Origin of the sequence: Burkholderia cepacia (genome assembly GCF_001039005.1) — a bacterium.
GTDB classification, from domain to species: domain Bacteria; phylum Pseudomonadota; class Gammaproteobacteria; order Burkholderiales; family Burkholderiaceae; genus Burkholderia; species Burkholderia theae.
This window is the reverse complement of sequence record NZ_LDWR01000077.1, coordinates 1-56,329: the sequence shown is the minus strand read 5'-3', so window position 1 is coordinate 56,329 and position 56,329 is coordinate 1. Positions and strand designations below refer to the sequence as shown.

The following is a 56,329-nucleotide window of genomic DNA, read 5'->3' as shown; positions in this document are numbered from 1 at the left end:
GGCATCGCAAAGTTCGACGACCTGATCGGCCGCGCCGACCTGCTCGACACGCGCAAGGGCGTCGAGCACTGGAAGGCGAAGGGCCTCGACTTCTCGCGCGTGTTCTACCAGCCGGAAGAGTGCGAGGACGTCGCGCCGCGTCACGTCGACGTGCAGGATCACGGACTCGAGCGCGCGCTCGACCACGTGCTGATCGAGAAGGCGAAGGCCGCGATCGAGAACGGCGAGCATGTGTCGTTCATCCAGCCGGTGCGCAACGTGAACCGTACGGTCGGCGCGATGCTGTCGGGCGTGATCGCGAAGAAGCACGGCCACGACGGCCTGGCCGACGACGCGGTGCACATCCAGCTGAAGGGCACGGCCGGCCAGAGCTTCGGCGCGTTCCTCGCGAAGGGCGTGACGCTCGACCTCGTCGGCGACGGCAACGACTACGTCGGCAAGGGCCTGTCGGGCGGCCGGATCATCATCCGTCCGACCAACGACTTCCGCGGCAAGTCCGAGGAAAACATCATCTGCGGCAACACGGTGATGTACGGCGCGATCGAAGGCGAATCGTTCTTCCGCGGCGTCGCGGGCGAGCGCTTCTGCGTGCGCAACTCGGGCGCGACGGCGGTCGTCGAAGGGACGGGCGACCACGGCTGCGAATACATGACGGGCGGCACGGTCGTCGTGCTCGGCGAGACGGGGCGCAACTTCGCGGCCGGCATGTCGGGCGGCCTCGCGTACATCTACGATCCGGAAGGCACGTTCGCGGCGAAGTGCAACAAGTCGATGGTCGCGCTCGAGCCGGTGCTGCAGGCGGCCGAGCAGGAGCGCACGGTCGACCGAGCGCTCTGGCATGCGGACACGACGGACGAAGCGCTGCTCAAGGGGCTCGTCGAGCGTCATTTCCAGTTCACGGGTTCGCCGCGCGCGAAGTCGCTGCTGGAAAACTGGGACGCGGCGCGCCGCCAGTTCGTGAAGGTGTTCCCGCACGAATACAAGCGCGCGCTGGGCGAGATCGGTGCGAAGAAGGCGGCGAAGGAAGTGCTGGCCGCCTGAGCGACGAACGACATAGCGAATGCCGCGCACGCATGATTGCCGCGCGCGGCTCCCCCACCCGATACACCGAACAGAAGAGCACCTTATGGGCAAGGCAACCGGTTTTCTGGAGTTCGAACGCCGCCACGAGGCGTACGAAGCACCGCTCACGCGCGTGAAGCACTACAAGGAATTCGTCGCGGCACTGACCGACGCGGACGCGAAGGTCCAGGGCGCGCGCTGCATGGATTGCGGCATCCCGTTCTGCAACAACGGCTGCCCGGTCAACAACATCATCCCGGACTTCAACGATCTCGTTTACCGCCAGGACTGGCAGCAGGCGATCGAAGTCCTGCATTCGACCAACAACTTCCCGGAATTCACGGGCCGGATCTGCCCGGCGCCGTGCGAGTCCGCGTGCACGCTCGGGATCAACGACGACCCGGTCGGCATCAAGTCGATCGAGCACGCGATCATCGACAAGGCCTGGGCGGAAGGCTGGGTGAAGCCGCTGCCGGCCGAGCACAAGACGGGCAAGAAGGTCGCCGTCGTCGGTTCGGGCCCCGCGGGCCTCGCCGCCGCGCAGCAGCTCGCGCGCGCGGGCCACGACGTGACGGTGTTCGAGAAGAGCGACCGGGTCGGCGGCCTGCTGCGTTACGGGATTCCCGACTTCAAGCTCGAGAAGTGGCTGATCGACCGCCGCATGCGCCAGATGGAAGCGGAAGGCGTGACGTTCCGCACCAGCGTGTTCATCGGCAAGGATCCGCTGCCGGAGTCGATCGGCAGCCTCGCGAAGGAAACCATCTCGCCGGACACGCTGAAGGAAGAATTCGACGCGGTCGTGATCGCGGGCGGTTCGGAAACGCCGCGCGATCTGCCGGTGCCGGGCCGCGAGCTCGCCGGCGTCCATTTCGCGATGGACTTCCTGCCGCAGCAGAACCGCGTGAACGCGGGCGACAAGCTCGTCGACCAGCTGGTTGCGAAGGGCAAGCACGTGATCGTGATCGGCGGCGGCGATACGGGTTCGGACTGCGTCGGCACGTCGAACCGCCACGGCGCGAAGCAGGTCACGCAGTTCGAGCTGCTGCCGCAGCCGCCGGAAGAGGAAAACAAGCCGCTCGTGTGGCCGTACTGGCCGATCAAGCTGCGCACGTCGTCGTCGCACGAGGAAGGCTGCGAGCGCGACTGGGCGGTCGCGACGAAGCGCCTCGAAGGCAAGAACGGCAAGGTCGAGAAGCTGATCGCGGCGCGCGTCGAGTGGAAGGACGGCAAGATGCAGGAAGTGCCGGGTTCCGAGTTCGAGCTGAAGGCCGATCTCGTGCTGCTCGCGATGGGCTTCACGCAGCCGGCCGCGCCGGTGCTCGACGCGTTCGGCGTCGCGAAGGACGCGCGCGGCAACGCCCGTGCGGCGACCGAAGGCGATCGCTCGTACTACACGTCGGTCGACAAGGTGTTCGCGGCGGGCGACATGCGCCGCGGCCAGTCGCTCGTGGTGTGGGCGATCCGCGAAGGCCGCCAGTGCGCGCGCTCGGTCGATGCGTACCTGATGGGGCATACGGAACTGCCGCGCTGAGCGGAATACCGCGAGCGGGTTTCGATGAAAACCGGGCGTCCGACAGGACGCCCGGTTTTTTTACGTGCACGGCCGCCAGGTTGCCGCTTAACATGCACGGAACACAGTGCAGGGCACCGGCCCGATCGACGACCGATTCCTGCGTCAACCACGATCGCGTCCTGCACACCATGTTTCGAGACAACGCCCCCGAAATCACCCGCCCGTGCTTCACGGCCGACGGCAACCGCGTTCGTCTGGAGGACGTCGTTGCGCTGCTGCTTTCGCACGGCCGAGGCCTACACGTCGAAGACCACGCGTTCGTCGCGCAGCAGCGGCAGATCGACGTCGACATGCGTGTCGTCGACGCGATCGGGGCGCGGATGACGCTGGAAGGCTTCGCGCAGTACACACCGGCCGACGACGTGCGCAGCACCTTCCCGCTTGCCGCGATGCGCGACATGGTGACGAGCCTCGCGCAGACCGGCATTCCGCCGGTGTTCGCTTTCGTGTGCGACGAATTCTGGCTCACCTACTGGCGGCTGCAGAAGGTCGTCGCGGCGGCGCTGGGTACCACGGCCTTCATGCTGATGCCGGATTTCTGGGTATGGCACGTCAGCGCGAAGGCGGGGCAGGCCGGCTGGAGCATGCACCGCGATGCGGGGGCGAGATCGCTGCTGCCGGACGGGCGCGCCGGCGCGCTGTCGCTGTGGATGCCGTTGACGCCCGTCGATTCGTCCACGGGTTGCGTGATGCTGCTGCCGAAGCATCGCGATCCCGATCACGGAACGGATCGTGTGTCGCAAGCCGGATTCGACGTGCGGGATATCCGTGCGCTCCCCGGCGCCGCCGGCGATCTGATGATGTGGAGCCAGTCCCTGCTGCATTGGGGCAGCCGCGGCAGCACGCTCTCGGAGACATCGCGCATCAGCATGTCGATCGGCGCGCAGGTCGAGGCACTGGGCCCGTTGAATCCGCCGCTGCTGAAGCCCGACATGTTGCCCGCCGCCGGCCTTCGGCTCGAATTGATCGCCAAGCAGATCCTGCAATACGAGCAATTCGCGGCCATCGACCCGTCCTGGGCACATTTCGCGCGAGTCGTGCTCGCCAGCGGATTGTCCGGGCTGGTCTTCGACATCCCTGTCGAATGGCGGCTTCGCTGACTGGAGGGACGGTGGCGCACGCGGAGGTTGGCGAGGCGCTGTCGGACAGCCGGTGAATTGCTTCGACACCATGCCGTAACGTCGGCAGCGCCGCTGCGTGTCTCACCGTCCACCTTTGTTCGGCCACCCGCATTTTCGCGAAGCGTCGTCTAACCTGATGACATCCAGCTGCGATTTCTCTGCATTTCAATTTCTTTCGTTTTGTAATAATCCTTGAAAACTGTCATATCATGTCGTCCCTCGGGCCGCGTTCGCGGTGGCTGCATGTGACTGACCCTATTTACAAGGAAACCGGATGGAAGCATTCGTGCATGGGCTGATCGACGCCGTCAACGGCGTGTTGTGGAATTACGTGCTGATCGCGCTGCTGCTCGGCGCCGGTGCGTGGTTCACGTTGCGGTTCCGGATGATCCAGCTGAAGGCGTTGTTCCTCAGCATGAAGCTGGTCGGCAGCAAGGGCGAGCCGGGCAGCATTTCGTCGTTCCAGGCGTTCGCGACCGGGCTCGCGAGCCGCGTCGGCACCGGCAACATCGCGGGCGTCGCGGTCGCGCTGACGGTCGGCGGGCCGGGCGCGATCTTCTGGATGTGGATGACGGCGCTGGTCGGGATGTCGTCGGCGTTCGTCGAGGCAACGCTCGCGCAGATCTTCAAGGTCTCGCACCCGGACGGCAGCTATCGCGGCGGCCCCGCGTACTACATCCAGACGGGCCTGCGTTCGCGCGCCTTCGGCGTGCTGTTCTCGCTGTCGCTGATCCTCGCGTTCGGCTTCGTGTTCAACGCGGTGCAGGCCAACGCGATCGCCGACGCGTTCCATACGTCGTTCGGATTGAGCCGCGAGACGGTCGGCCTCAGCCTCGTGCTGCTGAGCGCACCGATCATCTTCGGCGGCATCCGCCGGATCGCGACGGTCGCGCAGGTGATCGTGCCGCTGATGGCGATCGGCTACCTCGCGCTGGCGGTGTACGCGGTCGCGACGCACATCACGCTGGTGCCGGGCGCGATCGCGCTGATCGTGAAAAGCGCGTTCGGCTTCGAGCAGGCGGCGGGCGGCCTGACGGGCTATGCGGTCAGCCAGGCGATCGCGATCGGCGTGAAGCGCGGGCTGTTCTCGAACGAGGCGGGGATGGGCAGCGCGCCGAACGCGGCCGCGACCGCGAGCACCCGGCACCCGGTCACGCAGGGGCTGATCCAGATGCTCGGCGTGTTCGTCGACACGATCGTGATCTGCAGCGCGACCGCGTTCGTGATCCTGCTGTCGGGCCAGTACGAACTCGGCACAGGCATGGAAGGCGCGGCGCTCACGCAGCGCGCGATCTCGAGCCACGTCGGCGACTGGGGGGGCATCTACATGGCCGTTGCGATCTTCTTCCTCGCGTTCTCGTCGGTGATCGGCAACTACGCGTATGCGGAAGGCAACGTCGAATTCATCACGAAGCGGCGCGGCGTGCTGCCGCTGTTCCGCGTCGCGGTGCTCGGGATGGTGATGTTCGGCAGCGTCGGGCAGTTGCCGCTCGTGTGGGCGATGGCCGATACGAGCATGGGGCTGATGGCGATCATCAACCTGATCGCGATCCTCGCGCTCGGCAAGTATGCACACGCCGCGTGGGCCGACTATCGCCGCCAGCGCGCGGCAGGCGTTGCCGATCCGGTGTTCACGCGCAACACGATCCCCGAACTTGCGCGCGTGTTGCCGGCCGACGTGTGGGGCGAGCACGGCCCGCTGCCGCAGCGTCCCGCTTCGGCCGGTCCGGCGCGCGCGCCGCGCGCCGCGGTGAGTGAGTCATGAACGGCGATCGGCTCCGTGCGTTCGTCGCGCTGATGCCCGATGCGGCGTCGCGCGACGCGCTGCACGCGTTGCCGGTCACCCGCGGTGCGCGGCGCACGCTGCCCGCGCAACTGCACATGACGCTCGCATTCATTGGCGCGATCGAACGGGAACGTTGCGACGCGCTGGCCGCGCATCTGCCCGCGCTCGCGGCCGCGCATGCGCTGCCGCTGCTGCCGGTCGAGCGGATCGCGTGGTGGCCGAGCCTGCCGCGCGCGCGACTGATCGTCGCGGAGCTCGAGGCCGAACCCGCGTGCGTCGCGCTGAGTGCGGGGCTGGCAACGCTGCTGCGCGGACTCGGCGTGCCGGCCGACCGGCGGCCGTTCCGGCCGCACGTGACGCTCGCGCGGCTGCCGCGCGACGCGGTCGGCCAGCCCGCGCACGGCGGCGCGCCGGGGCGGCCGGTCGTGCTGCGCATCGAAGCGCTGACGCTGTTCGAAAGCCGGTTGTCGCACGAGGGCGTATCGCATCGGCCGATCGTGTCGGCGCCGATCGCCTGGGCGGAAGGCCGGGCAGCGGGTTGAGCGGTTCTCGCGGCGCACCGCGATGGCCGCGCGCTGCGCGTATCGCGCTCGCGCATTGCGTCGACGGCGTTGCCCGGTGCCGAGCCTACCGGCCGTAACGCGCGAGCGTCAGGCCCGACAGATCGATCTCCGGCTCGCGTCCCGTGACGAGATCCGCCAGCACCTTTCCCGAACCCATCGACATCGCCCAGCCCGTCGAGCCGTGGCCGACGTTGAGCCAGAGTCCGTCGATCCCGCTCGTGCCGAGCAGCGGCGGCCCGTCGGGCGTCATCGGCCGGCGGCCGACCCAGAAGCGCGCCGACGTGCGATCGGCCGCGTGCGGAAACCAGTCGTCGAGCACCTTCATCAGCGTATCGAGTGCCTGCTGCCTAAGCGCCGCGTGCCGGTTGCCGAGTTCCGCGGTACCCGCGATGCGCAGTGTCGGGCCGAAGCGCGTGATCGCCGTCTTCAGCGATTCGTCCATCAGCGCGGCGCGCGGCGCCTTTTCGTCATCGACGACCGCGAGCGTCGCCGAGTAACCCTTCACCGGATACAGCGGCACGTCGATGCCGTGCGGGCGCAGCAGGCCGGCGCTGTCGACGCCGAGCGCGACGACGATCGCGTCGGCCGCGAGCGGGGCATCGCTTCGTGCGGCGGCTTCGTCGTCCGGTGAATCGACCCGCACGCCACGCACCTTGCCGCCCGCGACGTCGAGCGCGCGGATCTCGGTGCGAAAGCGGAACGTCACGCCGTTCGTCTCGCACAATGCACGCAGTTCGCGTGTGAAGCGTGCGCAGTCGCCGGCTTCGTCGTCGGGCAGGTAGATACCGCCGACGGGCGCCTGCCGAGCCCAGCGCAGGCCCGGCTCGATCGCCGTGCAGCCGGCCGCGTCGAGTTCGCGAAACGCGATGCCGGCGTCGCGCAGCACCTTCAGCGCGGGCTGCACCATCTCGACGTCGAACGCGCCGCGCAGCAACTGCAGGTAGCCGCGGCTCGCGCCATAGTCGAACGGATAACGCTCGTGAAACCCATGCAGGCACGCGCGGCTGTAATACGCGATGCGCTGCATCCGCTGCTTGTTCACGCGGAACCGCTCGAATTCGCATTCGCGCAGCCAGCGCGCGATCCAGCGCCACTGCGCCGCATCGAGCGTCGGCCGGAAGATCAGCGGCGACGCGGGCTTGAACAGGTACTTGAGGATCTTGCCGGGCATGCCGGGGGCGGCCCACGGCGTCACGTAGCCGGGCGCGATCACGCCCGCGTTGCCGAGGCTCGTCGCCTGCGCGACATCGGCTTCGCGTTCGATCACGGTGACGTCGCAGCCTGCTTCGCGCAGGTGCCAGGCGGTGGTGACGCCGATCACGCCGGCGCCGAGAACGATCACGTGCATGCGGTTTCCGGAACGAAGCGGGCGCTCACGATGCGACGGCCGGCTCGTCGACGAGCGACTTGCCGCGCGTTTCCGGCAGCACGAGCGCGGCGACGATCACGAGCAGGTAGCCGCCACCGGCGACGAGGCCGATCGCTTTCACGAGCGACATCGATTGCGACAGCGAGCCGACGAGGATCGGGAAGAACGAGCCGAGCCCGCGGCCGAGGTTGTAGCAGAAGCCCTGACCCGAGCCGCGGATCGCGCCCGGATACAGCTCCGACAGGTACGCGCCGACGCCCGCGAAAATGCCCTGCACGACGATGCCGAGCGGAAAGCCGAGCAGCAGCATCGCGGTGTCGGTGATCGGCAGCATCGTGTACGCCATGCCGAGCGAGAACGAGCCGATCGCGAACAGGATGAACGACGCGCGGCGGCCGAGCCGGTCGGACAGGATCGCGCCGACCACATAACCGACGAACGAGCCGACGATCAACACGACGAGATAGCCGCTCGTGTTGAACACCGACAGGTGGCGGACGGTTTTCAGGTAGGTGGGCAGCCAGGTCGTGATCGCGTAGTAGCCGCCGAGCATCCCGGTGCACAGTGCGCTGCCGAACAGCGTCGCGCGCAGGTGCGGCGGCGAGAAGATCTCGAGGAAGTGGCCCGATACGCGGCCTTCGTCGCGCGCGCGGCGCGTGGTCGTGTAGATGTCCGGATCGCTGACGTTGCGGCGGATATAGAGGATCCACAGCGCGGGCACGATGCCGATCCAGAAGCATGCGCGCCACGCGACCTGCTCGGGCAGCAACGCGAAGAACGCCCAGTAGAGGATCGCGGCCGCGGCCCAGCCGAACGACCAGCTGCTCTGCACGGTGCCGACGGCCTTCGCGCGATGCTCGGGCGAGCGGATCGTCTCGGCCATCATGATCGTCACGACCGACCATTCGCCGCCGAAGCCGAAGCCCTGCAGCGTGCGCGTCGCAAGGAGCTGCCAGAACGAGTGCGTGAAACCGGACAGGCACGTGAACAGCGCGAACGTCGCGATCGTCCACTGCAGCACGCGCACGCGGCCGTAGCGGTCGGCGAGGATGCCGGCGACCCAGCCGCCGATCGCCGACGAGATCAGCGAACTCGTCGCGATCATCCCGGCCTCGCTCTTCGACATCCCCCAGGTCGCGATCAGCGTCGGAATCAGGAACGAATAGATCATGAAATCGAACGCATCGACCGCGTAGCCGCCGAATCCGGCGTACAGCGTCTTGCGCTCGCGCGACGACAATTCGTTGAACCACTGGAATGCCTGCATGCTTGCCGTCCCCTCTTGTCTCGTCTCGCGCTGCCGCGTGGCGGTTATTTTACGGTCGCGATGGGGCCGGCCAAAAAAGGCCAACGCAGGTTCGTGCAGGAAATCGGAGAGGCGGGAAGGCGGGGGCGACGCCGCGTCAGAGCGTCAGGCCGCCGTCGATGTGGACGACCTGGCCGGTAATCTGCCGCGCCGCGTCCGACAGCAGGAACGCGATCAATGCGGCGACGTCGTCGGGTTCGGCGATCCTGCCGAGCGGGGTCGCCTGTTCGGCCTGCGCCCACGCGGCGGCGTTGCCGGCACTCGGCCCGTGATCCTTGCGCGTGAAGCCCGGCGCGACCGCGTTGACGGTGATGCCGTGCGAGGCGAATTCGGCCGCCGCGGTGCGCACGAGCGATTCGAGCGCGGCCTTTGCGGCGGCGGTCGCCGCGAACGGCGCATCGGCGCGGTAGCGGTGCGCGACGAACGAACTGACCGCGACGATTCGCGGCGCGGCCGACGCTTCGAGCAGCGGTCGTGCACGGCCCGCGAGCGCGGAAAATGCGCCGGGCATCGCCGCGAAGGCGGACGCGAGCGTGTCTGCGGAAAGATCGGAAAAGGCCTGCCGCGCGGCGAAACCGGCGTTCGCGACGAGCTGGTCGAGACCGCCGAAGTGCGTGGCGGTTGCATCGACGAGCGTGGCCGCGACGCCCGGTGCGGCGAGATCGCCGGTGAGGGTGATGCACTTCGCGCCGGCCGCCGTACAGGCTTGCGCGACTTCGGCGAGCCGGGCCCGCGCCGCGTCGTCGGCGCCGCGCGCGTGCAGCGCCAGCGCGATGCCGGGCGCCGCGAGCCACCGCGCAAGCGCCGCGCCGATCCCCGAGCCTGCGCCGGTGATCAGCGCGATGCGCGCGGCGCGTGCGCTCACGCCGCGACCTTGTCGCTGTTGTTCACGCGTTCGACGTGGATCGTGCCGCCATGGAACGCGGCCAGCGACTCGCGGTGCGCGATGCTGACGATCGCGGCCTTCGGCAGCCGTTCGGCGAACAGGTGGTAGAGGCGTGCCTCGTTGTCGGCGTCGAGCGCGCTGGTGGCTTCGTCGAGAAACAGGAAGTCGGGCTTGTGCAGCAGCACGCGTGCACCGGCCAGGCGCTGCTGTTCGCCCGGCGACAGCACGCGGGTCCAGTGCGCGGTCTCGTCGAGGCGCTCGACGTAATCCTCGAGGTGGCATGCGCGCAGCGCGTCGCGGCAGGCGTCGTCGCTGAACGTGTCGGGCGTCGCCGGATAGGTGAGCGCGGCCTTCAGCGTGCCGATCGGCAAATAGCTCGTCTGCGGCACGAACATCATCCGCGCGCCGACCGGCGCGTCGATCGCACCGTCGCCGAACGGCCACAGGCCGGCGAGCGCACGCATGAACGTGCTCTTGCCGGAACCCGACTTGCCGATCACGAGCCAGCGCGAGCCGGGCTCGATCGTGACGCTGCCGATGTTCGCGAGCGCGTTGCCGTTCGGCAGCGCGAGCTTGAGCGACGACGTCGACAGCTTCGCGCCGTTGATGTAATGCAGGTTGATGCCGCCGTGCTCGGTCGCGGGCGACAGGCTTTCCTTCAGGTGCGACGTGCCCATCACGCGCTTGAATTCGCGCAGACGGTTGACGGTGGCGCGCCATTCGACGAGTGTCGAGTAGCTGTTGATGAACCACGAGAACGAATCGCTGACGGTGCCGAACGCGGACGAGATCTGCATCAGCACGCCGAACGAGAATGCGCCCGCGAAATAGCGCGGCGCGGCGACGACGAGCGGGAAGATGATCGCGATCTGCCCGTAGAAGCTCAGCACGAACGTGAGCCGCTTCGTGTACTTCATCACGCGCCACCAGTTGTCGCGGATGCGCGAGAAGAGGCCTTGCGCGTTGCCGGTCTCGGTCTTCTCGCCGTCGTAGAACGCGATCTGCTCGGCGTTCTCGCGCACGCGGATCAGCCCGAAGCGGAAATCGGCCTCGACGCGCTGCTGCTGGTAGTTGATCGACACGAGCGGATGGCCGACCTTCTGGATGATCAGCGAGCCGACCACGGCGTACAGCGCGGCCGCCCACACCATGTAGCCGGGAATCGAGATCGGCGTGGCGCCAAGCGTGAGCGTCAGCGCGCCGGCGAGCGACCACAGGATCGTGATGAACGACACGAGCGTGACGACCGTCGACAGCAGGTCGAGCGACAGCGCGAGCGTCGTGGTCGAGAACGACTGGAGGTCGTCGGTGATCCGCTGGTCGGGGTTGTCGGCGAGGCGGTCACGCTCGATCCGGTAGAACGCGCGATCGCCGAGCCACTGGCCGAGGAAGCGGTCGGTGAGCCACTGGCGCCAGCGGAAGCCGAGCATCTGCCGCAGGTAGCGGCCATACACCGCGAGGATGATGAACGCGAACGCGAGCACGGAGAACTGCATCAGCAGGTTCGGGAAGTCGTGGACGTCCTTCGACTGCAGCGCGTTGTAGAACTCGGCGTTCCACTTGTTCAGGCGGACGTTGATCCACACCACGCAGAGGTTGATCGCGATGATCGTGACCAGCAGTCCCCACGCGATTTTCCATTCGGACGATACCCAGTAGGGCTTGATGAGGCTCCACGCGGATACCGGGCGCTCGTCCTGTGGCGCGTCGGAGGCGGAGCGGACGGGATCGATCGATTGGGTCATGTGCTTCCTGATGAGTAGCCGGCGCGCGGGCCGGGCGAAGCCGGGCGCGCACCGCGATACGGCATGCCGGGGCGCGGCGCCGACTGACGGCGGGCGCACGGATGGTCGCCCGCGCGTCTTAAACGGCACTTAAGGGCCGGCGGTGACGCGGCAACCGGCCGCTCGCGCGGCCGGCCTGCGGGCATTGTGCCAGAGCGGCGCGCCGCGCCGGCGAATTTGCCGCATGGGGGACAGTTTGCGGCGCTTTCCGCTTTTATGGTCTAATGGCCGTCGACGAAACAGGGGTGCTTCGTGCGCGGCCGGCGGATGTTCCAGGCGGTGCAGCGAGGCTGAGAAAGACCCTTCGCACCCGATCCGGGTAATACCGGCGAGGGAAGTTTCTGATCCCGCCGGGCCGCGCTGGCCGCCATCCCACATGGTCAGCGCCCGAGTCCCGCCCGGCCGGCCTTTGCTGCCGGTTTCGTCCTTTTGGGTACGCGCATTGCGCGTTACGGAAGGAATGATGACCGCACAATCTTCAGTCTTTTGCATGGCTCCCGGCCCGATGTCGCGTGCGTTCGCACGGGACGGCGCGTGCGCGTCGACGTTCGTCGTGCGCGCTCGCGCGGAGGGGGCGCGATGAACGTTCCCGATTCACGGCCGGATTTCGCGGTGCTCGGCGGCGGCCTCGTCGGCCGCCTGATCGCATGGCGGCTCGCGGGCGACGGGCATCGCGTCGCGCTCTACGAGCGTGGCGGCCCGGACGGCGAGCAGTCGGCCGCGTGGATCGCGGCCGCGATGCTCGCGCCGCTCGCGGAAGCGGCGAGCGCGGAGTTGCTGATCACCGAGCTCGGCGCCGCGTCGCTCGCGCGTTGGCCGCAGTGGCTTGCGGAACTGCCCGAACCCGTCTTCTTCCAGCATCACGGCACGCTCGTCGTCTGGCATCAGGCGGACCGCGCGGAGGCGCCGCTGTTCGAGCGGCGCGTGCGCGCGAACGCGCCGGCCGACCTGTTCGACGGCGGCTTCGTGACGCTCGCCGGTGCGCAGGTCGATGCGGCCGAGCCCGCACTCGCGGGCCGTTTCGCGCGCGGCCTGCTGCTGCCGCGCGAAGGCCAGCTCGACAATCGCCAGGCGCTGCGCGCGCTGGCCGCGGGTCTCGTCGAGCGCGGGGTCGACCTGCACTGGCACGTCACGATCGACGACGCGAACCTGCCCGATGCGCATTTCACGATCGATTGCCGCGGGCTCGGCGCGAAATCCGCGCTGCCCGCGCTGCGCGGCATCCGCGGCGAAGTCGCGCGCGTGCATGCGCCCGGTATCGGGCTCACGCGGCCCGTACGGCTGCTGCATCCGCGCTATCCGCTGTACATCGCGCCGAAACAGGACGATCTCTATGTGATCGGCGCGACCGAGGTGGAGGGCGAGGACATGTCGCCCGTGAGCGTACGCTCCGCGCTCGAACTGCTGAGCGCGGCATTCTCCGTGCATCCGGCGTTCGGCGAGGCGCGCATCCTCGAACTCAATTCGCACTGCCGGCCGACGCTGCCCGACCATCGCCCCGCGGTGATCTGGGACGGCGCGTCGACGCTGGCCGTCAATGGCCTGTACCGGCACGGCTTCATGATCGCGCCGGAAGTCGCGCACGCGGCGGTCGCGTGCGCCGAAGCCGCGCTCGGCGGCGCGTTCGGCGATGCCGACGCGTTCGCCGCCTGGCGCGACGCCGCACGCTGGCCGACGCTCCTTCATCACCGCAACGACGCGCGCCAGCCGGCCTGACGCGCGCTGCCGACCGAATCCGACGAAGCCTCATGGATATCCAGATCAACCAACAGACCCTGACGCTGCCCGACGGCGCGACGGTGGCCGACGCGCTCGCCGCGTACGGCGCGCGTCCGCCGTACGCGGTCGCGCTGAACGGCAACTTCGTCGCGCGCACGCAGCATGCGGCGCGCGCACTCGCGGCGGGCGACAAGCTCGACGTCGTGCACCCCGTCGCGGGCGGCTGAGCGCCGCCGGTTCGTCCCCGCTCTTCCAGGAAAACGACATGACGTCCCTCACATCCGCCGACGCGCTGACGCTGTACGGCGAAACCTTCGCAAGCCGCGTGCTGCTCGGCACGTCGCGCTATCCGTCGCTGCAGTCGCTGTCCGATTCGATCGCCGCGTCGCGGCCGGGGATGGTGACGGTCGCGCTGCGCCGCCAGATGACGGGCGGTACGGCCGAAGCCGGCTTCTTCGACCTGCTCAAGCGCCACGCGGTGCCGCTGCTGCCGAACACGGCCGGCTGCCAGACCGTCGCCGAAGCCGTGACGACCGCGCACATGGCGCGCGAGGTGTTCGGCACCGACTGGATCAAGCTCGAGCTGATCGGCGACGACTACACGCTGCAGCCCGACCCGGTCGGGCTGATCGAGGCCGCCGCGCAGCTGGTCAAGGACGGTTTCAAGGTGCTGCCGTACTGCACCGAGGATCTCGTGATCGGCCGGCGCCTGCTCGACGTCGGCTGCGAGGCGCTGATGCCGTGGGGCGCGCCGATCGGCACGGGCAAGGGCGTCGTGAACCCGTACGGCTTGCGCGTGCTGCGCGAGCGGCTGCCCGACGTGCCGCTGATCGTCGACGCGGGGCTCGGCGTGCCGTCGCACGCGTGCCAGGTGATGGAGTGGGGCTTCGACGGCGTGTTGTTGAACACCGCCGTGTCGCAGGCCACACACCCCGAGATCATGGCGCGCGCCTTCGCGCAGGGCGTCGAGGCCGGCCGTGCCGCGTATCTCGCCGGGCCGATGGACGCGCGCGAGACCGCGCATGCGAGCACGCCGGTCGTCGGGATGCCGTTCTGGCACCAGGACGGGGGCGGCGCATGAGCGCGCGGTTCGCCGATGCCTTCTGGCCGCCGGCCGACGAGCTGGCCGAAGCGGCCGAACGGATTCGCGCACGGCTCGGCGACTGGCCGCGCGACGCGGCACCGTGGCGGCTTTGCGTGGCGGTGCCCGATGCGCCGGCCGACGGCGATGTGCTGATCGTGTCGGCCGGCGACCGCATCGCGCAGATGCGTGCTTCGGCCGTCTCGCGGCCCGCGTCGTCGGACGCGGTCGCGATCGAATTCGACGAGCAGGGTGCGGTACTGCACGCGGCGGGCGCGCGCTACGCGCTCGAAGCCGCGCATCCGCTGGCGGACGACTGGATCGCGGCGCTCGCCGCATTCCTCGATTGCGGCTTTGCGCCGGTCGATGCGCTGGTGCTCGCGCTGGCGTGGCGCGACGGCGACGAGACGCGCGCCGTCGACGCCTGGCCGGTCGACGCTGCGCGGTTCCCGCGCGTCGCCGGGTTGCCGGCCGCGCCCGAGCCCGCGTTCGCGCCGTGCCCCGCGCAGCTCGGCCTCTATCCGGTCGTGCCGGATGCCGAATGGGTCGAACGCGTGCTCGATTGCGGCGTGCGGACCGTGCAACTGCGCGTGAAAGGCGCGACACCGGACGCATTGCGCCGGGAAATTACGCGTGCGGTCGTGGCCGGGCGTCGTTATCCCGATGCGCGCGTGTTCATCAACGATCACTGGCAGATCGCTGCAGATGAAGGTGCGTACGGCGTTCATCTGGGCCAGGAAGATCTCGAAACGGCCGATCTGGCCGCGATCGCCCGCGCGGGCCTGCGGCTCGGACTTTCGAGCCATGGTTATTACGAGATGTTGCGCGCGCTGCACGAGCGCCCGAGCTACCTTGCGCTCGGCCCCGTGTACGCGACCGCGACCAAGGCCGTCGCCGCGCCGCCGCAGGGCCTCGCGCGGATTGCCCGCTACGCGCGCTTCGCGGGGGGGCAGGCACCGCTCGTCGCGATCGGCGGGGTGGGGCTCGATGCGCTGCCGGCCGTGCTGGCGACGGGCGTCGGCAGCGTCGCGGTGGTCAGCGCGGTCACGGGCGCGGCCGACTATCGGGCCGCGCTTATTGCGCTGCAGCAATGTTTTGCCGGACAATTTGACAATCATTGACCGCAGGGCCTGGAACGGCGTCACGACATCATTCCAATGCAGGCCCTATAATTCGGCGTTCTGCGTAAAAGGACTGTCCGCTCCGTGAGCCCCACTCCTCCCGAGACATTGCTGGAACTTCGCGACGTCGACTTCGGCTACGGCGACCGCCTCGTCCTGTCCAACCTGAACCTGCGCTTCGGGCGCGGGCAGGTGGTCGCGGTCATGGGCGGGTCGGGTTGCGGCAAGACGACCGTGCTGCGCCTGATCGGCGGCCTCGTGCGGGCGCGCCGCGGCCAGGTGCTGTTCGACGGCGCCGATGTCGGCGCGCAAACGCGCGACGGCCTGTACGCGCTGCGCCGCAAGATGGGCATGCTGTTCCAGTTCGGCGCGTTGTTCACCGACATGTCGGTGTTCGAAAACGTCGCGTTCGCGCTGCGCGAGCATACCGATCTGCCCGAAGACCTGATCCGCGACCTTGTGCTGATGAAGCTCAACGCGGTCGGGCTGCGCGGCGCGCGCGACCTGATGCCGTCCGAGGTGTCGGGCGGGATGGCGCGCCGTATTGCGCTCGCGCGCGCGATCGCGCTCGATCCGCAGCTCATCATGTACGACGAACCGTTCGCCGGCCTCGATCCCATTTCGCTCGGCATCACCGCGAACCTGATCCGCACGCTGAACCAGGCGCTCGGCGCGACGTCGATCCTCGTTACGCACGACGTGCCGGAATCGTTCGCGATTGCCGACTACGTGTATTTTCTGGCCAACGGCGGCGTGCTCGCGCAGGGTACGCCCGACGAGCTGCGTGCGTCGACCGATCCGAGCGTGCGTCAGTTCATCGACGGCGCGCCGGACGGCCCCTTCAAATTTCATTACACGAGCCCGCCGCTCGCAGCGGATTTCGGGCTCGGCGGAGGGCGCGCATGATCAGCGCGATCGGACGTTACGTCATCGGCGGCCTCGGGCGCGCGGGCTACGGCACGCGCCTGTTCGTGCGCCTCGTGCTGGAATTCTTCCCGCTGCTGCGCCGGCCGCGGCTTGTCACGAAGCAGATCCACTTTCTCGGCAACTATTCGTTCGTGATCATTGCCGTGTCGGGGCTGTTCGTCGGCTTCGTGCTCGGCCTGCAGGGGTATTACACGCTGAACCGCTACGGCTCCGAGCAGGCGCTCGGCCTGCTGGTCGCGCTGTCGCTCGTGCGCGAACTCGGGCCGGTCGTCACCGCGCTGCTGTTCGCGGGCCGCGCGGGCACGTCGCTCACGGCCGAGATCGGCCTGATGAAGGCCGGCGAGCAGCTCACCGCGCTCGAGATGATGGCCGTGGACCCGATCAAGACGGTGATCGCGCCGCGCATGTGGGCGGGGATCATCACGATGCCGCTGCTCGCCGCGATCTTCAGCGCGGTCGGCGTGCTCGGCGGCTACATCGTCGGCGTCATACTGATCGGCGTCGATCCGGGCGCGTTCTGGTCGCAGATGCAGGGCGGGGTCCAGGTCTGGGCCGACGTCGGCAACGGCGTGCTGAAGAGCATCGTGTTCGGGTTCGCCGTGACCTTCATTGCGCTGTTTCAAGGGTATGAAGCGAAGCCCACGCCGGAAGGCGTATCGCGTGCGACCACCAAGACGGTCGTGTTCGCGTCGCTCGCCGTACTCGGCCTCGATTTCCTGCTGACTGCGCTGATGTTCAGCTAAGCCTCAGCCAAGCCATATTTTGGGATGACGATGAAAAAGACTGCTCTCGACTTCTGGGTCGGCCTGTTCGTGGTGGTGGGCTTCCTTGCGGTGCTGTTCCTGGCGCTGAAGGTCGGCAACATGAGCTCGCTGTCGTTTCAGCCGACCTACGCGGTGAAGATGAAATTCGACAATATCGGCGGGCTGAAGCCGCGCGCGGCCGTGAAGAGCGCGGGTGTCGTGGTCGGCCGCGTGAAGGCGATCGGCTTCGACACGAACACCTACCAGGCGCTGGTGACGATCGATATCGACGGCCAGTACCCGTTCCCGAAGGATTCGTCGGCGAAGATCCTGACGTCGGGCCTGCTCGGCGAACAATATATCGGCCTCGAGCCGGGCGGCGACACCGAAATGCTGAAGGCGGGCGATACGATCACGATGACGCAATCGGCGATCGTGCTCGAGAACCTGATCGGTCAGTTCCTGTACAGCAAGGCCGCCGATGCGGGCGGCGCGAAGCCGGCAGCCGGTGCGCCGGCCGCGCCGGCACCGGTGGCGGTACCTGCGTCGGCTGTGTCCGGTGCGGCGGCCCAATAACCACACGAGAGAATACAAGAGGGTAATGACCATGCAGACGATCCGCATCAGGCACGCCGCGCTCGCGGTGGCGGCAGTCGCCGCGTTGAGCGGCTGCGCGACCGTGCAGACGCCGACCAAGGGTGATCCGCTCGAAGGCTTCAACCGGACGATGTACAAGTTCAACGATACGGTCGACACGTACGCGCTGAAGCCGGTCGCGCAGGGCTACCAGTACGTGGTGCCGCAGCCGGTGCGCGACAGCGTGACGAACTTCTTCTCGAACATCGGCGACGTCTACATCGCGGCGAACAACATCGTGCAGTTGCGGATCGCGGACGGCGTCGGCGACCTGATGCGCGTCGTGATCAACACGGTGTTCGGCGTCGGTGGCCTGTTCGATGTGGCGACGATCGCGAAGCTGCCGAAGCACACGGCCGACTTCGGGATCACGATGGGCCGCTACGGCATGCCGTCGGGCCCGTATCTCGTGCTGCCGCTGCTCGGACCGAGCACGTTGCGCGACACGGCCGGCCTCGGCGTCGACTACGTTGGCAATCCGCTGACCTATGTGAAGCCGGACGGCGTGGGTTACGGCCTGTTCGGCGTGAACCTCGTCAACACGCGCGCGAACCTGCTCGGCGCGGGCGACGTGCTGAACGCCGCGGCGCTCGACAAGTATTCGTTCGTGCGTAACGCGTACCTGCAGCGCCGTCAGGCGCTGATCGACAACGCGCGCGGCGAAGCCGGCTCGACGGCGAGCAACGACGCGCTGCCGAAGTACGATCTGCCTGACGACGGCGCGGCACCGGCAGCAGCCGGCGCGGCCGGTACGGCGGGCGCAGCGGCCGTCGGCGGTGCGACGGCGCCGGCGGGTGCATCGGGCGCGGCGGTGGCCGCGCCGGCTTCGGGCACGACCGAATCGCCGAACCCGGCCAGCGAAACGAGCGTGCCGCCGATGCAGGTGGCGCCGCCGTCGCCGGGCGGGTTCCGCTTCCCGAGCATCCGGCTGCACTGACGGGCTTACATTCGTTACAGCCGGAAACGATTCAGTCGGTAGCGTGCGCGAACTTGCGCGTAAGCTACCTGCTCCAACCTTCGCATCGACTCATTCATGCAGGCCACTATGATGAAAAAACTGTTCCTGATCCCCGTATTCGCGGCACTGTTCTCGTTCGGCAGCGCAGCTCACGCGCAAGTCGACCAGTCGAACCCGCAGGTGCTGATCAAGACGGCGACGCAGCAGGTGCTCGACGAAGTCAAAGCGCAGACGATCAAGCAGGGCGACACCAATCGCATCATTACGATCGTCAACAAGGACATCCTGCCGTACACCGATTTCCGCCGCACCACGCAACTCGCGATGGGCCGCAACTGGCGCACCGCGACGGCCGAGCAGCAGCAGCAGGTTCAGGAGCAGTTCAAGCTGCTGCTGATCCGCACGTATTCGGGTGCGCTCGCGCAACTGAAGCCGGACCAGCAGATCCAGTACCCGCCGTTCCGCGCGGATCCGGCCGATACCGACGTCGTGGTCAAGACGGTCGCGTTGAACAACGGCCAGCCGGTCCAGATCGATTACCGCCTGTACAAGTCGGCGAACGGCTGGAAGGTGTATGACCTGAACGTGCTCGGCGCATGGCTGATCCAGACGTACCAGCAGCAGTTCAACGAGAAGATCCAGCAAAGCGGCGTGGACGGCCTGATCCAGTTCCTGACGCAGCGCAACCAGCAACTTGCCGCCGGCAAGCAGGCGTCGTGAGCGGCTTCGAAGCCGGCTCCTCGCTGACCGTCGCGAGCGCGAAGTCCGCGCTCGCGGACGGTCTTGCGCGCATCGGCGCGGGTGCGACCGCCGTCGATTGCGCGGCGCTGACGCAGTTCGACTCGTCCGCGCTCGCCGTGCTGCTCGCATGGCAACGTGCCGCCAAAGCGCGCGGCGCGACCCTTGACATCCTCAATCTCCCCCCGAAGCTCGCCAGCCTCGCGCGCGCCTACGGCGTCGACGCGCTCATCGAAGGCACCGGGCGACATTGACCCTGTCCGACCGGAGCCTGCCGCGCCAGCCGGCGCGCGCATGCTTCACGCCGCGCGTCTCCGGCGTCGGCTCCACCAGCCGGTTTGCCCTATAATCAAGCGTTTTGCGGGGCAGCCAATCGGCGTCCGGCCCCCATTTTCTTTCGCAGCAAGCACAGAATAGGCGTCGCGGCCATTGCGTCGCGCACAGTCATGTCAGCCATAGAAATCCGTCACGTCAAGAAGCGCTACAAATCGCTTCAGGCGCTCAAGGGCGTCAGCCTGTCGGTCGAGGAAGGCGAGTTCTTCGGTCTGCTCGGCCCCAACGGCGCAGGCAAGACCACGCTCATCAGCATCCTCGCCGGGCTTGCCCGGGCCGACGAAGGCAGTATCTCGGTGCGCGGCCACGACGTCGTCAAGGACTTCCGTGGTGCGCGCCGCGCACTCGGCGTCGTGCCGCAGGAACTCGTCTTCGACCCGTTCTTCACTGTTCGCGAGACGCTGCGGATCCAGTCCGGCTATTTCGGGCTGCGTCGCAACGACGACTGGATCGATGAAGTGATGGCCAATCTCGACCTGACCGAGAAGGCCGACGCGAACATGCGCGCGCTGTCGGGCGGGATGAAGCGCCGCGTGCTCGTCGCGCAGGCGCTCGTGCACCGGCCGCCCGTGATCGTGCTCGACGAGCCGACCGCCGGCGTCGACGTCGAACTGCGCCAGACGCTGTGGAAATTCATCTCGCGCCTGAACCGCGAGGGCCACACGATCGTGCTGACCACCCATTACCTCGAGGAAGCCGAGTCGCTGTGCGACCGCATCGCGATGCTGCGCCGTGGGGAAGTGGTCGCGCTCGACCGTACCGACGCGCTGCTGCGCCGCTTCGCGGGGCTGCAGCTCTATCTGCGCCTGGCGACGGGCGCGCTGCCCGCCGAGCTGCGCGGGCTGGAGACCGACCCGGCCGCGCGCGCGCCGGGCGAGCACCTGCTGCGCCTCACGAGTTACGACGATGTCGAGCGCATCCTGGCGCAATGCCGCGCGGCGGGCTGCACGTTCGACGAGATCGAGGTCCGCAAGGCCGACCTCGAGGATGTGTTCGTCCAGGTGATGAACGGGGCCGAGGTGATCGAGGGTCTGGCATGAGTGGTTTTCAAACGCTGTTCTACAAGGAACTGCTGCGTTTCTGGAAGGTGTCGTTCCAGACGGTATGCGCACCGATCGTGACGGCGCTGCTGTATCTGACGATCTTCGGCCACGCGCTGTCGGGCCGCGTCGAGGTGTATCCGGGCGTCGAGTACGTGAGCTTTCTCGTGCCGGGCCTCGTGATGATGAGCGTGCTGCAGAACGCGTTCGCGAACAGCTCGTCGTCGCTGATCCAGTCGAAGATCACCGGCAACCTCGTGTTCATGCTGCTGCCGCCGCTGTCGTACCGCGACATCTTCGGCGCGTACGTGCTCGCGTCCGTCGTGCGCGGGCTCGCGGTCGGCGCGGGCGTGTTCGTCGTGACGATCTGGTTCATCCCGATGCATTTCGCGGCGCCGCTGTTCATCATCGCGTTCGCGCTGCTCGGCTCGGCGATCCTCGGCACGCTCGGCTTGATCGCCGGGATCTGGGCCGAGAAGTTCGACCAGCTCGCCGCGTTCCAGAACTTCCTGATCATGCCGCTGACGTTCCTGTCCGGCGTGTTCTATTCGACGCACTCGCTGCCGCCCGTGTGGCGCGAGATCTCGCGTCTCAATCCGTTTTTCTACATGATCGACGGCTTCCGTTTCGGGTTCTTCGGCGCGTCCGACATCAACCCGTTCGCGAGCCTGGCGATCGTCGCCGGTTTCTTCGTGCTGCTCGCGATGATCGCGATGCGGCTGCTCGCGACCGGCTACAAACTGCGTCATTGATATCACTGGCTGCGGCCGCCTCGGGCGGCGCGCGCCGACAGGAGCCTTACACCATGTTGCCGACTCCCGAACAGGTCAAGCAATACATCGCCGGCGGTCTCGCCTGCACTCATCTGGAAGTCGAAGGCGACGGCCAGCATTTCTTCGCGACGATCGTGTCGGCGGCCTTCGAAGGCAAGCGGCCGATCCAGCGGCACCAGCTCGTCTATGCGGCGCTCGGCGATCGCATGAAGCAGGAAATTCACGCGCTCAGCATGAAGACGCTGACGCCCGCCGAATGGCAGAACGCATAACCGGAAAAACTGAGTGCAAGTCACCGTCAACGAGCGCGACGCCGTCAAGAGCGTCGCCACGGCACACCCGGCCGCCAACGGGGAATCGCACGGACATGGGATGGACAAGCTCGTGATCGAGGGCGGCCGCCGCCTGTCCGGCGAGATCGTCGTGTCGGGCGCGAAGAACGCCGCGCTGCCGATCCTGTGCGCGGGACTGCTCACCGCCGATCCGGTCGATCTCGACAACGTGCCGAATCTGCAGGACGTGCGCACCACGCTGAAGGTGCTGAACCAGATGGGCGTGAAGAGCGAGACCGACGGCTGCCGCGTGCAGCTCGACGCGTCGCGTGTCGACAACCTCGTTGCGCCGTACGAACTCGTGAAGACGATGCGCGCGTCGATCCTTGTGCTCGGGCCGCTGCTCGCGCGCTTCGGCGAGGCGAAGGTGTCGCTGCCGGGCGGCTGCGCGATCGGCGCGCGTCCGGTCGACCAGCACATCAAGGGCCTGCAGGCGATGGGCGCCGAAATCAGCATCGAGCACGGCTTCATCGAAGCGCGCGCGAAGCGCCTGAAGGGCGCGCGCATCGTGACCGACATGATCACGGTGACGGGGACGGAAAACCTGCTGATGGCCGCGACGCTCGCGGACGGCGAGACGGTGATCGAGAACGCGGCGCGCGAACCGGAAGTGAGCGATCTCGCACACTTGCTGGTCGCGATGGGCGCGAAAATCGACGGCATCGGCACCGATCGCCTCGTGATCCAGGGCGTCGAGCGGCTGCACGGCGCGCGCCATTCGGTGATCCCCGACCGCATCGAGGCCGGCACGTTCCTGTGCGCGGTCGCGGCGGCGGGCGGCGACGTGATGCTGACGGGCGTGCGCCCGCAGATCCTCGACGCGGTGATCGACAAGCTGCGCGAAGCCGGCGTGTCGATCGAGGAAGGCGACAGCTGGCTGCGCGTGAAGATGGACCGCCGGCCGTCGGCCGTGACGATCCGCACGTCGGAATACCCGGCGTTCCCGACCGACATGCAGGCGCAGTTCATGGCCCTCAATACCGTCTCGACGGGCACCGCGCAGGTCGTCGAAACCATTTTCGAGAACCGCTTCATGCACGTGCAGGAGCTGAACCGGCTCGGCGCGAACATCACGATCGACGGCAACACGGCGCTCGTGACGGGCGTCGAGAAACTGTCGGGCGCGAACGTGATGGCGACCGACCTGCGTGCGTCGGCGAGCCTCGTGATCGCCGGGCTGCGTGCCGACGGCGAAACGCTCGTCGACCGCATCTATCACCTGGACCGCGGTTACGACCGCATGGAAGCCAAACTGACCGCCGTCGGCGCGAACGTGCGCCGCCTCTCCGGGAGCCAAGCATGACCGCGCCGCTGACCCTCGCCCTGTCGAAGGGCCGGATTTTCGAGGAAACCCTGCCGCTGCTCGCTGCCGCCGGCATCCAGGTGGCCGAGGATCCGGAAACGTCGCGCAAGCTGATCCTGCCGACGACCGACCCGAACCTGCGCGTGATCATCGTGCGCGCGAGCGACGTGCCGACCTATGTCGAATACGGCGCGGCCGATTTCGGCGTGGCCGGCAAGGACGTGCTGGTCGAGCATGGCGGCTCGGGCCTGTACCAGCCGATCGATCTGAACATTGCGCGCTGCCGGATGTCGGTGGCCGTGTCGGCCGGCTTCGATTACGCGAACGCGGTGCGCCAGGGCGCGCGCCTGCGCGTCGCGACGAAGTACGTCGAAACGGCGCGCGAGCACTTTGCCGCGAAGGGCGTGCACGTCGACCTGATCAAGCTGTACGGCTCGATGGAACTGGCGCCGCTGGTCGGGCTGGCCGACGCGATCGTCGACCTCGTCAGCTCGGGCGGCACGCTGAAGGCGAACAATCTGGTCGAGGTCGAGGAGATCATGGCGATCTCGTCGCGCCTCGTCGTGAACCAGGCTGCGCTGAAGTTGAAGCGCGCGGCGCTCAAGCCGATTCTCGACGCGTTCGAACGCGCGTCGCAGAATGGCGGTTGAGCGCATCACCGTAACGGAACTCCCATGTCCATCACCATCCGCAAGCTCGATTCGACGAACGAAGGCTTCGGCGCCGCACTGCGCGCGTTGCTCGCATTCGATGCGAGCGAAGACGCGGCGATCGAGCAATCGGTCGCGCAGATCCTCGCCGACGTGAAGTCGCGCGGCGACGCCGCGGTGCTCGAGTACACGAACCGCTTCGACCGGCTGAGCGCGAGCAGCGTCGCCGCGCTCGAACTGCCGCAGGACGCGCTGCAGACGGCGCTCGACGGCCTCGCGCCGAAGGCTCGCGCGGCGCTCGAAGCGGCCGCGGCACGGGTGCGCGCGTACCACGAGAAGCAGAAGATCGAGTGCGGCACGCATAGCTGGCAGTACACGGAAAGCGACGGCACGGTGCTCGGCCAGAAGGTCACGCCGCTCGACCGCGTCGGCCTGTACGTGCCGGGCGGCAAGGCCGCGTATCCGTCGTCGGTGCTGATGAACGCGATTCCCGCGCGCGTCGCGGGCGTCGGCGAGATCGTGATGGTCGTGCCGACGCCGGACGGCGTGAAGAACGACCTCGTGCTCGCCGCGGCGCTGCTCGGCGGCGTCGATCGCGTGTTCACGATCGGCGGCGCGCAGGCGGTCGGCGCACTCGCGTACGGTACGGCGACGGTGCCGGCCGTCGACAAGATCTGCGGCCCCGGCAATGCGTATGTCGCGTCGGCGAAGCGCCGCGTGTTCGGCACGGTCGGCATCGACATGATCGCCGGTCCGTCGGAAATTCTCGTGCTCTGCGACGGCACGACCGATCCGAACTGGGTCGCGATGGACCTGTTCTCGCAAGCCGAGCACGACGAGCTCGCGCAATCGATCCTGCTGTGCCCGGACGGCGCGTTCCTCGACCGCGTCGAAAAGGCGATCGACGAGATGCTGCCGTCGATGTCGCGCCGGGACGTGATTCGCGCGTCGCTCGAAGGCCGCGGCGCGCTGATCAAGGTGCGCGACATGGCCGAGGCGTGCCGGATCGCGAACGACATTGCACCCGAGCACCTGGAAATTTCGGCGCTGGAACCGCAGCAATGGGGCCAGCAGATCCGCCACGCGGGCGCGATCTTCCTCGGCCGCTACACGAGCGAGAGCCTCGGCGACTACTGTGCGGGCCCGAACCACGTGCTGCCGACGTCGCGCACCGCGCGCTTCTCGTCGCCGCTCGGCGTGTACGACTTCATCAAGCGCTCGAGCCTGATCGAGGTCAGCGCCGAAGGCGCGCAGACGCTCGGCGAGATCGCGTCCGAGCTCGCGTACGGCGAAGGGCTGCAGGCGCACGCGAAGAGCGCCGAGTTCCGGATGAGGGGCTGACCGCGCGCTGCGCGGGGCCGGGGCAGGCGCCGATGCGCCGGCGCCGGCCGACCCCGAAGCCCGGGGTTGGAGACGAGTGCAGGGCGGCGGCCGCCGCCTTGCCGACCATTTGACGCCGGCGCGACGCACGCCGGCTTGAGACCATGACGACGCCACAAGACATCATCCGCCGCGACGTGCTCGCGATGACGAGCTACCCGGTGCCGGACGCGAGCGGGTTCGTGAAGCTCGACGCGATGGAGAACCCGTATCCGCTGCCCGAACCGCTCGCCGCGGCGCTCGGCGAGCGTCTCGCGCAGGTCGCGCTGAACCGCTACCCGGCGCCGCGCCCGGCCGCGCTGCTCGACAAGCTGCGCCACGCGATGGGCGTGCCGGCCGCTTGCGACGTGCTGCTCGGCAACGGGTCGGACGAAATCATCAGCATGATGTCGGTCGCGTGTGCGCGGCCGGGCGCGAAGGTGCTCGCGCCGGTGCCGGGCTTCGTGATGTACGAACTGTCCGCGAAGCTCGCGCAGCTCGAATTCGTCGGCGTGCCGCTGAAGGCCGACCTGACGCTCGACGTCGACGCGATGCTCGCGGCGATCGACGAGCACCGGCCGGCGATCGTCTATCTCGCGTACCCGAACAACCCGACCGGCACGCTGTACGACGATGCCGACGTCGAACGGATCGTCGCGGCCGCGCGGCACAGCCTGGTCGTGATCGACGAGGCGTATCAGCCGTTCGCCGAGCGCTCGTGGCTGCCGCGCGCCGCCGAGTTCGACAACGTCGTCGTGATGCGCACGGTGTCGAAGCTCGGCCTCGCGGGCATCCGCCTCGGCTATCTCGTCGGTTCGCCCGCGTGGCTGACCGAATTCGACAAGGTGCGCCCGCCGTACAACATCAACGTGCTGACCCAGGCGACCGCCGATTTCCTGCTCGACCACCTCGGCGTGCTCGACGCGCAGGCGGCCGAATTGCGTGCGGAACGCACGCGCCTCGCGCAGGCCGTGGCCGCGCTGCCGGGCGCGACGGTGTTCCCGAGCGCCGGCAATTTCCTGCTGGTGCGCGTGCCGGACGCGGCTGCCGTGTTCGACGCGCTGCTCACCGAGCGGGTGCTGGTCAAAAACGTGAGTAAAATGCATTCGTTGCTGGCTGAATGCGTGCGGCTGACCGTCGGTTCTCCCGACGAAAACGCCCGCCTGCTGGCTGCTTTGAAACTCGCGCTGCCCGGTTGAGCCCAGGGCGCGGCGGCGCGCGACGATCAATCCCCATTTACATCAGACTCAATCAAGGAATTGCCATGCGTGTGGCGGAAGTCGTTCGCAATACCAGCGAAACGCAGATCCGTGTGAAGCTCGATCTCGACGGCACCGGCCGGCAGAAGCTGGCCACCGGTGTGCCGTTTCTCGACCATATGCTCGACCAGATTGCGCGACACGGTCTGGTCGATCTCGAGGTCGAAGCGCATGGCGACACGCATATCGACGACCACCACACGGTCGAGGATGTCGGCATCACGCTCGGGCAGGCCGTCGCGAAGGCGATCGGCGACCGCAAGGGCATCCGCCGCTACGGCCACTCGTACGTGCCGCTCGACGAGGCGCTGTCGCGCGTCGTGATCGATTTCTCGGGCCGGCCGGGCCTCGAATTCCACGTGCCGTTCACGCGTGCGCGGATCGGCACGTTCGACGTCGACCTGTCGATCGAATTCTTCCGCGGTTTCGTGAATCACGCGGGCGTCACGCTGCACATCGACAACCTGCGCGGGATCAACGCGCACCATCAGCTCGAGACGGTGTTCAAGGCCTTCGGCCGTGCGCTGCGCGCGGCGGTGGAGCTGGACGAGCGTGCGGCGGGGCAGATCCCGTCGACGAAAGGCAGCCTCTGAACTTCCGAACGGACGGACGCTAAGGACAACCTCACGGCTTCGGCGTACGGCGCCGGCTTGCGATGGATCTGCTCAAATCGTTCATTTCGCTGCTTGCGCTGATCAACCCGATCGGCGCGGTGCCGTTTTTCCTGAGCCTGACGGCGCAGCAGACGGACGCCGAGCGGCGCCGCACGATCCGGATCGCGTCGGTGTCGGTGTTCTGCGTGATGACGGTGACGACGCTGCTCGGGCAGCAGATCATCGACTTCTTCGGCATTTCGGTCGGGTCGCTCGAAGTGGGCGGCGGGATCATCATGCTGCTGATGGCGATCAACATGCTGAACGCGCAGATCGGCAACACGCGATCGACGCCCGAGGAGCGCCACGAGGCCGAGCTGAAGGACAACATCGCGGTCGTGCCGCTGGCGATTCCGCTGCTCACGGGCCCCGGCTCGATCAGCACGGTGATCATCTACGCGGCGAATTCGCGTCACTGGTATGAACGGGCCGGGCTGGTCGCGATCGGCGCGGTCCTGGCTTTGCTGTGTTTCGTCGCGATGCGGCTCGCCGAGCCGATCGCGAACTGGATCGGCCGCACGGGCATCAACATCGCCACGCGGCTGATGGGTCTGATGCTGTCGGCGCTGGCGGTGGAATTCATCGTCAATGGACTGAGGGCACTACTGCCTGCACTGAGATGAAAACTTCGATTGCGATTGTGGATTATGGGATGGGCAACCTGCGCTCGGTCGCGCAGGCGCTCAAGAAGGCCGAACCGGCCGCCGACGTGGCCATCGTCGACACGCCGGCCGCGATTCGCGCGGCCGACCGCGTCGTGCTGCCCGGCCAGGGCGCGATGCCCGACTGCATGCGCTGTCTCGGCGAATCGGGCCTGCAGGAGGCCGTGATCGAGGCGTCGCGCACCAAGCCGCTGCTCGGCGTGTGCGTCGGCGAGCAGATGCTGTTCGACTGGAGCGCGGAAGGCGACACGAAGGGCCTCGGCCTATTGCCCGGCAAGGTCGTGCGTTTCGAGCTCGACGGCCGGCTGCAGGACGACGGTTCGCGCTTCAAGGTGCCGCAGATGGGCTGGAACCGCGTGCGCCAGTCGCAGCCGCACCCGCTGTGGGACGGCGTGCCCGACGACGCGTATTTCTACTTCGTGCACAGCTACTACGTGACGCCGGACAACCCGGCGCACACGGTGGGCGAAACCGCCTACGGCGCACCGTTTACGTCTGCGGTCGCACGGGATAACCTCTTCGCGACCCAATTCCACCCCGAGAAAAGCGCGGAGGTCGGGTTGCGTCTGTATCGCAACTTCGTACACTGGAAACCGTGAACGTCGCGTGCGTGCCACAGTCGACGGGCCGGAAAGGCCTGTCGCACGGGGCTTGCCCGCCAAGACGCCGAAAGAGTTGTACTAAACTAGCGAGACGGCGCGGCACCGGTTTGGCCGGTGCGCGCCGGATTCTTTTCTTTTTCCACGACGACATCCGATTGCTATGTTGCTGATTCCGGCCATCGATCTAAAAGACGGTCAATGTGTACGCCTGAAACAAGGCGATATGGACCAGGCTACGATTTTCTCCGAGAACCCAGCGGCGATGGCCCGCAAGTGGGTCGATCTCGGCGCCCGGCGGCTCCATCTGGTCGACCTGAACGGCGCATTCGCCGGCAAGCCGAGGAATCTCGAGGCGATCGAGGCGATCCTCGACGAAGTCGGCGATGAAATCCCCGTGCAGCTCGGCGGCGGCATCCGCAGCCTCGAGACGATCGAGAAGTACCTCGACGCCGGCCTGTCCTACGTGATCATCGGCACGGCGGCCGTGAAGGATCCGGGCTTCCTGCAGGATGCGTGCACCGCGTTCGCGGGCAGCATCATCGTCGGCCTGGATGCCAAGGACGGCAAGGTCGCGACCGACGGCTGGAGCAAGCTGACGGGCCACGAGGTGATCGATCTCGCGCGGAAGTTCGAGGACTACGGCGTCGAATCGATCGTCTACACGGACATCGGCCGCGACGGGATGCTGCAGGGCATCAACATCGAGGCGACCGTGAAGCTCGCGCAGGCGGTCGGTATCCCGGTGATCGCCAGCGGCGGCCTGTCGAATCTCACGGACATCGAGAACCTGTGCGAAGTGGAAGAGCAAGGCGTCGAAGGCGTGATCTGCGGCCGCGCGATCTACTCCGGCGATCTCGATTTCGCGGCCGCGCAAAAGCGCGCGGACGAACTGAACGGCGAACTCGACAACGCGTAACCGCGGTTGTCCCGTTCGCCGGGGCTGCCCGCGGGCGGCCCCGACCGGAAGCCTCGCGCGAGGCTTCCGTAACCGGCCGTCCCATCGCGGCATTTGGCGCAACATCATGGCTCTAGCTAAACGCATCATCCCCTGCCTGGACGTGACTGCCGGGCGTGTCGTCAAGGGCGTCAACTTCGTCGAGCTGCGCGACGCCGGCGACCCCGTCGAAATCGCCCGCCGCTACGACGACCAGGGTGCCGACGAACTGACCTTCCTCGACATTACCGCGACCTCCGACCAGCGCGACCTGATCCTGCCGATCATCGAAGCCGTTGCATCGCAGGTCTTCATTCCGTTGACGGTCGGCGGCGGCGTGCGCGCCGTCGAGGACGTGCGGCGCCTGCTGAACGCGGGCGCGGACAAGGTCAGCATGAATTCGTCGGCGGTCGCGAACCCGCAGCTCGTGCGCGACGCGGCCGACAAGTACGGCTCGCAGTGCATCGTCGTCGCGATCGACGCGAAGCGCGTGTCGGCCGATGGCGAGACGCCGCGCTGGGAAGTGTTCACGCACGGCGGCCGCAAGGGCACGGGCCTCGACGCGATCGAATGGGCGCGCAAGATGGCCGAGCTCGGCGCGGGCGAAATCCTGCTCACGAGCATGGACCGCGACGGCACGAAGTCGGGTTTCGACCTCGCGCTCACGCGCGGCGTGTCGGACGCGGTGCCGGTGCCGGTGATCGCGTCGGGCGGCGTCGGCTCGCTGCAGCATCTCGCGGACGGCATCAAGGACGGCCGCGCCGACGCGGTGCTGGCGGCGAGCATCTTCCACTACGGCGAGCACACGGTCGGCGAGGCGAAGCGCTTCATGGCCGACCAGGGCATCCCGGTGAGGCTGTGATGAATACGGAAACGAAATCCCTGCCCGCGTGGCTCGACAAGGTTCGCTGGGACGACAACGGCCTCGTGCCGGTGATCGCGCAGGAAGCGTCGACGAACGACGTGCTGATGTTCGCGTGGATGAACCGCGAGGCACTGGCGAAGACGATCGAGACGCAGCGCGCGGTCTATTACTCGCGCTCGCGCAAGCGCCTGTGGTTCAAGGGCGAGGAGTCGGGCCACGTGCAGCATGTGCACGAGGTGCGGCTCGATTGCGACGAGGACGTCGTGCTGCTGAAGGTCGAGCAGGTGTCGGGCATCGCGTGCCACACCGGCCGGCATTCGTGCTTCTTCCAGAAATTCGAAGGCAACGTCGACAGCGGCGACTGGGTCGCGGTCGATCCGGTGCTGAAAGACCCCGAACACATCTACAAATGACGCAATCCACCGAAGACACGCTGCTGCGCCTCGCGGCCGTGATCGATAGCCGCAAGGGCGGCGATCCCGATCAATCGTACGTATCGCGCCTGTTCCACAAGGGCGACGACGCGGTGCTGAAGAAGATCGGCGAAGAGGCGACGGAAGTCGTGCTGGCCGCGAAGGACGTGCGCCAGGGCGGCGCGCCGACCGCGCTCGTCGGCGAGGTGGCCGACCTGTGGTTTCACTGCCTCGTGATGCTGTCGCACTTCGACCTGAGCCCGGCCGACGTGATCGCCGAACTCGAGCGCCGCGAAGGATTGTCGGGCATCGAGGAGAAGGCGCTGCGCAAGCGCCGCGAGCGCGAGGAAAACGGCGGGTGACAGGCTTTGTCGCGGGACGGCCACAGTGCGGTAAGCTGTAAGAAATGTCATCTAACGGGGGTAGCATCATGACCGATACGCCAAGCCAGTTTCCGCCGCCGTCGGTGCCGGGGGCCGCGGACGCTGAACGCCTGAACGGGCTGCGCACGCTGACTCACGTGCTCTATGGCCTCTATGCGTTTCATTGGCTGACGGGCGGCGTGACGGGCATCATCGCGATCATCATCAACTACGTGAAGCGCGGCGATGTGGCCGGCACGCCGTATGCCGATCACTTCGAGTGGCAGATCCGCACGTTCTGGCGCGCACTGATCGCGTACGTGATCGGGTTCGCGCTGATGTTCATCGTGATCGGATTTGCAGTGATGTTTGTCACATGGATCTGGACGCTGTACCGTATTATCAAGGGTTGGCTGTACCTGAACGACAACAAGACGCTCGATCCGCAGGCGTGGTTCTGACCGGCCACGCGCGGGCGTCAGCAGGAGCAACATGAGTCACGATCCGAATTGCCTGTTCTGCAAGATCGCGGCAGGCGAGATCCCGAGCACGAAGGTGCACGAGGACGACGAATTCGTCGCGTTCCGCGACATCCGCCCGGCGGCCGAGACGCACGTGCTCGTGATTCCGCGCCAGCACTTGCCGACGCTGTCGGCGGCGAGCGAAGGCGATGCGCCGATGCTCGGCCGGCTGATGCTGCTCGTGTCGCGCCTCGCCGAGCAACTCGGCGTAGCGTATACGGGCGGCGAAACCGGTTTCCGCACGGTGATCAACACGGGTCCCGGCGGCGGGCAGGAGGTCTATCACCTGCACGCGCATATCCTGGCCGGCCCGCGCCCCTGGCAGCGGATGGGTTGACGGCGCGGGGCGTTTCCCCGCATCCGATAGTCGAAGCCGGCGCGTCGCCGGCGATTTGCGCCGCGAAGCGGTGTGGTTGAGGAGAGGTTTCATCATGGGTGGATTGAGCATTTGGCACTGGCTGATCGTGCTGCTGATCGTCGCGCTGGTTTTCGGTACGAAGAAGCTGCGCAACATCGGCAACGACCTCGGCAGCGCGGTGAAGGGTTTCAAGGACGGCATGAAGGAAGGCGAGACGCCGGCGGACGCGCAGCAACTGCCGCGCTCGGGCTCGGTCGACGTCAACGCGAAGGAAACGACGCGTTCCGATTCGAACAAGGCGTAACGCCCGTACGCTGACAGGCTCGCAATGCTGGATCTCGGTCTTTCGAAGATGGCGCTGATCGGCGTCGTCGCGCTCGTGGTGCTCGGCCCCGAGCGCCTGCCGCGCGTCGCGCGTACGGCAGGCGCATTGTTCGGCCGCGCGCAGCGGTACATCAACGACGTGAAGGCCGAGGTCTCGCGCGAAATCGAACTCGACGCGCTGCGGACGATGAAGACCGATTTCGAGTCGGCCGCGCGCAATGTCGAGACGACGATTCACGACAACCTGCGCGAGCACGAGAAGGAACTGAACGACACGTGGCATTCCGCGGTCGGCGGTCTTAACGAAGGTTCCGGCGATGCCGGGTCCTACGGTTCCGACACGCCCGCGGCGCCGTCGTGGCGCGGCAGCATGACCGCGCTTGCGCCGAAGCGCCGCAACTGGCGCGTCAAGCAGGCGGCGACGCCTGTCTGGTACAAGCGCGCGACCACCCGCCGCACACACGTGCAGTCGGGCGCCGCGCGTGTCGCGCGCCACCAGCCGGCCAGCCTGCGCCGGCCGACGCGCTTCTTCTGAGCCGAGCGCATGCTCGCACGTTTATCCTACCGAGGGCCGGCGTGAGCGACCCCCAGCAGAACCCGGGCGACGCCCCGGAAGAAACCTTCATTTCCCATCTCGTCGAGCTTCGCGATCGCATCATTCGCGCGGGGCTGGCCGTGATCGTCGTGTTCCTCGGGCTCGTCTACTGGGCGCCCGACATCTTCAAGCTGCTCGCGCGGCCGTTGATGCAGAACCTGCCGAAGGACGGCAAGATGATCGTGACCGACGTCACCGGCTCGTTCTTCGTGCCGATGAAGGTCACGATGCTCGTCGCGCTCGTGATCGCGCTGCCGGTCGTGCTGTACCAGATCTGGGCGTTTGTTGCGCCGGGGCTGTACCAGCACGAGAAGAAGCTCGTCGTGCCGCTCGTCGGCAGCAGCTACTTCCTGTTCCTGTGCGGGATGGCGTTCGCGTACTTCCTCGTGTTTCCGACGATCTTCCGCGTGATGGCGCACTACAACGCGCCGCTCGGCGCCGAGATGACGACCGACATCGACAACTACCTGAGCTTCGTGCTCGGGATGTTCATCGCGTTCGGGGTCACGTTCGAGGTGCCGATCGTCGTCGTGCTGCTCGTCCGGATGGGCGTGCTGACGGTGAAGAAGCTGAAGGAGATCCGGCCGTACGTGATCGTCGGCGCGTTCGTCGTCGCGGCGGTCGTCACGCCGCCGGACGTGTTCTCGCAACTGATGCTCGCGCTGCCGCTCATCGTGCTGTACGAGGCCGGGATCCTGGCCGCGCGGTTCTTCGTGCCGAAGAAGCCGGCCGAAGAGGGCGAGGCGGGGAACGGCGAAGCCGCGAGCTGACGATGAGGCGCCGGGCGGCGCGCGGAGGCTGGCCTTGCGGCCAGGCGTGATGCGGCCCGGTGGCGTTGCCGGCGGAAAGCGGGTCGAGGCCACGTCACCGGCAACACACAACACGGTCTTCGATGCAAAACAAAAGGGCAGCCTCGGCTGCCCTTTTTCATTTCCGTTCACGGCCGGCACGCGGCGGCGCGCCGCCCGCCGAACGTCATTCGGTATCGCTGTCCTGCTCGTCGAGCGTTTGTTTCGGCGGCGGCGGGCGCTTGCCGATCACGACGTTCACGTCAAACTCCTTGCCCTTGCGCACGACGTGCACCTTGGTCGGCGTGCCCGGCTTGATCTGCGCGACGACGTTCAGCAGCTTCGTCGTGTCGGTGATTTCCTCGCCGTTGACCGTGACCAGGATGTCGCCCGGCTTGATGCCGGCCTTGTCGGCCGGGCCACCCTGCAGCACGCCCGCGACGATCGCGCCCGATTTCTGCTGCAGCCCGAACGACTCGGCGATTTCCGGCGTGACGTCCTGCGGCTCGACGCCGATCCAGCCGCGCGTGACCGAGCCCGACGTGATGATGCTTTCGAGCACCGTGCGCGCGGTCGACACGGGAATCGCGAAGCCGATGCCGAGCGAGCCGCCCGAGCGCGAGTAGATCGCCGTGTTGATGCCGAGCAGGTTGCCGTTTACGTCGACCAGCGCGCCGCCCGAGTTGCCGGGGTTGATCGGCGCGTCGGTCTGGATGAAGTTCTCGAACGTGTTGATGCCGAGGTGGTTGCGACCGAGCGCGCTGATGATCCCCATCGTGACCGTCTGACCGACGCCGAACGGGTTGCCGATCGCGAGCACGACGTCGCCGACCCGCGACTGGTCGGAACGGCCGAGCGTGATCGTCGGCAGGTTCGTCATGTTGATCTTCAGCACGGCCAGGTCGGTCTCGGGATCGCTGCCGATCACCTTCGCGGTGGCCGTACGGCCGTCGGCGAGCGCGACTTCGATCTGGTCGGCGCCGTCCACGACGTGCTGGTTCGTTAGAATGTAACCTTCAGGGCTCACGATAACGCCCGAGCCAAGGTTGGCTGCCGGTTCGTCCTGCTGCTTGCGGGCGTTGCGGTCGCCGAAGAAGTAGCGGAACAGCGGATCTTTCGCGCGCGGGTCGGGCGGCAGCGAGCCGTCCTTGCTGGAGAATACGTTGACGACGGCCGGCATCGCCTTCTGCGCGGCTTCCGCGTACGACGTGGTCGCCGGCGCGCCGCCGATGCCCGGTGCGACTTCCCGCAGCGCAACGATCGGCGTGGCGAGCTGCTTGCCGAGCTGTCCTTGCCGTTGCAGCCATTGCGGCTTGAGCGTCACGACGATGAACATCAGCGCGAGCAGCACGGTAACCGCCTGCGCGAAGAACAGCCAGAAGCGTCTAAGCATCTGAATGGATTAGAGGTTTATATGGATCGGATCGAACTTGAATTGTACTTGAACAATACCCTTGAAACCGCTCGCTTCAAGGACTATTGCCCGAACGGTCTCCAGGTCGAGGGGCGCCGCAAGGTCGAAAAGATCGCCACCGGCGTGACCGCGTCGGTCGCGTTCCTGGAGGCCGCGCTCGAATGGGGGGCGGATGCCGTGCTCGTTCATCACGGCTATTTCTGGCGTAACGAGGCGCCGCAGATCACGGGCCGCAAGTACCAGCGCCTGAAGCTGCTGCTCGCGAACGACCTGAACCTGTTCGCGTTCCACCTGCCGCTCGACGCGCATCCCGAATTCGGCAACAACGCGCAGCTCGGCGCGAAGCTCGGGCTGATCGGTGAGCAGCGGTTCGGCGAAGGCGACCTCGGCTGGATGGCCACGCTGCCGATGCCCGTCACGCTCGAGCACTTCGTCGCGAAGGTCGAGCGCGTGCTCGGCCGCACGCCGCTCGTGCTCGGCGATTCGGACATGCAGCTGCGCCGCATCGCGTGGTGCACGGGCGCCGCGCAGAGCTATTTCGACGCGGCGATCGATGCCGGCGCGGACGTGTTCCTGACCGGCGAGGTGTCCGAATACGTGACGCACACGGCGGCCGAGAGCGGCGTCGCGTTCGTTGCGGCAGGGCACCATGCGACCGAACGCTACGGAATCCAGGCGCTCGGCGCCCATTTATCCGAAGAATTCGATCTCGAACACCTTTTTATCGATATTCATAATCCGGTCTGAACCACGGATTTGCGGCGGCGCATCGAAATTTCACAATGAAGCAGACGCTTAAAAGCGAAATGATTTAATCGCTCCGGTAGTGGGGGAAAACCCTTAACTATCAATCACTTCGAAGGGATTTTCATCTCCGGGCCTTGTAAATGACGACTCCATTCGAGCAAACTAGCGGCGGAATGGAAAGTGGTGACGGAAAATCCAACTCAGAAGTGGGGCGTGTGATGCGAGACAAGGAAGAGAAACGCGTCGACAGCGGCCGCCGTACCTGGCTGATTGCGACATCCGTAGCAGGTGGCGTGGGAGGCGTAGCCACCGTCATACCTTTCGCGGCGTCGCTTGCGCCGTCCGAGAAAGCGAAAGCGGCCGGTGCGCCGGTCGAGGTCGACATCAGCGGCCTGAAGCCCGGCGAGATGGTCACCGTGCCGTGGCGCGGCAAACCCGTCTGGATCCTGAATCGCACCGATTCGATGCTGGCCGACGTGGTCAAGGCCGACAAGGAAGTGGCCGATCCCACCACGAAATCCCCGTATTCGATGCCGTTGCCCGCGTATTGCGCCAACGAATATCGCGCGCGGGCCGATCGCAAGAACATTCTCGTCGTGATGGCCGTGTGTACGCACCTCGGCTGCACGCCTAGCCAACGCTTCACGCCGGGTCCGCAGCCGAACCTGCCGGACGACTGGCCGGGTGGTTTCCTGTGCCCGTGCCACGGTTCGACCTACGACCTCGCCGGCCGTGTGTTCAAGAACAAGCCGGCGCCTCAGAATCTCGACATCCCGCCCTATATGTTCACGTCGGCGACGTCCCTCGTGATCGGCAAGGACGAGAAAGGAGAAGCGTGATGGCTGGCGACAACAAAGAAGTCTCCACGACAGGTCTCACCGGCTGGATCGACCAGCGCTTCCCGCTCACGTCCACCTGGAAGAAGCACGTTTCCGAGTACTACGCGCCGAAGAACTTCAACTTCTGGTACTTCTTCGGCTCCCTCGCGCTGCTGGTGCTCGTCAACCAGATCGTCACGGGCATCTTCCTGACGATGAACTACAAGCCCGACTCGACGCTCGCGTTCGCGTCGGTCGAGTACATCATGCGTGAGGTGCCGTGGGGCTGGCTGATCCGCTACATGCACTCCACGGGTGCGTCGCTGTTCTTTGTCGTCGTCTACCTGCACATGTTTCGCGGGCTGATGTACGGTTCGTACCGCAAGCCGCGCGAACTCGTGTGGATCTTCGGCTGCGCGATCTTCCTGTGCCTGATGGCCGAAGCGTTCTTCGGCTACCTGCTGCCGTGGGGTCAGATGTCGTTCTGGGGCGCGCAGGTGATCGTGAACCTGTTCTCGGCGATCCCGTTCGTCGGCCCGGACCTGTCGCTGTGGATCCGCGGCGACTACGTGGTGTCCGACGTCACGCTGAACCGCTTCTTCGCGTTCCACGTGATCGCGATTCCGCTCGTGCTGGTCGGCCTCGTGATCGCGCACCTCGTCGCACTGCACGAAGTGGGGTCAAATAACCCGGACGGCATCGAGATCAAGGCGAAGAAGGGCGAGAACGGCATTCCGCTCGACGGCATCCCGTTCCACCCGTACTACTCGGTGCACGATTTCTTCGGCGTGTGCGTGTTCCTGATGGTGTTCGCGCTGATCGTGTTCTTCTCGCCGGAGATGGGCGGCTACTTCCTCGAGGCGAACAACTTCGTCCCGGCGAACCCGCTGCAGACGCCGCCCGAGATCGCGCCGGTCTGGTATTTCACCGCGTTCTACGCGATGCTGCGCGCCACCACCGACCCGTTCAAGATCGTGCTGATGATCGTGATCGCGCTGCTCGGCGTGCTTGCGCTGATCCGCGCGCGCGGCAAGTGGAAGGCCGGGCTGCCGGTGCTGGCCGCGGCGATCGTCGTGTTCATGTTCCTGACGGAATCGAAGTTCTGGGGCGTCGTCGTGATGGGCTCGGCGGTGATCACGCTGTTCTTCCTGCCGTGGCTCGACCGCAGCCCGGTGAAGTCGATCCGCTACCGGCCGCTGTTCCACAAGGTGTTCCTCGGGATCTTCATCGCGGCGTTCCTGATCCTCGCGTTCCTCGGCACGCGGCCGCCATCGCCGGCCTCGACGCTGATCGCGCAGGTGTGTGCGCTGATTTACTTCGCGTTCTTCCTCGGCATGCCCGTCTGGACGCCGCTTGGCACGTTCAAGCAGCCGCCGGAGCGGGTGCGCTTCAAGCCCCATTAACGAGAGCGAGGAGAGAACGACATGAAGAAACTGCTTTCGACACTCGCGCTGATCGGGGCGACCGCGTGTGCGCTGCTGGTGGCGCCGGCCGTGCGGGCGGAAGGTAATTTTCCGCTCGACCGGGCGCCCGATAACACGGAAAATCTCGTTTCGCTTCAGCACGGCGCGCAATTGTTTGTAAACTATTGCCTGAACTGCCACAGCGCGAACCTGATGCGCTACAACCGTCTGACGGATCTGGGCATATCCCAGAAGGAGATCGAAACGAATCTCCTGTTCACGACCGACAAGGTCGGGAGCACGATGTCCGTCGCGATGCGGCCCGAAGACGCGAAGAACTGGCTCGGCACCTCGCCGCCCGACCTGTCGGTCGAGGAGCGGGCGCGCGGCCGCGACTGGCTGTATACGTATCTGCGGAGTTTCTACCGCGACGATACGCGGCCGACCGGCTGGAACAACGCGGTGTTCGAGAACGTCGGCATGCCCCATGTATTGTGGCAGCTGCAGGGGCAGCGCACCGCCAGATTCGAAGACAAGACGGACGAGGAGACGGGCGAGAAGGTCCACACGCTCGTTGGCTTCCAGCAGGTCACGCCGGGGACGCTGTCGTCACCGGATTATGATGCTGCGGTTGCCGACCTGGTGGCCTATATGACGTGGATGTCCGAGCCGGCCCAGCAGACCCGCAAGCGCCTCGGCGTGTGGGTGCTGATTTTTCTCGGGGTCCTGACTTTCCTGGCTTGGCGGCTCAATGCCGCGTACTGGAAAGATATCAAGTAATCACGCCTGACCGGCGTGGGGCCGGCGCAAGGCGGAACCCGTGAAAGGGGTTGCGCCGCGTGCCGGCCCTCGGCTTTTTTGAGGAAATGTAAATATGATGGTTCTGTATTCCGGCACAACTTGCCCGTTCTCCCAGCGTTGCCGGCTGGTGCTGTTCGAGAAGGGCATGGACTTCGAGATCCGCGACGTCGACCTGTTCAACAAGCCGGAAGATATTTCGGTGATGAACCCGTATGGCCAGGTGCCGATCCTGGTCGAGCGCGACTTGATCCTGTACGAATCGAACATCATCAACGAGTACATCGACGAGCGCTTCCCGCATCCGCAACTGATGCCGGCCGACCCGGTGCAGCGCGCACGTGCGCGCCTGTTCCTGCTCAACTTCGAGAAGGAACTGTTCGTTCACGTCAGCACGCTCGAGAACGAGAAGGGCAAGGCTGCGGAGAAGAACCACGAGAAGGCACGCCTCGCGATCCGCGATCGCCTGACGCAGCTCGCGCCGATCTTCCTGAAGAACAAGTACATGCTCGGCGAAGAGTTCTCGATGCTCGACGTCGCGATCGCACCGCTGCTGTGGCGTCTGGATCACTACGGCATCGAGCTGTCGAAGAACGCCGCGCCGCTGATGAAGTACGCCGAACGGATCTTCAGCCGTCCGGCCTATATCGAAGCACTGACGCCGTCCGAAAAGGTCATGCGTCGTTAATGGCATGACGGAGAGGGTGACGCGGCGTGCCGCGCGCCCGCTCCGGGTTCGAGGATTGTGATGCAAGAGATTTCAACGAAGCCTTATCTGCTGCGCGCGTTGTACGAGTGGTGCACCGATAACGGTTACACGCCGCATATCGCGGTGAGGGTCGACAACTCGACGCGTGTGCCGCGTCAGTTCGTGCGTGACGGCGAGATCGTGCTCAACATCAGCTTCGAGGCGACGAGCCAGTTGCAGATGGGCAACGAGTGGATCGAGTTCACGGCCCGGTTCTCCGGGAAGGCGCACAAGATCGAGATTCCGGTTGCCAACGTGCTCGCGATCTATGCGCGCGAGAACGGGCAGGGGATGGCGTTCCAGGTCGATGCGGTTGCGGGTGAAGGCGAGGATTCGGGCACGTTCGACGAAGAGGCAGTGCAGGCGGATGATGCGCAGCGCGACGAGCCGCCGTCACCGCTGATGCCGGTTGCCGACAGCGGCGCGAACGAGGAACCGTCCGAAGGTGCCGACGAACCGCCGAAAACTGATGGCGATGGTTCGAAAGGCGGCAGCAGACCTCGCCTCAAGATCGTGAAATGAGGTAGAATCTCGCGCTTACGCCGGCTTAGCTCATCTGGTAGAGCAGTTGATTTGTAATCATCAGGTGGCGGGTTCGAGTCCTGCAGCCGGCACCAATACGGATAAGGGTTCCAGCAATGGAACCCTTATTTTTTTGTTCTACAATTTGCTGCGTGTTCTACAAAAGAATACCGCCGCATCCGATTCGTCAACAGTAGCGAGTCTGTTGGAGCTTGACCTCGCACGCGGAACGCACACTTGGCCAAGACATGCTAAGCGAACGTGACATCAAGCAGGCTGTCCTCGACAAGCTTTCTTCCAAAGCTCTTGCCGACGATGCCGTCATTGTCAGCGAAATGGTGGTTGGCAAGGCTGACCGGCGTGCTGACCTCGTCGTAGCAAACGGGCATCTCCATGCAGTAGAAATCAAGAGCGATTTGGATTCCCTCAGGCGCTTGGAGGGCCAGCTCGCCGTTTATCTCAGTCGATTCGACAAGGTCACGCTAGTTGTATCGAAGAAGTTTGTTGAGCAGGCGCTAGAAAGTTCGCCGAGCCGAGTGGCTGTTTGGGAGGCCAGCGAGACGAGTGCCGGAATCGCCAAACTAACCATTCGCAGGCAAGGCCGGATTGAGCCGGTTAAGGATAAGAGCCTGCTCTGTGACTTCCTGCTGAAAAGCGAGCTATTGAAAATTGCTCGGCTCATGGACGAGTCAGCGAGGCTGGCGGAGCTTTCGCGCGAAGCATTGGTCGAAAAAATCAAGGCACTGCCGTTAACCGCCGTTCGAAAATACGTGCTGGCGAATGTTAAAGACCGCTATCGCGAGACTTTCCACCGCGCCGCAAACACTGATGCGGCTGAGGTGCCAAACGTTGACAACCTCAGCCGCATCACGGTCAAACGACGAGCCGTTGCGATGTCAGTCGAGCCGACGACACGCACGCGTCACTACGAACCACGGCAAGTGAACCTGTTGCGCTTCTTTCCCGACGGAGATATCCCCGAGGGCATACCGACGCACGTCTTGGTCCCCGTGGTCAATTAAAGCCAGTCGTCCTCGTCATTTGGCTCGTTGGAGCGTTTTCCCAATGCGAACAATTGGTATGTGATGTGTAAATTCACGCGCACAGAGATCGCAGTCACTGCGCCGGCGATCTGGTCGCCCTTTTCTTGCGCAGTGTTCTTGATCATTTGAGCGCCCCAGCTCGATTCACTTTCCAGCTCAGGGAAGTCGAACAGCACTTGCTGGGCAATTTCGACGAAGGCATCGCCTTTCCGGCGAGGGCGGCGCTCAAAGTACCAAGAATGGTCGGTTGGGATGTCAAGGCGTGGGATAAACATGCCAACTGCGTCGTCGTACACGACTGAATGAATCGACGCGTGATCGCCATACATGACGATGTCAGAACCGATCTCCTCGTAAAGAACGTGTTCCAGCATATCGATCTTTCCCGACGATTCCACGCCCTTGTCGAGAAACTGGGTGACAGAGCGAGGATAGCTTGTCCCCGCCAGAACACGCGATGCCTCAGGAACTTCTTCGACGATCCGATTTAGCGACTTGAGTACGCTCTCTAGCACACCGGATTTGATGCGTTTCGTAGACAGGTCGCGAATGTACCCGGCATCGATCACGATCAACGCGTTCTCCGGCATGTCCAGTGCATAGAGCGCGGCCAACGTATGGTCCAGATCACTCTGATAGTTGCGTACGCGAAAAACAGGCTGCCTGCCGTCGCGTTCAATTGCTTGAGCTTGACGGACTATGTCACGAACACGCGCGTCGCTAGAGAACTGGACAACCGGAACGACTTGGGGGACGTTCTTCAAGAAGGTGAGCCATTGTGCAAACCCCTTCTCCGGATTTAGCAAATCCCGGACGGCATCGTTCTGATGCTGCAGATCTTTGGACAGATCGAGCATGTACGGTCGGTCCCCCAGACACTCGCTGACCTTGGCAAGCGCCTTATCCACACCGTCCGTGTTACGCCACTTACCAAGCGAGATGAGAGGCAGAATTGAGTCTTTCTGCTCGTCGTCAAGCTTTCCCAGCCCCGCAAGCTCGGCGGTTCGTGTCCGCAGAATCGGAAAATAACTGAACTTCTCAAAAAAATTCTTACTCATCGTCCGCCTCCGCATCATCGCGTCGCTCAGCATAGTCCCTAAGCTTCGTGCGGATATTTTCTCGAATCGGCTCTGGGTTAATAACGCCAGTCAACGCCACGGCAATATCCCGATACGTGCTCAGATCTCGCGATAGCTCGATCGAATCATTTTTAGCGCGAATTGCTTCGTCCTGTGCACTCTTGACCGAGCGCTCCATCTGCTCGACGACGGACAGACCTTTCCATCCCATCACGAAGGCAAGGATGGCGGCAAATCCCCAGCCAGATACGGCGAGGTATTGTAGTTCGCTGCTGGGCCGCGCGAGGTAGACGCTTAGCGCAATACCTCCAACGCCTACCAACAAGCTGCAAATCGAAACAAGCCGATCATAGTTCATTGCCATGGTCTCTTCGACGGCTGTAATGCCAACCCCTGACGCGCAATCTCTATAGGCTACTTCGTTGGCTTCACGGTCGAGCCGCGCTTTTGAACATAATGTTCGGTCATCGATACGCTCCCGTGACCCCCCAGTGCCTGTGCGCCTCTTATATCGTTACTCGCTTCTTTGCCCGTTCCCGCTTTTGCGCGTAGGTCACGAAGCTGAGAATCGGACTTCGCGATTCTAGCTGCGAGTCGTGGTTAATCGTACCTAAAGTGCAATCCTGCAGCCGCGATGGGCACGCCGCAATCGTCAACGACGAGTTTGGTCGAGTGCAATTTTAGCCCAGACTTTCTCGTCGCGATGCGGCGGATTACAGATGCAAGCTCACCTACAATTTCAATTTGTAGCCGGGCACGCGTTTTGTTCTGACGAATCTCCTGTACGCCGTCTCGAAGGTGCCGCTCATCAAGTTTCAACACATCGGCCGGTCGTTGGCCAGTGAGATAGGCCAAATCCATTGGCTCGCGCAACGGAACATCGGCTTTGTCCCATAGCTTGGCAGGGTTGGGTACAGAGACCCCTTTCGCTGTCTAATCGTTTCTGCGTGCCGTCGCCTCGATCTCATCGGTGTCCCACCTCCCGCGCCGCGTCGCTTCCGCCAGCATCCCCAAAGTCAACGGGAGTCGTTGCGATTGCCGAAGCCGCTTTGAAAACAGTCTGACCAAAGACGACAACAACTCCTGACCCTCGGGGCCGAAATATCGTCGATACGGGAAATCTTTGGCGTCTACGCTGAATGTCTCGGCCCACTTGTCGATGAATTCCACCGCGTCGAGGCCGGTGAGGCCGAGGTCCTGCTCCAGTCGGGACTCGGGCTGAAGATTCAGTTTGCCCCCGAACAGCGGTCGACCAAGTTCTTCGCGCGCGAATGTTTCCAAGCGTTGCCAGATATCGTCTTTCATGGCTCAGAGCAGCCTGTCTTCGGGCTTCACAATGCGGTTGTATGTCGTGACGGTATTACGCATGATCATGAACGCGTCGCGGGCGAGGAAAACTTCTCCCACGACCGGGATCGTACGCCCGACCCAGGCTCCGAGTCGCCGAGTAAATGCGATCCGGATGCCGGTTAGCCCGATGCCCATGATCATCGGAAGGCGAAACGGCAACATCTGCGGGAATAACGACCGCGCAGCGAGGGACGCGACCGACGTGCCTACTGTGGCTCCCGCGACTTTGCCGGCGACAGGGACGTCCGCCTGACCGAGCAGCACGGCCGACGCAGCAGCCAGATCGTCCAGACCGAGCTGCTTACGCGTCTCGTCGAGGGCTACCCATACAAACAGGTCGACGGGTTTCAAATTGTGGCGAGCGCCATAGCTGTATCGATTTTCACTCAAGTATTTTTCTCCCAATTGCGAGGGGACGCTGCTCTCTCAGCGTGTGCTACAACCCCCGGCGAAGGAAATACTTTAGCGTATCGACGAGAACTACTGTCGGCGCTTGGTCATGTTCCAGTGCGTAATCAGGCATCCGTGGATCTACCGAGATACCCATTCGCGACGCAGTCGATCAACCCGTCAGCGACATCCCCGGAAGCTCGAACTGGAATCCGCGCTGCTGGAAGCGTTCCACCACATGACCCCTGACAAGCGGATCTTCGTAATCCGGCGTGATGGAAATCTTCCTGTCTACGTGATTGATGGAGAGATACACATGCCCACCCGGTTCGAACCCGAACAGTTTGAAGTGCGCGTCGATAACCTCCATCCACGGGATGCAGGGCCGATCGGACCACGTGACCGGATCGGGTGAGCGTCGAAGCGGCAACCGAAGGGTGGTCTCCGGTTCCCGGCGCTTGGCGCGTGACTTATGATTGGCGTTAGCCATGGTCAACTCCTGTATTGAGTTGGTTGTGGTCAGCGGGACGCGAGTGCGTCAACACTCACGGCCCGCGCTTCATTCACTGCTTGGCGCTTCCCTTCTCCAAGATCTGGTTCCTGACGATCAACGCATCGAGCAACTCCCGCGCAAGCTCGCAGACATGCGCGGGCATCTTCGAAATGGCCTCTAGCTGGTCTCGTAGCACGCCGCTAGGCTCGCGCTCCCCATCATCGAACACAATCGCATCAGCACTCACCTGAAGCACGATGGCCAGTCGGCGAGTCGCATTCCATTTCGGGAACGCGGATCCATTTTCGAAGCGTCGGATTTGTATGGCGGAGAGCCCGACTGCATTCCCGAGTTCCCGTTGGGTGAAGCCGCGCGTGACGCGGAGCCGTCTCAGACGCTGTGAAAATTCCATATGCGGATCCCAAAATGAGGTGTACTGATTTCGAAACGATCTCTAACAGTTCGTCCAAAAAATTCCGGGAAGGAGAGATCGATTGGTCGAGGATCAATATAGACCGCGCCGATTATTGAGAGGGCAAATTGGCCAATCGGATAAGAAACACTGATGAGGCGCTGGAGGGGCAGCGCAGTGCATGAAGGAATGAGCGCGACCGCGATGAATGTCTCGACTCAGTCCGCAAACAAACATCGATCACATCTGCCTGAACAACCCCGCATACGCGCGGCTGACCGGCAGCATCTCCCGTTGCCCGTGCACGCGAATCCGCAAACGTCCCAGCATGTCGCGCTCGACCCGATCGATCGCCGCATACGCGACGATCACGCCGCGATGCACCTTCGCGAACCGCGCCGCGATGCGCCTCATCGTCGCCAATCGGGTCGGCATCGAATGGAAACGGCGTGTAACGTGCGCTGTTGCGCCCCCGTTTCGCTGTCACGGTCGCGTCACGGTGCACCCCTAAGGTTGCACGTTCCCGTCGCGGCGGCATCGCCGGATCGGGAACGTACGCAATCCGCTCGTGACGCCGTGCCCGCGTCGCAGGTGGGCAACCGGGATCTCGCTCCCGGCGGCGCAGCAGTCATGCATCGCGCCAATTCATTCGAAAACAGGATCGACGCCGATTCGAACCGGGTCGCGGACGATCAGGAGACAGGGACCATGCTGAGTCCGCACGAATTCTCGATGCTGTTGCGCATTGCACGTGCGCCGGACAGCGTCGATCAATCGAATCCGGCTTTTGCCGTGCTGGTCGAGAAGCGGCTGGTCGACGCTGCGCAGGCGCGCATGAACGCGGTGGCCGCGCGCCCGGCGCTGACGCCGATCGGCCAGATGCTGCTGGCGCGCTTCGACGAAGCCGCTTGAGGGGAAGCGTCACGCCTTCATCTGGACGAAGGGCGTGACGCGTTGCTACACCGCGCCGCTTACTGCGCGACCGGCACCGTCACGTCGCTGCCGAACCAGTGCATCGAGATCTTCTTCAGCGTGCCGTCCTTGCGCAGCGAATCCAGCGCGTCGTTGACCGCCTTCTCGAACTTCGGATTGCCCTTGCGGAACGGAATCGCCATTTCCTGCTTGCCGCCGTTCAGCACCGCACCCGCGCGCAGCGGCAGGTTCGACGTCTTGATCATGTACGGCAGCATCAGGCGATCGTCGAGCGTCGCCTCGATCCGGCCCGCGGCGAGGTCGCGCAGCTTCTCCGGTGCGCCCGGGTACGTCTGCACTTCGATGCCCGGCACGGTGCGCGCCATCTGGTCGTAGTTGGTGCCGAGCGTCACGCCGAGCTTCTTGCCCTTGAAATCGTCGAGCGACTTGAAGTTGCGCGTGTCGTCCTTGCGCTGGATCAGCTGCGCGGCCGAGTACGTGTACGGCTGGCTGAAGTCGAGCGCTTCCTTGCGCTGCGGCGTGATCGTGACCTGGTTGACGATCACGTCGAACTTGCCGGCCTGCAGGCCCGCGATGATGCCGCTCCATTCGGTCGGGATGAACTGCGTCTTCACGCCGAGCTTGCCGGCGACCGCGTTCGCGACGTCGACGTCGAAGCCTTCGAGCTGGCCCGACGTGCCGCGCGAGTTGAACGGCGGATAGGTGCCTTCGAGGCCGACGCGCAGCACGCCGGCTTGCTTCACCGAATCGAGCAGATCGTCCGCGTGCGCGGCGACGGCCGTGAAGCCGAGGGCCGATGCGAGCAGCAGGCCCGACAGCAGGAACTTCGAACGTTTCATCTCAGATCTCCAGGGTTCAGTGTTGTGTATGTGGTGAGCGCAGGGCGCCGGTCGGGCCCGGCGGGCCGCAATACGGGCACATAGACACTACTCGCAACCAAGCCGCGCCGGAAGTCGAATTGGCCCTGATTGCAATCGATTTCAGGGGGGCGCGACGGGTGAACGGGCTGGCCGGCGTCAGTGCGGGCGGCGTGCGGGCGGAATGAATGACGCGTCTTTAATTCCGGTGAGTTTTCAGGGACTGACGTAATTTCTCTGTAAAATCGCGCGAGCGAAATCCAATGCTCGCGCCATCCGAGGGCGCGCCAAAAGAAGAAAAGGCCGTTGCCATGAACATGCAGAACACAGTTGCCGCATTGCGCGGCGGGTTGCTTCAGCAGGACCGGCTGTTGAAGCTCGATACGCCGTTGGGGGCCAATGTCCTGACCGTGCAGCGGGCAGTCGGACGTTCGCGCATCGGGCGCGCGTACGGGTTCACGCTCGACGTGCTGTCGACCGATAGCGATCTGGAACTTAAAAAGCTGATCGCGCAGCCCGTCACGTTGTGGATCCAGCAGAGCGACCGCGGCTACCGGCCGATCAACGGATACGTGCATACCGCGCGCCGGCTGGGCGCTGACGGCGGGCTCACGACCTATCAGCTCGAGTTCGCCGATTTCACCCATTTCCTGAAGTTCCGTCGCGATCAGCGGCTCTGGAACGACACGACCGTCGACCAGATCATCAGCGACGTGCTGAACAAGCATCCGCAGGCGCAGGGCCATTTCCGCTTTGCGCTGTCGAAGCCGCTGCCGAACCGCTCGTACACACGCCAGCACGACACCGACTGGCATTTCGTGCATCGGCTGATGGAGAACGAAGGGCTCTACTGCACATGGCAGCAGGCCGACGACGGCAAATCGCATACGCTCGTCATCACCGACAACCTGCAGGCGTTCACGCCGCTGTCGCCGGAAACCGTGCGCTTCTATCACGGCGGCGCCGCGAGCGAGGCTGATGCGTTCACGCAATGGTCGGGCACGCGCACGCTGCAGAGCGTCACGCGTTCGACGCGTACGTTCGACTACAAGAATCCTTCGCAGCCGTCGAACCCGAAGGGCACGTCGCTGCCGACGATGGGCGGCCAGGGCGAGTTGCCCGACCAGCTCGAAGTCTACGAGTACACGGGCGCTTACACGTATCTGGACCAGACGCGCGGCGACCATCTGACGAAGGTCAGGATGGAGGAGTGGGAGTCGCAGGCGAAGCGCTTCCATGGCGCGGGCGGCGTGCGCGCAATCGACGCCGGACGGCGCTTCACGCTGGCCGATCATCCCGAGCACGATCGCGATCCCGCCGATCAGCGCGAGTTTGCCGCGATCGAGGTGGCGTGGTGGATCGAGAACAACCTGCCCGTCGCGAGCGACAGCGCGGACTTCCCGCACAGCCTGCGCGAGGCGTTGACGCAGGCGCAGGACGGCTACGGCGCCGATCCCGCGTTTCGCGTGCCGCACGACGATGGGTCGGCCGGCTTCTATCTCGTCGAAGTCGAGGCGCAGCGCGTGAACGTGCCGTATCGCAGCCCGTTCGACCATCACAAGCCCGAGATGCACCTCGAAACGGCGATCGTCGTCGGGCCGCAGGGCGAGGAAGTCTATACCGACGCACTGAACCGGATTCGCGTGCAGTTCGTGTGGGATCGTCTCAATCCGGGCAACGAGAACGCATCGTGTTGGGTGCGCGTCGTGCAATCGGATACGGGCGGCGGCTACGGCGGCGTGCACGTGCCGCGCATCGGCGAGGAAGTGCTGATCGACTACGTCGGCGGCGACTGCGACCGGCCGCTGGCGGTCGGGCGCGTGTACAACGGCGCGAACCAGCCGCAGTGGCATACCGACGGGATCCTGTCCGGATATCGGTCGAAAGAGTATTCGGGCGGCGGCTACAACCAGCTCGTGATGGACGACGCGACCGGGCAGAACCGCGTGCAGCTGATGAGCAGCAGCGCGAACAGCCTGCTGCATCTCGGCTACATCATCGACCACAGCGGCAATTCGCGCGGGTCGTATCTCGGCAGCGGGTTCGACTTGCGCTCCGATGCATATGGCGCGGTGCGGGCCAGTCAGGGCCTGTACGTGACGACGCATCCGAAGTCGGCCAATAGCCAGCCGCTCGACGTGAAAGAGGCGCAGCAGCAGCTCGTGACGGGCGAGAGCCTCGTCGAAGCGATGTCGGGCGTGAGCGAGCAGCATCAGGCGGAAAGCCTGAAGGACGCGCAGGACACGATGCGCGCGTTCACGGACGCGACGCAGGACAGCGCATCGGGCAGCGCGTCCGGCGGACGCACGGCAGGCGGCGGCACCGGCAACGCGAACGCGTTCAAGGAGCCGGTGATGCTGTTCGGCAGTCCGTCCGGTATCGGGATGTCGACGCAGCAGTCGGTGCATGTGGTCGCGAACGATCACGTGAACGTCGCGAGCGGACAGAGCGTGCATGTTGCCGCGGGCAAGTCGCTGCTGGCGAGTATCGGGCAGAAGCTGAGCCTGTTCGTGCAGAACGCGGGGATGAAGCTGTTCGCGGGCAAGGGCAAGGTCGAGATCCAGGCGCAGTCGGACAACGTCGAAGTGACCGCGCAGAAGGCGGTGAAGATCGTGTCGGCGACGGACCGGATCGAGATCGCGGCCGATCAGGGGATTTTGCTGACAAGCGGCGGCGGATATATCCGCATTCAAGGCGGGAACATCGAGATTCACACGCCGGGTGCTGTGGATGTGAAGGGCGCGTCGCATACGTTCGCGGGGCCGGCGAGCATGGGGTATCCGTTGCCGAGTCCGCGGCCGGATCAGCCGGGGCAACTGGAGTTGTTGCACAAGTACGTGAACGGCGAGGCGGTCAAGGGCGGGTTGTTCACGGTGAGAGACGTGAACGGCGCCGTGTTGAAGAAGGGCGCGCTCGACAATAGCGGCCATACGGTCGTGAGCGGCTTGCCGCCCGGCGCGGTGCGCGTCGAGTTCGGGAAGGATCCGCGCGAGTCGGACCAGCCGGCGAACTATTTCAAGCAGGCGAAGTGGCCGGCCGAGCCCGTCGAGCCGTCGCCTGAAGCTGCGCAGGCAGCGGCAACGGGGCAGCTTGCCAGCCAGTTGCAGGGCATGGCGCCTGCCGCGGCGACGGCTGCCATGGGGCTCGTGAGCGGTGGTGGCGCAGGCGCAGCGCTGGGCGGGCTGGCGAGCTCGGCGTTGCCGGCTGCGGCGACAGCGCTTGGCGGCGCGGGTGTGGCGTCTGCGTTGCAGACGGCCTCGAGCCTGAGCGGTGCCGCGAAGCAGGTGGCCGGAATGGTGCAGGCCGCACGCCAGGGTGGGCTCGCGGCGCTGGCCGCACCGGCTGCGAACGCGGCATCCGGGGCACTGCAGGGCGCATTGCCCGGTGTCGCCGGGATCGCGGGCAAGGGCGCGGCGACGGTAGCGTCGGCGGCCGGTGCCACCGGCATGAAGCTGCCGACGAGCGGGTTTGGCGGACCGCTGAAATCCTGAGAGGGCGGCGCGTCAGCCGTCAAGAACAACTAAATCACGATTTGAACGAAGAACGACATGGCACAACAACTTCCGCCGGACGCCGAGAAGGAACAGGCCGTTACCTGGCTCAGTGATATTTCGCCGAAGGATGTCGCGCAGGGCGGCAATCGCTTCGACGCGTGGCTGCGCAAGATCAGCGGTAACCACGTCACGTTCGAAGACGTGAAGACGGTTGCCGGCGCGGTGCCGATCGTCGGCAACATCATGGCGGCGATCGATGCGCTCGGCGATATTGCCGAGATCATTCAGAAGCGCGGCGGGAAGGTTCTCGACTACATGAGCCTCGCGATCAACCTGATCGGCATCATCCCCATTCCGCCGACGCTCGCGCCGTTCCGGATGTCGGCGCGTCCGTTGCTCGCACTCGTGCGAAACCAGTTGCTGATCACGCGCAGCAATCTCGGCGCGGCGCTCATTTCGGTGCTCATCACGCATATCAACGCGACCTGCGCGACGGAGATCGAGGACTTTCTGAACAAGCTGAAGGAAGGGCTCGGGAAGCTGCTCGACGGGTGTGCGGCGAAGGCGGAAGAGTTGATGGTCGCGATCGCGACGGGCATGGACAAAGCACTGCACGGCCAGCTCTTCGACAACAGCGGCAACCTTGAGCGCGCAAAACAGCTGGCGAGGAAGATGCGCGACGACCGGCCGTGGTACAGCCCGAGCCGCGCGCGTGACGGGATCAAGTTTGCATACGAGGGGTACACGGCGCTCAACAAGGCGGCCGGCAACAAGGTGACCGGGGCATTGGCAAAGCTCGCGCCGGATTCGTGGCTCGAGCCGTTTCGCAGCACGGTGGCGTTCTTGAAGACCGAGGCGCCGAAGGTCGCGTCGTCCATCCGTTCGCTGGCCGGTAGCGAGGAAGGCAAGATGATGTGGCTCGTCTTGCAGCTGATCGAGGCGGTAGGGCGCGTGAAGGCGCGTGCGAAGCTTCACGAGCAGAGTGCCGAGGTCAAGCCGGCGGGGAAGGGGCAGGCGAAGAAGACGCGGGGGCAAGAGGGGCTGGAGGCGACTCATGGGCAGGCGCCGGCGGAGGGGCCGGGTCGGAGCTGCCGCAAGGGGCGCGCGATCGGGGCGCCAAAAGGGGCATCGATCGGATCGATCGACTTCGCATTTGGTAACGAAAGATTCTCCCACACGGATTTTGATCTGCCGGGCGCATTGCCGCTGGTTTGGGAGCGCACGTACCAATCTCGATTATCAACATATGACAATGGAGAATTGGGCGCACGTTGGATCACGCCTTATACGACTCGCGTCGACATTTCGAATGGTCAGTGGCTCTATCGCGACGCGGAAGGGCGCAGCATTGAATACCGCGCACTTGCGGTCGGTGAGGTACACGACGATCTGGCGGAGGAACTTACGTTGTCTCGTCTCGACGAGACATGGTTGACGATCACGTACAGCCACAAGGCGTTGTATGTATACGAGCGCCGTGGGGATGCGTTCCGCCTCGCGATGCATAAGGATCGCGCTGGCAACACGATTACGCTCGACTATGACGCGCTTGATCGCCTGGCACGGCTGATCGACGCGAGCGGCAACGTGCTCGCATTCGAGAATGACCGGCATGGCAGGATCGTGCAGATCGAGCAGGTGCTTGAAGGCGGTGAGCGCCGTTCGCTTGCACGTTATGAATACGACACGGAGGGGGATCTCGTGCGCGCGATCGACCGCCATGGTAACGCTTGGGCTTATCGATACCATCGGCATCTGGTGACTCGCTACACCGATCGAACAGGGCGCGGGATGACCCTCGAGTGGCAAGGAGCAAACGAGGAAGACAATGCAAGCGCCAAATGCGTGCGCGAATATGCAGACGACGGCAGTCTCGACATTCGCCTTGTATGGAATCCGAACATTCGTTTGACTTATGTGACGGATGCACTCGGGCAGATGACTCGGTACTACTACAACATTCACGGTTGCATGTATCGGATCGCTTATCCGGACGGCAACGAAGAATGGTTCCGGCATGATGGGCATCACAACCCAGTATTGCACATCCTGCAGAACGGAAGCATTGAGCATATGTATTACGACGCGCGGGGTAATCTGACCCGGCACGAGCGTCCGGATGGTAGCGTCGTCGAGATGGCGTATGACGACAAAGATCAAATGATTCGTCTCGTCGATCCAAACGGACATGTATGGCAACGGAAATACGACGATGCCGGTAATTTGACTGAAGAGTTGGATCCTCTCGAACGAGCAACGAAGTACAGCTACAACGACAAGGGGCTGCCGGAGAAAATCATCGATGCCAAGGGGGGATCGAAGGCGCTTGAATATAACGAAGCTAGTCAACTGACGAGTTATACCGACTGCTCTGGCAAAAAGAGCGAATGGCAGTACGACGAACTCGGTCGCGTGATCGAGGCGAAGGACGCGGCAGGCGGGATGGTCACTTATTGCTATGGTCCAAACGGGCAACTCGCGGAGATTCGCTCACCAGCTGGAATCGAGCGTATGCATTACGACGCTGAGGGCCGGCTGTTGCGCCATACCGATCAACTTGAACGTTCGACGCGATATGGTTACGACGCGGTCGGTCGTATTGCGAGCCGTGCTGATGCCCTTGGACAGACGCTTGCCTATCGTTATGACCGTCTCGGACGACTGGCCGCGTTGACGGATGCGAACTTGGCGACGTATCAGTTTCACTACGATACAGCTGGTAGATTGATCGAGGAAATCGGTTTCGACGGGAAGTCGACGTGCTATGAGTACGATCAGGCAAGCGGCAGCCTTCTCACGGTAAACGAGGCCGGTAATGTGACGTCGATGGAGATCGATGGTAGTGGCCGCGTGACGAAGCGTGCTTCAGGCTCGAATGAAGAGCGGTTCGCATACGACCCCTCGGGGCGGGTGGTCGAAGCTGCGAACCGCAACAGTCGTGTGCAGCTCTTTTTCGATCCCGTCGGTAATCTCGTTCGGGAGCACCACGGCTATAGCGTGTTCGAGGAGCATCGCAGCTATGTCTGGCATCACGAATACGATGAACTGGGCAACCGGAGGCGGACCGTGCGTCCGGACGGGCACGTGGTCGATTGGCTGATGTACGGCTCGGGGCATGTGCACGGGATGCTGCTGGATGGCGAGGAGCGCTTGCAGATCGAGCGCGATGATTTGCATCGGGAGACGGTGCGGATGCTGTCGAGCAAGGTCGGACAACGCACGATGTATGACCCAGCGGGACGTATGCTGCAGCAGACGATTCAGCGTACGACATCGCCGGGACCGTTATCCGAGCGGCGATATCGCTATGACGCGGCGGGGCAACTTTCGAGTATTGAAGACAGTCGGAAGGGCGGGGGCGACTATCGATACGATCCGGTCGGGCGATTGATCGAGGCGATTAGCCCGTTCGGGAAGGAACGGTTTGCATTCGATCCGGCGAGCAATATCATCGATTCGGCACAACAGCAATTGGCGTTTCCCGCTCGACCTAGCCCCATGCGCCCGGAGGGCACGTTGCCGACAGAGGTGCCGAAGGTGCTCGGCAATCTATTGAAGATGTATGCTGGGATGGGCTTCGAGTATGACGCGCGAGGGAATTTAATCCGCAAACATACGCCGAGCGGGGAGCAGGAGTACGAGTGGGATGAGTTCAATCGTTTGCTGGCGGTGCGCGTCACGAATGCGTCGCAGCAGAGACGGGCGCAGTATTTCTATGACGCGTTCGGTCGTCGGATTGCGAAGGAAGTGAACGGTGAGCGGACCGTGTTTGGATGGGATGGCGATACGCTCGCGTACGAGAGCAATGGCGAGTGCGGCACGCACTATATCTATGAGCCTGGGACGTTCGTGCCGTTAGCTCAATATGTGGCGGAACCGGTGGAGGGAATTGCGACGCCGGTGCGGCGGAGTACCGATCGCTATGTCCCGGAGGAGGATCCGTTGCAAAAGATGCCGGAGCGTCGCGCGGCGGCGCAACTGTTCTATTACCACTGCGACCGGATTGGCACACCACAGCTGCTGACCGATGGCGAAGGTGACGTCGTGTGGGAGGCGTCTTACAAGGCTTGGGGCGAGGCGCGGGAAATAATTGCGCGGGTGTCGAAGGCAGCGGGCTTTGTACCGAGGAATCCGCTGAGATTTCAGGGGCAATTGATCGATGACGAGACAGGATTACATTACAACCGAAATCGCTATTACGATCCTGGCACTGGGCGGTTTGTCTCCAAGGATCCGATCGGGCTGAGAGGCGGGCTCAACGTCTATGCCTATGCTTCTAATCCTATCGAGTGGGTCGATCCGCTAGGGTTGTCGCCTTGCGACTGCCTGACTAAGACTGAATGCAAACTCCTTTTGGCCAAGATATATCTTAAGGCCTTGGGTCAGAAGAAAGCCGACGGTAGCCGAGGGCTGCAGGAAAGAATCGATCATCTGAAGGAGGATACGTATAAGCTTTACGATTTTGCGCCGAAGATGGGTGATAAGCGAGATTATGGTGCGCTTGCAGGAAAAGGGACTTATGAAGGGCACGTAAAGGCGGCGCAGCAATTGCAGAGTGGACTCAGGCAGAACATCAAAGATTTTGACGAGGGTGGGTGCTCCAATTTTTATACAATCCCTCAAAAAGTCCGCACCGTTGCGTTTGATGCCGACATTCCTACTGCTCCGGAGGGTAGATAGTGGATTTTAATGATGTGATCTTCGCGGTCAGTGCGGATTGTTATTCGAGTGTGCTCATCCCGGAAGCGAGTTGCGAGGAGCGGGATAAGTTGAAATTGGTCGCTCGCGAGGCAGTGGGCGTTGTTCTTGATGGAGCCCGCGATTATTATATGGAGGCAAATTTATCTCCTGCAAAGCTCGTGAAGAACAAGGAGTTTTTCTGGAGATTAATGAGCGAGAGAAATGTTGCGGCTGATGTGGCCTTGAGGTTGCATTTTTTTGAAGAGGTCATTGTCAATCGTGACGAAGTCCGCGAATCGGCGGCGGCACTTATCGGTAGCGTGTCTGCTCGATTGAGGTGGTTGCATACAGACAGTTTTTCGATTGAGATCGATGATGATCTAATAGAGGCGGTTGCTGCAATACAGGACGAGACGTTCGATCAGAATGAGGTCGGCCAGATTGGTTGGCGTGAAATAAACAGGATCTGGGATAACGCGGACTCTGAGTGGGATCGGTATTTGGCTGATGTTATGTGCGATGTGCCAGACTCAATCTGCGTGACTGTGAATGGTTTGCTTAATTCTGAAAATTCCTTGAATTATCTGCTGAAATGGAAGCGAGGGATTTCAAGTGCGGATTTTTTGTTGATAATTGATGCCATCGAGCGTCAGGCCATAAGCGAGTTGACTACAAATAAAAATGTGGAAAGTCGAGTTGTGGAAATGCTGGGGCTATTGAGAAAGTAGATCTGATGCGTGATTCATTGTGGTCTATTCCTATAATTTGAAAGTTGACTTGGGTGTGATCTGATGAGTCCGTCGGTGCGAATTGCCTTTGCCTCTTTTATCCTCCTCGCGCTTTCGGTAACATCATACGCCGACGATTTTCGACCAAGAGCCGCTGCAGCCCCTGATCTGGCTCATCCGAAGCTCTTTAAAACCAACGGTCTGAGCTTCCAGCTCCCGGCAGACTGGCGGGTCACGGCAAACGACCGACTTCAGGATACCGACGGCCGAGGAATCAGCATCGAAGCCGACAAATCCGCATTCGAAGTACTGAATCTGGACGTCGTTGTTCAAGTGCTGCGAACCAAGGTCGCACCTTCATTCGAAGGCACAGCGCAGTACCTCTACGAGAGCCAGGTGGACGACAAACCCGCTCAGTACACGAAGCCGGACTTTGCGCCTTTCATGCTGAACGACAAGTATCCGGCGCTTGCTTCACGCTATACGCACAACATCTTCAAGCAAGACGAACTCTATGCACATCGTCTCGATCTCGTTACAAGCAAGGTCTGCGGCAACGGATGGACCTGCGTTGTCTTCTCGTCGGGATTGGCTGCGAATGAAAGTGCCGCGAAGCAGGGCATGGCAAAGATCTATGAAACGATCCGCTATCAACCCTGACTTTCGGCGTCGGTGATGGTCCACTACGCTTCTCTCGACGCTGCGTTTCGGGCACATCCGATCCGGATCGCAGACTGGGGATACATGCTCTGCCGAGAGGGCGAACTCGCTGCATCGGGCGCAGTGTTTTTCGACGACGTCGAAGATCCTAGGTACTGCAGGCGCGCCGCGTTTGCGGGAAGGGCCGGCAACCTGATCGCGTTGACCATTTACGCCGCTTCAACGTGTGGCAGCGTGCTGTTGCGGATTCAACCGGTCGAT

59 protein-coding genes, 1 tRNA gene, 1 pseudogene and 1 riboswitch (1 of these 62 cut by a window edge) are annotated in these 56,329 nt (G+C 64.5%); of the genes and pseudogenes, 48 read left to right on the top strand and 13 right to left on the bottom strand.

Going from position 1 to position 56,329, the window contains the following annotated elements; all coding sequences use genetic code 11:
• From VL15_RS35365 to thpR, 5 genes are all read left to right on the top strand, one after another.
• On the top strand, positions 1–1,041 hold the final stretch of the coding sequence (locus VL15_RS35365) for a glutamate synthase-related protein (protein WP_048251423.1). Its footprint begins 3,663 nt before the window's first position; only the last 1,041 of its 4,704 coding nucleotides appear in the window; the start codon falls outside the window, past its left edge; it ends in the stop codon at positions 1,039–1,041.
• An 85-nt stretch (positions 1,042–1,126) separates the two neighbouring features.
• The gene (locus VL15_RS35360) at positions 1,127–2,593 is read left to right on the top strand and encodes a glutamate synthase subunit beta (protein ID WP_048251422.1); all 1,467 of its coding nucleotides are present in this window, start codon (positions 1,127–1,129) and stop codon (positions 2,591–2,593) included.
• Positions 2,539–3,735 carry a phytanoyl-CoA dioxygenase family protein gene (locus VL15_RS35355; RefSeq protein ID WP_155420362.1) on the top strand — a complete coding sequence of 399 codons (1,197 nt, stop codon included), beginning with the start codon at positions 2,539–2,541 and terminating at the stop codon, positions 3,733–3,735. Before VL15_RS35360 ends, VL15_RS35355 begins: the two co-directional genes overlap by 55 nt.
• A 295-nt stretch (positions 3,736–4,030) precedes the next feature.
• The gene (locus tag VL15_RS35350) at positions 4,031–5,521 is read left to right on the top strand and encodes an alanine/glycine:cation symporter family protein (RefSeq protein WP_048251421.1); all 1,491 of its coding nucleotides are present in this window, start codon (positions 4,031–4,033) and stop codon (positions 5,519–5,521) included.
• A complete protein-coding gene (thpR, locus tag VL15_RS35345; RefSeq protein ID WP_048251420.1) occupies positions 5,518–6,084 on the top strand; it encodes an RNA 2',3'-cyclic phosphodiesterase in 567 nt (188 codons plus the stop codon). The genes VL15_RS35350 and thpR overlap by 4 nt, the downstream gene beginning before the upstream one ends.
• Before the next feature lie 85 nt (positions 6,085–6,169).
• On the opposite strand, the gene VL15_RS35340 is transcribed toward thpR, so the two are convergent.
• The 4 genes from VL15_RS35340 to VL15_RS35325 all read right to left on the bottom strand — a co-directional run bounded on the left by VL15_RS35340 (position 6,170) and on the right by VL15_RS35325 (position 11,411).
• The gene (locus VL15_RS35340) at positions 6,170–7,453 is read right to left on the bottom strand and encodes a D-amino acid dehydrogenase (RefSeq protein ID WP_048251419.1); all 1,284 of its coding nucleotides are present in this window, start codon (positions 7,451–7,453) and stop codon (positions 6,170–6,172) included.
• A 25-nt stretch (positions 7,454–7,478) separates the two neighbouring features.
• Entirely contained in the window at positions 7,479–8,741 is a 1,263-nt protein-coding gene (locus VL15_RS35335) for an MFS transporter (RefSeq protein WP_048251418.1), read from the bottom strand.
• 136 nt (positions 8,742–8,877) lie between these two features.
• Positions 8,878–9,645: an SDR family NAD(P)-dependent oxidoreductase gene (locus VL15_RS35330; RefSeq protein ID WP_048251417.1), complete on the bottom strand. Its 768-nt coding sequence runs from the start codon at positions 9,643–9,645 to the stop codon at positions 8,878–8,880.
• A complete protein-coding gene (locus VL15_RS35325) occupies positions 9,642–11,411 on the bottom strand; it encodes an ABC transporter ATP-binding protein/permease (RefSeq protein ID WP_048251416.1) in 1,770 nt (589 codons plus the stop codon). Before VL15_RS35325 ends, VL15_RS35330 begins: the two co-directional genes overlap by 4 nt.
• A gap of 270 nt (positions 11,412–11,681) precedes the next feature.
• Positions 11,682–11,804: riboswitch (TPP riboswitch) on the top strand.
• Positions 11,805–12,029: 225 nt separating this feature from the next.
• Here VL15_RS35325 and VL15_RS35320 point away from each other — a divergent pair.
• From VL15_RS35320 to tatC, 29 genes are all read left to right on the top strand, one after another.
• Positions 12,030–13,166 (top strand): FAD-dependent oxidoreductase, encoded by a 1,137-nt coding sequence (locus VL15_RS35320; RefSeq protein WP_048251415.1) that lies wholly within the window; start codon positions 12,030–12,032, stop codon positions 13,164–13,166.
• Between the two features lie 32 nt (positions 13,167–13,198).
• A complete protein-coding gene (thiS, locus tag VL15_RS35315) occupies positions 13,199–13,396 on the top strand; it encodes a sulfur carrier protein ThiS (protein ID WP_027783340.1) in 198 nt (65 codons plus the stop codon).
• A 38-nt stretch (positions 13,397–13,434) separates the two neighbouring features.
• Positions 13,435–14,250, top strand: a complete 816-nt coding sequence (locus tag VL15_RS35310) for a thiazole synthase (protein WP_034183640.1) — start codon at positions 13,435–13,437, stop codon at positions 14,248–14,250.
• Positions 14,247–15,371, top strand: coding sequence for a thiamine phosphate synthase (thiE, locus tag VL15_RS39325; protein WP_048251414.1), 1,125 nt, complete (start codon positions 14,247–14,249; stop codon positions 15,369–15,371). The genes VL15_RS35310 and thiE overlap by 4 nt, the downstream gene beginning before the upstream one ends.
• 84 nt (positions 15,372–15,455) lie before the next feature.
• The gene (locus VL15_RS35300) at positions 15,456–16,277 is read left to right on the top strand and encodes an ABC transporter ATP-binding protein (RefSeq protein WP_027783343.1); all 822 of its coding nucleotides are present in this window, start codon (positions 15,456–15,458) and stop codon (positions 16,275–16,277) included.
• Positions 16,274–17,041, top strand: coding sequence for a lipid asymmetry maintenance ABC transporter permease subunit MlaE (gene mlaE / locus VL15_RS35295; RefSeq protein WP_048251413.1), 768 nt, complete (start codon positions 16,274–16,276; stop codon positions 17,039–17,041). Before VL15_RS35300 ends, mlaE begins: the two co-directional genes overlap by 4 nt.
• A 24-nt stretch (positions 17,042–17,065) precedes the next feature.
• On the top strand, positions 17,066–17,617 hold the full coding sequence (gene mlaD / locus VL15_RS35290; RefSeq protein WP_048251412.1) for an outer membrane lipid asymmetry maintenance protein MlaD: 552 nt from the start codon (positions 17,066–17,068) through the stop codon (positions 17,615–17,617).
• A gap of 31 nt (positions 17,618–17,648) precedes the next feature.
• Positions 17,649–18,614 carry a VacJ family lipoprotein gene (locus VL15_RS35285; RefSeq protein WP_048251448.1) on the top strand — a complete coding sequence of 322 codons (966 nt, stop codon included), beginning with the start codon at positions 17,649–17,651 and terminating at the stop codon, positions 18,612–18,614.
• A gap of 111 nt (positions 18,615–18,725) precedes the next feature.
• Positions 18,726–19,355, top strand: a complete 630-nt coding sequence (locus VL15_RS35280) for an MlaC/ttg2D family ABC transporter substrate-binding protein (protein WP_048251447.1) — start codon at positions 18,726–18,728, stop codon at positions 19,353–19,355.
• Positions 19,352–19,627, top strand: a complete 276-nt coding sequence (locus tag VL15_RS35275; protein WP_027788544.1) for an STAS domain-containing protein — start codon at positions 19,352–19,354, stop codon at positions 19,625–19,627. The genes VL15_RS35280 and VL15_RS35275 overlap by 4 nt, the downstream gene beginning before the upstream one ends.
• Before the next feature lie 192 nt (positions 19,628–19,819).
• Entirely contained in the window at positions 19,820–20,746 is a 927-nt protein-coding gene (locus VL15_RS35270; protein ID WP_034189820.1) for an ABC transporter ATP-binding protein, read from the top strand.
• A complete protein-coding gene (locus VL15_RS35265; protein ID WP_048251411.1) occupies positions 20,743–21,498 on the top strand; it encodes an ABC transporter permease in 756 nt (251 codons plus the stop codon). The genes VL15_RS35270 and VL15_RS35265 overlap by 4 nt, the downstream gene beginning before the upstream one ends.
• Before the next feature lie 53 nt (positions 21,499–21,551).
• Positions 21,552–21,791, top strand: coding sequence for a BolA family protein (locus VL15_RS35260; RefSeq protein ID WP_006477131.1), 240 nt, complete (start codon positions 21,552–21,554; stop codon positions 21,789–21,791).
• A gap of 13 nt (positions 21,792–21,804) precedes the next feature.
• Positions 21,805–23,154 carry a UDP-N-acetylglucosamine 1-carboxyvinyltransferase gene (gene murA / locus VL15_RS35255; protein ID WP_048251410.1) on the top strand — a complete coding sequence of 450 codons (1,350 nt, stop codon included), beginning with the start codon at positions 21,805–21,807 and terminating at the stop codon, positions 23,152–23,154.
• A complete protein-coding gene (gene hisG / locus VL15_RS35250; RefSeq protein ID WP_048251409.1) occupies positions 23,151–23,804 on the top strand; it encodes an ATP phosphoribosyltransferase in 654 nt (217 codons plus the stop codon). The genes murA and hisG overlap by 4 nt, the downstream gene beginning before the upstream one ends.
• Positions 23,805–23,828: 24 nt before the next feature.
• A complete protein-coding gene (hisD, locus tag VL15_RS35245; RefSeq protein WP_048251408.1) occupies positions 23,829–25,145 on the top strand; it encodes a histidinol dehydrogenase in 1,317 nt (438 codons plus the stop codon).
• 143 nt (positions 25,146–25,288) lie between these two features.
• The gene (gene hisC, locus VL15_RS35240) at positions 25,289–26,362 is read left to right on the top strand and encodes a histidinol-phosphate transaminase (protein ID WP_048251407.1); all 1,074 of its coding nucleotides are present in this window, start codon (positions 25,289–25,291) and stop codon (positions 26,360–26,362) included.
• 65 nt (positions 26,363–26,427) lie between these two features.
• Positions 26,428–27,015 carry an imidazoleglycerol-phosphate dehydratase HisB gene (gene hisB, locus VL15_RS35235; RefSeq protein ID WP_011546606.1) on the top strand — a complete coding sequence of 196 codons (588 nt, stop codon included), beginning with the start codon at positions 26,428–26,430 and terminating at the stop codon, positions 27,013–27,015.
• A gap of 62 nt (positions 27,016–27,077) precedes the next feature.
• Positions 27,078–27,698 carry a YchE family NAAT transporter gene (locus VL15_RS35230; protein ID WP_048251406.1) on the top strand — a complete coding sequence of 207 codons (621 nt, stop codon included), beginning with the start codon at positions 27,078–27,080 and terminating at the stop codon, positions 27,696–27,698.
• Positions 27,695–28,336: an imidazole glycerol phosphate synthase subunit HisH gene (gene hisH, locus VL15_RS35225; RefSeq protein ID WP_014898304.1), complete on the top strand. Its 642-nt coding sequence runs from the start codon at positions 27,695–27,697 to the stop codon at positions 28,334–28,336. Before VL15_RS35230 ends, hisH begins: the two co-directional genes overlap by 4 nt.
• Positions 28,337–28,499: 163 nt before the next feature.
• Positions 28,500–29,255 (top strand): 1-(5-phosphoribosyl)-5-[(5-phosphoribosylamino)methylideneamino]imidazole-4-carboxamide isomerase, encoded by a 756-nt coding sequence (hisA, locus tag VL15_RS35220; RefSeq protein ID WP_048251405.1) that lies wholly within the window; start codon positions 28,500–28,502, stop codon positions 29,253–29,255.
• A 106-nt stretch (positions 29,256–29,361) separates the two neighbouring features.
• A complete protein-coding gene (gene hisF, locus VL15_RS35215; RefSeq protein ID WP_047899625.1) occupies positions 29,362–30,135 on the top strand; it encodes an imidazole glycerol phosphate synthase subunit HisF in 774 nt (257 codons plus the stop codon).
• A complete protein-coding gene (gene hisI, locus VL15_RS35210; protein WP_048251404.1) occupies positions 30,135–30,551 on the top strand; it encodes a phosphoribosyl-AMP cyclohydrolase in 417 nt (138 codons plus the stop codon). Before hisF ends, hisI begins: the two co-directional genes overlap by 1 nt.
• Positions 30,548–30,913 carry a phosphoribosyl-ATP diphosphatase gene (locus tag VL15_RS35205; RefSeq protein WP_006485344.1) on the top strand — a complete coding sequence of 122 codons (366 nt, stop codon included), beginning with the start codon at positions 30,548–30,550 and terminating at the stop codon, positions 30,911–30,913. The genes hisI and VL15_RS35205 overlap by 4 nt, the downstream gene beginning before the upstream one ends.
• A 68-nt stretch (positions 30,914–30,981) precedes the next feature.
• Positions 30,982–31,374 (top strand): DUF4870 family protein, encoded by a 393-nt coding sequence (locus tag VL15_RS35200; protein ID WP_048251403.1) that lies wholly within the window; start codon positions 30,982–30,984, stop codon positions 31,372–31,374.
• 31 nt (positions 31,375–31,405) lie between these two features.
• Positions 31,406–31,771 carry a histidine triad nucleotide-binding protein gene (locus VL15_RS35195; protein ID WP_048251402.1) on the top strand — a complete coding sequence of 122 codons (366 nt, stop codon included), beginning with the start codon at positions 31,406–31,408 and terminating at the stop codon, positions 31,769–31,771.
• Between the two features lie 94 nt (positions 31,772–31,865).
• A complete protein-coding gene (gene tatA / locus VL15_RS35190; RefSeq protein ID WP_034183658.1) occupies positions 31,866–32,096 on the top strand; it encodes a Sec-independent protein translocase subunit TatA in 231 nt (76 codons plus the stop codon).
• A gap of 24 nt (positions 32,097–32,120) precedes the next feature.
• Positions 32,121–32,651: a Sec-independent protein translocase protein TatB gene (tatB, locus tag VL15_RS35185; RefSeq protein ID WP_048251401.1), complete on the top strand. Its 531-nt coding sequence runs from the start codon at positions 32,121–32,123 to the stop codon at positions 32,649–32,651.
• A 41-nt stretch (positions 32,652–32,692) separates the two neighbouring features.
• Positions 32,693–33,481 (top strand): twin-arginine translocase subunit TatC, encoded by a 789-nt coding sequence (tatC, locus tag VL15_RS35180; RefSeq protein ID WP_048251400.1) that lies wholly within the window; start codon positions 32,693–32,695, stop codon positions 33,479–33,481.
• 205 nt (positions 33,482–33,686) lie between these two features.
• Here tatC and VL15_RS35175 read toward each other — a convergent pair whose 3' ends face one another.
• Positions 33,687–34,892 (bottom strand): S1C family serine protease, encoded by a 1,206-nt coding sequence (locus VL15_RS35175; RefSeq protein ID WP_048251399.1) that lies wholly within the window; start codon positions 34,890–34,892, stop codon positions 33,687–33,689.
• A 21-nt stretch (positions 34,893–34,913) separates the two neighbouring features.
• Between VL15_RS35175 and VL15_RS35170 the strand changes: the two genes are divergently transcribed.
• From VL15_RS35170 to VL15_RS35135, 8 genes are all read left to right on the top strand, one after another.
• Positions 34,914–35,660, top strand: a complete 747-nt coding sequence (locus VL15_RS35170; RefSeq protein ID WP_048251398.1) for a Nif3-like dinuclear metal center hexameric protein — start codon at positions 34,914–34,916, stop codon at positions 35,658–35,660.
• Positions 35,661–35,878: 218 nt separating this feature from the next.
• Positions 35,879–36,499 carry a ubiquinol-cytochrome c reductase iron-sulfur subunit gene (petA, locus tag VL15_RS35165; RefSeq protein WP_048251397.1) on the top strand — a complete coding sequence of 207 codons (621 nt, stop codon included), beginning with the start codon at positions 35,879–35,881 and terminating at the stop codon, positions 36,497–36,499.
• Entirely contained in the window at positions 36,499–37,881 is a 1,383-nt protein-coding gene (locus VL15_RS35160; protein ID WP_048251396.1) for a cytochrome b, read from the top strand. Before petA ends, VL15_RS35160 begins: the two co-directional genes overlap by 1 nt.
• A 21-nt stretch (positions 37,882–37,902) precedes the next feature.
• The gene (locus VL15_RS35155) at positions 37,903–38,661 is read left to right on the top strand and encodes a cytochrome c1 (protein ID WP_048251395.1); all 759 of its coding nucleotides are present in this window, start codon (positions 37,903–37,905) and stop codon (positions 38,659–38,661) included.
• A 94-nt stretch (positions 38,662–38,755) separates the two neighbouring features.
• Positions 38,756–39,367, top strand: coding sequence for a glutathione S-transferase N-terminal domain-containing protein (locus tag VL15_RS35150; RefSeq protein WP_014898290.1), 612 nt, complete (start codon positions 38,756–38,758; stop codon positions 39,365–39,367).
• Between the two features lie 60 nt (positions 39,368–39,427).
• Positions 39,428–39,949, top strand: a complete 522-nt coding sequence (locus tag VL15_RS35145) for a ClpXP protease specificity-enhancing factor (RefSeq protein ID WP_048251394.1) — start codon at positions 39,428–39,430, stop codon at positions 39,947–39,949.
• 19 nt (positions 39,950–39,968) lie between these two features.
• Positions 39,969–40,044: transfer RNA gene (locus tag VL15_RS35140), tRNA-Thr, on the top strand.
• A 153-nt stretch (positions 40,045–40,197) separates the two neighbouring features.
• Positions 40,198–40,971 carry a sce7726 family protein gene (locus VL15_RS35135; RefSeq protein WP_053077766.1) on the top strand — a complete coding sequence of 258 codons (774 nt, stop codon included), beginning with the start codon at positions 40,198–40,200 and terminating at the stop codon, positions 40,969–40,971.
• On the opposite strand, the gene VL15_RS35130 is transcribed toward VL15_RS35135, so the two are convergent.
• The 7 genes and pseudogenes from VL15_RS35130 to VL15_RS35100 form a co-directional block, all read right to left on the bottom strand.
• Positions 40,968–42,050, bottom strand: a complete 1,083-nt coding sequence (locus VL15_RS35130) for a beta family protein (protein WP_048251445.1) — start codon at positions 42,048–42,050, stop codon at positions 40,968–40,970. The genes VL15_RS35135 and VL15_RS35130 overlap by 4 nt on opposite strands.
• Positions 42,043–42,435 carry a hypothetical protein gene (locus VL15_RS35125; protein ID WP_048251393.1) on the bottom strand — a complete coding sequence of 131 codons (393 nt, stop codon included), beginning with the start codon at positions 42,433–42,435 and terminating at the stop codon, positions 42,043–42,045. The genes VL15_RS35130 and VL15_RS35125 overlap by 8 nt, the downstream gene beginning before the upstream one ends.
• Before the next feature lie 569 nt (positions 42,436–43,004).
• The gene (locus VL15_RS35120) at positions 43,005–43,376 is read right to left on the bottom strand and encodes a DUF1493 family protein (RefSeq protein ID WP_048251392.1); all 372 of its coding nucleotides are present in this window, start codon (positions 43,374–43,376) and stop codon (positions 43,005–43,007) included.
• Between the two features lie 3 nt (positions 43,377–43,379).
• Positions 43,380–43,811, bottom strand: coding sequence for an STM2901 family protein (locus tag VL15_RS35115; protein WP_048251444.1), 432 nt, complete (start codon positions 43,809–43,811; stop codon positions 43,380–43,382).
• 172 nt (positions 43,812–43,983) lie between these two features.
• On the bottom strand, positions 43,984–44,301 hold the full coding sequence (locus VL15_RS41180; RefSeq protein WP_080971056.1) for a hypothetical protein: 318 nt from the start codon (positions 44,299–44,301) through the stop codon (positions 43,984–43,986).
• Between the two features lie 73 nt (positions 44,302–44,374).
• Positions 44,375–44,716, bottom strand: coding sequence for a helix-turn-helix domain-containing protein (locus tag VL15_RS35105; RefSeq protein ID WP_048251391.1), 342 nt, complete (start codon positions 44,714–44,716; stop codon positions 44,375–44,377).
• Between the two features lie 240 nt (positions 44,717–44,956).
• Positions 44,957–45,181: pseudogene (locus tag VL15_RS35100) on the bottom strand (LytTR family DNA-binding domain-containing protein); the annotation flags it as partial.
• 243 nt (positions 45,182–45,424) lie between these two features.
• On the opposite strand from VL15_RS35100, the gene VL15_RS35095 reads away from it, so the two are divergent.
• Positions 45,425–45,628, top strand: coding sequence for a hypothetical protein (locus VL15_RS35095; RefSeq protein WP_048251442.1), 204 nt, complete (start codon positions 45,425–45,427; stop codon positions 45,626–45,628).
• Positions 45,629–45,687: 59 nt separating this feature from the next.
• Here VL15_RS35095 and VL15_RS35090 read toward each other — a convergent pair whose 3' ends face one another.
• Positions 45,688–46,488 (bottom strand): transporter substrate-binding domain-containing protein, encoded by an 801-nt coding sequence (locus VL15_RS35090; RefSeq protein ID WP_048251389.1) that lies wholly within the window; start codon positions 46,486–46,488, stop codon positions 45,688–45,690.
• Positions 46,489–46,817: 329 nt separating this feature from the next.
• Between VL15_RS35090 and tssI the strand changes: the two genes are divergently transcribed.
• The 5 genes from tssI to VL15_RS43405 all read left to right on the top strand — a co-directional run.
• Entirely contained in the window at positions 46,818–49,997 is a 3,180-nt protein-coding gene (tssI, locus tag VL15_RS35085) for a type VI secretion system Vgr family protein (protein ID WP_048251388.1), read from the top strand.
• Positions 49,998–50,054: 57 nt separating this feature from the next.
• Positions 50,055–54,680, top strand: a complete 4,626-nt coding sequence (locus VL15_RS35080) for an RHS repeat-associated core domain-containing protein (RefSeq protein ID WP_230684593.1) — start codon at positions 50,055–50,057, stop codon at positions 54,678–54,680.
• On the top strand, positions 54,680–55,408 hold the full coding sequence (locus VL15_RS35075) for a hypothetical protein (protein ID WP_048251387.1): 729 nt from the start codon (positions 54,680–54,682) through the stop codon (positions 55,406–55,408). Before VL15_RS35080 ends, VL15_RS35075 begins: the two co-directional genes overlap by 1 nt.
• 63 nt (positions 55,409–55,471) lie before the next feature.
• The gene (locus VL15_RS42335; protein ID WP_230684592.1) at positions 55,472–56,068 is read left to right on the top strand and encodes a hypothetical protein; all 597 of its coding nucleotides are present in this window, start codon (positions 55,472–55,474) and stop codon (positions 56,066–56,068) included.
• 15 nt (positions 56,069–56,083) lie between these two features.
• The coding region (locus VL15_RS43405; protein ID WP_048251384.1) for a hypothetical protein at positions 56,084–56,329 on the top strand (246 nt) is incomplete at its 3' end.

Coding starts and splice junctions, on each gene's coding strand:
- mlaD (WP_048251412.1), top strand. CDS start 17,066: ATGACGATGAAAAAGACTGCTCTCGACTTCTGGGTCGGCCTGTTCGTG.
- hisF (WP_047899625.1), top strand. CDS start 29,362: ATGGCTCTAGCTAAACGCATCATCCCCTGCCTGGACGTGACTGCCGGG.
- VL15_RS35170 (WP_048251398.1), top strand. CDS start 34,914: ATGGATCGGATCGAACTTGAATTGTACTTGAACAATACCCTTGAAACC.
- VL15_RS35155 (WP_048251395.1), top strand. CDS start 37,903: ATGAAGAAACTGCTTTCGACACTCGCGCTGATCGGGGCGACCGCGTGT.
- VL15_RS42335 (WP_230684592.1), top strand. CDS start 55,472: ATGAGTCCGTCGGTGCGAATTGCCTTTGCCTCTTTTATCCTCCTCGCG.
- VL15_RS35160 (WP_048251396.1), top strand. CDS start 36,499: ATGGCTGGCGACAACAAAGAAGTCTCCACGACAGGTCTCACCGGCTGG.
- VL15_RS35230 (WP_048251406.1), top strand. CDS start 27,078: ATGGATCTGCTCAAATCGTTCATTTCGCTGCTTGCGCTGATCAACCCG.
- thiE (WP_048251414.1), top strand. CDS start 14,247: ATGAGCGCGCGGTTCGCCGATGCCTTCTGGCCGCCGGCCGACGAGCTG.
- VL15_RS35125 (WP_048251393.1), bottom strand. CDS start 42,435: ATGGCAATGAACTATGATCGGCTTGTTTCGATTTGCAGCTTGTTGGTA.
- VL15_RS35335 (WP_048251418.1), bottom strand. CDS start 8,741: ATGCAGGCATTCCAGTGGTTCAACGAATTGTCGTCGCGCGAGCGCAAG.
- hisD (WP_048251408.1), top strand. CDS start 23,829: ATGTCCATCACCATCCGCAAGCTCGATTCGACGAACGAAGGCTTCGGC.
- thpR (WP_048251420.1), top strand. CDS start 5,518: ATGAACGGCGATCGGCTCCGTGCGTTCGTCGCGCTGATGCCCGATGCG.
- VL15_RS35090 (WP_048251389.1), bottom strand. CDS start 46,488: ATGAAACGTTCGAAGTTCCTGCTGTCGGGCCTGCTGCTCGCATCGGCC.
- VL15_RS35280 (WP_048251447.1), top strand. CDS start 18,726: ATGAAAAAACTGTTCCTGATCCCCGTATTCGCGGCACTGTTCTCGTTC.
- VL15_RS35310 (WP_034183640.1), top strand. CDS start 13,435: ATGACGTCCCTCACATCCGCCGACGCGCTGACGCTGTACGGCGAAACC.
- VL15_RS35265 (WP_048251411.1), top strand. CDS start 20,743: ATGAGTGGTTTTCAAACGCTGTTCTACAAGGAACTGCTGCGTTTCTGG.
- petA (WP_048251397.1), top strand. CDS start 35,879: ATGCGAGACAAGGAAGAGAAACGCGTCGACAGCGGCCGCCGTACCTGG.
- VL15_RS35135 (WP_053077766.1), top strand. CDS start 40,198: ATGCTAAGCGAACGTGACATCAAGCAGGCTGTCCTCGACAAGCTTTCT.
- VL15_RS35095 (WP_048251442.1), top strand. CDS start 45,425: ATGCTGAGTCCGCACGAATTCTCGATGCTGTTGCGCATTGCACGTGCG.
- VL15_RS35150 (WP_014898290.1), top strand. CDS start 38,756: ATGATGGTTCTGTATTCCGGCACAACTTGCCCGTTCTCCCAGCGTTGC.
- hisB (WP_011546606.1), top strand. CDS start 26,428: ATGCGTGTGGCGGAAGTCGTTCGCAATACCAGCGAAACGCAGATCCGT.
- VL15_RS35325 (WP_048251416.1), bottom strand. CDS start 11,411: ATGACCCAATCGATCGATCCCGTCCGCTCCGCCTCCGACGCGCCACAG.
- tatA (WP_034183658.1), top strand. CDS start 31,866: ATGGGTGGATTGAGCATTTGGCACTGGCTGATCGTGCTGCTGATCGTC.
- VL15_RS35285 (WP_048251448.1), top strand. CDS start 17,649: ATGCAGACGATCCGCATCAGGCACGCCGCGCTCGCGGTGGCGGCAGTC.
- VL15_RS35350 (WP_048251421.1), top strand. CDS start 4,031: ATGGAAGCATTCGTGCATGGGCTGATCGACGCCGTCAACGGCGTGTTG.
- VL15_RS35340 (WP_048251419.1), bottom strand. CDS start 7,453: ATGCACGTGATCGTTCTCGGCGCCGGCGTGATCGGCGTCACCACCGCC.
- VL15_RS35195 (WP_048251402.1), top strand. CDS start 31,406: ATGAGTCACGATCCGAATTGCCTGTTCTGCAAGATCGCGGCAGGCGAG.
- VL15_RS35205 (WP_006485344.1), top strand. CDS start 30,548: ATGACGCAATCCACCGAAGACACGCTGCTGCGCCTCGCGGCCGTGATC.
- VL15_RS41180 (WP_080971056.1), bottom strand. CDS start 44,301: ATGGCTAACGCCAATCATAAGTCACGCGCCAAGCGCCGGGAACCGGAG.
- VL15_RS35200 (WP_048251403.1), top strand. CDS start 30,982: ATGACCGATACGCCAAGCCAGTTTCCGCCGCCGTCGGTGCCGGGGGCC.
- VL15_RS35105 (WP_048251391.1), bottom strand. CDS start 44,716: ATGGAATTTTCACAGCGTCTGAGACGGCTCCGCGTCACGCGCGGCTTC.
- hisA (WP_048251405.1), top strand. CDS start 28,500: ATGTTGCTGATTCCGGCCATCGATCTAAAAGACGGTCAATGTGTACGC.
- mlaE (WP_048251413.1), top strand. CDS start 16,274: ATGATCAGCGCGATCGGACGTTACGTCATCGGCGGCCTCGGGCGCGCG.
- VL15_RS35320 (WP_048251415.1), top strand. CDS start 12,030: ATGAACGTTCCCGATTCACGGCCGGATTTCGCGGTGCTCGGCGGCGGC.
- hisC (WP_048251407.1), top strand. CDS start 25,289: ATGACGACGCCACAAGACATCATCCGCCGCGACGTGCTCGCGATGACG.
- VL15_RS35120 (WP_048251392.1), bottom strand. CDS start 43,376: ATGAAAGACGATATCTGGCAACGCTTGGAAACATTCGCGCGCGAAGAA.
- VL15_RS35270 (WP_034189820.1), top strand. CDS start 19,820: ATGTCAGCCATAGAAATCCGTCACGTCAAGAAGCGCTACAAATCGCTT.
- hisH (WP_014898304.1), top strand. CDS start 27,695: ATGAAAACTTCGATTGCGATTGTGGATTATGGGATGGGCAACCTGCGC.
- hisI (WP_048251404.1), top strand. CDS start 30,135: ATGAATACGGAAACGAAATCCCTGCCCGCGTGGCTCGACAAGGTTCGC.
- VL15_RS35130 (WP_048251445.1), bottom strand. CDS start 42,050: ATGAGTAAGAATTTTTTTGAGAAGTTCAGTTATTTTCCGATTCTGCGG.
- VL15_RS35260 (WP_006477131.1), top strand. CDS start 21,552: ATGTTGCCGACTCCCGAACAGGTCAAGCAATACATCGCCGGCGGTCTC.
- VL15_RS35360 (WP_048251422.1), top strand. CDS start 1,127: ATGGGCAAGGCAACCGGTTTTCTGGAGTTCGAACGCCGCCACGAGGCG.
- tatB (WP_048251401.1), top strand. CDS start 32,121: ATGCTGGATCTCGGTCTTTCGAAGATGGCGCTGATCGGCGTCGTCGCG.
- VL15_RS35175 (WP_048251399.1), bottom strand. CDS start 34,892: ATGCTTAGACGCTTCTGGCTGTTCTTCGCGCAGGCGGTTACCGTGCTG.
- thiS (WP_027783340.1), top strand. CDS start 13,199: ATGGATATCCAGATCAACCAACAGACCCTGACGCTGCCCGACGGCGCG.
- hisG (WP_048251409.1), top strand. CDS start 23,151: ATGACCGCGCCGCTGACCCTCGCCCTGTCGAAGGGCCGGATTTTCGAG.
- VL15_RS35080 (WP_230684593.1), top strand. CDS start 50,055: ATGGCACAACAACTTCCGCCGGACGCCGAGAAGGAACAGGCCGTTACC.
- VL15_RS35145 (WP_048251394.1), top strand. CDS start 39,428: ATGCAAGAGATTTCAACGAAGCCTTATCTGCTGCGCGCGTTGTACGAG.
- tssI (WP_048251388.1), top strand. CDS start 46,818: ATGAACATGCAGAACACAGTTGCCGCATTGCGCGGCGGGTTGCTTCAG.